Source organism: Macrococcus sp. S115, assembly GCF_030067655.1.
GTDB classification, from domain to species: Bacteria; Bacillota; Bacilli; order Staphylococcales; family Staphylococcaceae; genus Macrococcoides; species Macrococcoides psychrotolerans.
Map to the genome: position 1 here is coordinate 56049 of NZ_JASJES010000006.1, position 57671 is coordinate 113719.

Genomic DNA, 57671 nt, shown 5'->3' on the forward strand with positions numbered 1-57671 from the left:
CGCTACAACATGTTCGTCATCAAAATGTATTCGGTATCGGAGACTGTACGAATTTACCAACCATAAAGATGGGAGCGGCAGTAAGAAAACAGATGCCCGTACTTGTCAGTAATCTACTTTCACAGATAAAAGGCAAACAGTTAAAAGCGCATTATGATGGCTCTACAGCTTGTCCAATAGCAACAGAATATGGTCAGGCGTTTATAGCGGAATTTGGATATGATATGAAACCGAAGGAGTCTATGCCGATAGATCAAGGGAAGACGAATCCGTTATTATATCAAGTGAAGAAACGTGGGATACCATTGATGTACTGGAATGCCCTGTTGAAAGGCAAAGCATAGTATTGAACCGAAAGATGACATTGAGAACCGATTCTGCGAGACAGAGTTGGTTTTTAATTTTGTATATAATTGTAAATTGATATTCATTGTTATCAGAAAATTAAGTATAATTTATTGAGAAGTGGAGGGATAATATGATTTTGAATCATTACAATCAAGGAAATGGCAGTGAAACAATTTTGTTATTACATAGTGGTGGCGAGACTGCTTTAACAGAAAATGAATTTTTGAGTAAGCAACTGCAAAAGAATTATAAAGTGATTAGAATGGACTTAAGAGGTCACGGTAAATCTGTAAGCAATGATTTAGATAACTATTTTTTTGATTGTGCTCATGATGTAATAGAAACACTAGACTATTTAAATGAATCAGAGGTTCACATTATTGGCGCCTCACTTGGTGCACTGATTGCACTTATTATTAATGATATTGCTACACGCCGAGTAAAATCGATAGTTACCACTGGTATAATGACAATTAAGTACGAAGGCTTTGAAGAAAGTTCTAAAGAGGAAGATGCAAGGCTTATGGAAATTATTAAATTAGATGAGGTCATTAAATATATGGATAAGATTCATGAAGGAGATTGGAGAAAGGTTATCACAAATGAGATAGGGAAAGATTGGTACCCTTTTGAGTATACAAGTAAGTTAACGCGTATTGATAAACCTGCACTTTTATGTATAGGGGAGAATGCACATCATGAACTGAATGGTATTGAGCAACTATATAAAAATGATAATGTTCATATAGCGATTGTTCCTTTTGCCGGACATTTAGCAAATGAAATGCAACCCGAATTATTCAGTAAAATTGTTGAAACTTTTTTAAATGTAATAAAGGAGTGATACTTATGGATCGTATCGCAATTTACAATACATATAGTGAACATGATATTACCAAGTTAGTAGAGGTCTATAAAAGTGTTGGATGGATGAATCACAATGATGATAAGGTAAGTATCATATTAAAAAACAGTACGCATATAGCAATAGCTAAACTAAACAATAAGATTATTGGATTTGCACGTGCGTTATCTGACGGAGTATTTAACGCTGCTATCTATGATGTTGTTGTTTGTCAAGAATATCAAAGAAGAGGTGTTGCTAAAATGTTACTAGAAAATCTACTTATACAATTTGAAAATCTGTCTTGTATTCACTTAATCTCAACAACTGGTAATGAAGCATTTTATAAGAAAATTGGGTTTAAAAAACTGACAACAGGTATGGCGATATATCACAAATCGCATCTAGAAAAGGAATATACAATTGGTTAAAAAGTTGATAAACGGAGGTTCAGCATGCAGAGTTTCTGGGTTTATGTATTAATAACAATCGTGTTAATTGGTATAGGTATTGGTTATAGTGTCTATGACAGTATTCAACTGAAGCGTAAAATAAAAACATTGTTTAACAAGCAGGCGACACTTTTCAAACAAAAAGGTAATCATATTATGTTTGATCATTATTATAAGCATATTAGTAAAGAAGAGGCGCGATGTATTGATGATATTACATGGAATGATCTAAGTATGGATCAGTTATTTCATCGTATAAACTATCACTTTACATCTGTTGGTGAGGAATATACATATACGTTACTGCGTAATTTCCCGGGACATCATGTTGATGAAACAATGTTGAATAGGATTACTGAGGATGTAAGATATCGTGAGAAATTGTCATTTATATTAGCGAAGCTTGGTAGAAATGCGAATAATGATGCAAGCCGGTTTACAGTGCATTATCAGAAAAAAGAGCACTACAACAAGCTGATGATACTCGTAAGTTTCCTACCTATACTGAGTTTAGCTATGTTCTACTTCGGTGTTTCTATTGGTATATTCAGTGTAATCCTTGCAATGGGTGTCGTTATGGGGCTATCAGTAAAGTTTCAGTCGCAAAGTGATCTCGTTTATAACGATTTATTCTATGCAATTAAGATTATTGATACGGCAAACGAAATAATGAAGTTGAACGGCCGTAAATCAAATGATAGTAAGATGAAGTCCGTTAAGTGGATGAGCTATTTTATGTTAAATGATAATAAGAATGAAGGGAACATTGCGCTTACAATGATTAATACGATTAAGCAGACGTTTTTAATTGATTATCATTTGTATCATCGCGCGCTTGCGATACTTCATAAGCATCAAGAAGATTTCGCTTCATATTTCAAAGTAGTAGGACAAGCAGATGCAAGTTATAGTACTGCTTTATGGCGAACAACATTACCATATTTCGCTATTCCTGAAGCGGCTGAAGAAAAAGTGCTTGAAGCGGAGGAAGTGTATCACCCGTTACTTGATCGTGCTGTAGCGAATGATTTTAAGTATAAGCATTCTGTACTGTTAACAGGATCTAATGCCTCGGGGAAATCTACGTTTATGAAAACGATGGCGATAAATTTAGTAATGGCTCAAGGTCTGAATACATCGACAAGTGAAAGATTTGTGTATCAACCAGGAATCATAGCCACTTCAATGAATTTAGAAGATAGTTTAGCGAAAGGTGATAGTTACTTTATCGCAGAAATTAAATCAGTAAAGCGCCTCTTAGAAGTGCTTAAATTGACATTACCGACGTATATATTCATTGATGAAATATTGCGCGGAACGAATACGAAAGAACGCATTGCTTCAGCAACTGCAATACTAGACTATTTGAATTTACATCAAAACAGTTTATTATTTGCAGCGACACATGATATTGAATTAACTGAGATACTGACACACTTTGATTTTTATTACTTTAAAGAAACACTGACTGAAGATAATGATATAACATTTGACTATACAATCAGAAAAGGTGTTACAACGACTTCGAATGCAATAGAACTTATGCGTATTCACAATTATCCAGAAAGTATATATAACCAGGCAAAAACGCAGCTTAAACAATTAGAACAACTGAATGTAGGGACTTAAGCACCGGATAAGCGGTGCTTTTTATTATATATGTTAAAAATACTTTACATAATGTTAAGTATAATGTACATTAGTGGTGAGGTGAACAACATGCTAAAGTCTCATTTAAAGGAGTACCGCGCTAAATTTAATATGAATCAAAGTGAGTTAGCGAAAAGAGTTGGTGTAACAAGACAGACGATTGGTTTTATCGAAAAAGGTACGATTTCACCGTCTATCACGTTAGTGTTAAAGATTTGTCATGTATTTCAATGTAAAGTTGAAGATCTTTTTGAATTGGAGGATATTGAAGATGAATGAACAACAATTTAAAAGAATTTATCCGTTATTTAATCTAGTCTGTATTGTGTGTATTGGATTACTGATTATCCCACTGAGTATGGTTATGCGTTATACGATTAATGAAGGTGATGTATTGTTTTCTGTTCATATCAACCCATACAAGTATGGTGATATGTTTTTGTACTTTATCATTGCGACAGTGATAATTAATATGATATTGATGGCTGTAAGTACAATATTTCTCGTATGGGCAAAGAAAAAGTTTAGAAAAATTAATTTAGTTCCTGAGATTAATGATCACGATGAAGGAATGAGTTTTGTGACATATGAATCGATGAAACGTTCTTATACTTGGTTGAGCATGCTGTTACCGTTATTTACAGCTGTTATATTTTTAGTTCCAGATAATTTTGTGACCAAACCCATTGTACTAGGTATATTGCTGTTTATGTCTGTAATTATGTGTTTAACGTATTATGTTAGAAATAGAAAGTTATTAAAGGATTAAAATAGAATTTTCAAAATATTCATTGACATCATTAAGATGTTTAATTATGATAGTAATCAATAAATAAAACAAAATATTTTAACTCTTATCCAGAGAGGTGGAGGGACAGGCCCTATGAAACCTCGGCAGCAGATTCTTAATGAACACTGTGCCAATTCCTGCAACGCAAGTTGTAAAGATGAGACGAGACTATACAGAAATTTATCCTGTGGACTTGTTCTTGTCCACGGGATTTTTTTATTTGAGTTAAAAAATTAGGAGGAAACTATGCATGAAAAAAGTATTAGGTTTAATTAGTGCAGTCATATTATCTGCATCTTTAGCAGGCTGTAGTTCAACTGAAAAAGAAGAGGATAAGAAGATTGTTGTTGCAGCTTCCCCTGCGCCGCATGGAGAAGTTGTTAAACATGCAGCGGTTGCGATGAAGAAAAAAGGATATGATGTAGAAGTTAAGATTGTCAATGACTATAAAGTACCGAATAAGTTACTGCAAGAAGGCGATGTTGATGCTAACTTATTCCAGCATGTGCCATACTTGAAAGCTGAGAAAAAGACGCATCATTATGATATTGAAGAAGTAGGGAAAGTGTTCACTACGCCTATGGGGGTTTATAGTAAGAAGTATAAGAACTTAGATGAAATTCCATCTGGCTCTGAAATCTTCGTATCAAGTAATCCGGCTGAAGAAGGGCGTTTCTTATCATTCTTTGTCAATAAAGGTGTGATCAAGCTGAAAAAAGGCGTAAAGATTGAAGATGCACACTTTACTGATATCGTTGAAAATAAAAAGAATCTAAAGTTTAATAACAAACAAAGCGCAGAGTTCTTACCGAAGACGTATCGTAATGGTGAAGGGGCTGCAGTAATTATGAATTCTAACTACGCAATTGATAATGGGATTACACCGCATAAAGATGCCATCGCGTTAGAGGATAAATCTTCACCATTTGCAAATATTCTTGCTGTTAAAAAAGGCCATAAGAATGATAAGAAGTTTCAGGATTTGATTGAAGTACTTCAGTCTCAAGATATGAAAGATTATATTAATAAGGAATTCAACAAAGACGTCATTCCATATGGAGGGAAGTAGATGAAGCTAGGAATCATTGGTGTTGGACGTGTGGGCAGTCAAGTGCTGACTGACGTACAGTATTTGAACGTATTTAACGAGATTGTCTTGATTGATAGTGACGAAAATGTTGCGACTGGAGAGGCAATGGATCATTTGCACAGTCAAGGTATTGGTGTCACGAATCATATCAATATTTATGCGGGAACATATAAGGATTTAAAGGATGCGGATGTTATCGTTATAGCGGCCAGTACAAAGACAGATACATCAATTCCAGATCGCACTGCGCTAGCAAAGGCGAATACAGTGATTATTAAAGAAATCACTACACGTATCGGTGAAGTAACGACCGATGCCTTGCTTGTTATTATTTCCAATCCTGTCGATGCGATGACGTACATCGCTTCAAAGTATTATCCGGAGAGTAAAGTGATAGGTACTGGTACGTTATTAGAAACTTCACGTTTTAAAACTTTAATTGCAAATCATTACAACATTGACCCTAAAAGTGTTGAAGGGTTTGTGATAGGAGAGCATGGAGCACATGCTGTACCGCTCTGGAGTAAAACGCGTATTCATGGTATAGCGTTAGAGGAATATGAACAGCTTAGTGGTTACCATAAGATAGATAAAAAGGAGATAACTGAGGCGATTGATAGCGTGTCATTTGATGTATTCCATCAAAAAGGCTGGACCAATGCAGCGATATCAAAAATCACTGTATTGCTTATCAAATCGCTTGTGCTCAATGAGCGTTCAATTTTCCCATTATCAACGAGAAATGAGGATATAGCATATAGCTTACCAGTACTTGTGGGAAAGGAAGGCATCATCCAGAGATTGGATATTTCAATAGATAATCAAGAAGCACAGGATTTAACAACAGCTAAACAATTTATTAGAAATACAATAGAACAGCATTATAATTAAGACCTTGTAAAATTACAGGGTCTTTTTGTATGCATGTGGCTTCTAAGGATATTGGAAAAGGGATACGTAGTCATGATGCTAAACTGCTGATGAGAGCTGGCTTTATGTGAACGGCATAAAAGGTTAAAAGAATATTACATCTAATTAAAGAAAGAATTCCCAAGTCATTAGTCCATCAGAATGAAAGGATTTTTATTTTATTTAGTTTTAACTAATGATTAAAAATGTTTTGTGAGCACCATTCAGGGTAAATAATTAATGTAGAAAATGATGAGAATAATGAAATTATATTTTAGGAGTGGTGGAAATGAAATTTGTAAAAGTATTAGGCGCAACAACTTTAGCGGCTGCCATGTCGTTAGGTGCAGTGCAGGGCGAAGATGCCTTTGCTAAGCATTCAACAGCTGAAGTTCAGAAGCCTTACTATAAGTACTCTGGTTATACGAGCGGAAATGCCAAGTTTGTGCTGGATAAAGATTTCGTGCGTGCAGTTAAAGTAAATAACGTAACCGTAAATGGTTATAAAGTAAATCTTAAGCGTATGACTTCAGGAGTTTCAGGCACAGGTTATACTAAGAAAGTTTATGATCAGAACTATACATTTTTTAAGGGGACTGATAAAAATCCATATACAGCGACTTTAGATGTGAATAACAATGAACTTAAATTCGATGATGTGAAGAAAGTGTATGGCAATGAATACCTTTTCAAAGGTAAGATGATATCTGGTAGTAATAAAGCGGTGCCTTCTAAAGTTGATGGTGTTTACATTTACAACTTGAATGGTAACAGTATACAGTTCCTCGTGGAAAAAGGTTATGTGCAAAAAGTAATATTGGGACATGTTGGCATGGCATAAAAAATTTGCGCTTCAGTTATGAAGCGCAAATTTTTTATGCCATGAATTGGTTCTACAGTTGTGTAAAAATAATTATGTTATACTGTCAAAGTATCTTTTTTGTAGGAGGAATTTATGATAGACACATTAAAACGTGAATGGCTTACACAGCCTTTACAAAATATATTAGCGGGTATCGTAGTTTCACTCGCACTGATACCTGAAGTGATTGCATTTAGCGTCATTGCAGGAGTAAATCCAATGGTGGGACTGTATGCTTCATTTGTTATAGCGGTAGTCATCGCCTTTACAGGTGGAAGAAGTGCGATGATTTCTGCAGCAGCAGGTGCAATTGCACTGCTCGTGTTCTCTTTAGTGAAAGAACATGGCGTAGATTATTTATTTGCAGCGACCATCCTGATGGGAATATTACAAGTCATCTTTGGAATATTTAAAGTAGGTAACTTACTCAAATACATACCGAATACAGTGATGATTGGATTCGTAGATTCCCTTGCAATACTCATCTTTACATCACAATTACAGCACATCTTTAATATTAGTGGTGTGACTTATATATTTACTGTGGCAACAATTGTGATTGTATACGTCCTACCCAAATTTTTTACGAAAGTACCAGCACCACTCATTGCAGTCGTACTACTTACAGCAATTTCAATTATGATGCATGCTGATGTTAGGACAGTAGGTGATATCGGAGAAATTAAACGTACATTACCGCATTTGTTTATACCTGATGTGCCCTTCAATTTCGAAACGTTTAAGATTATCTTTCCGTACAGTTTATCGATGGCGGTCGTAGGTCTTGTAGAAAGTCTGCTAACGGCACGTATTGTAGATGATACATTGAAGAGTGACAGTGATAAGAATAAGGAATCACGTGGACAGGGCGTTGCTAACATCATTACAGGATTCTTCGGTGGTATCGGTGGATGTGCAATGATTGCACAAACTGTATTGAATTTGAAATCGGGTGGAACGACGAGATTATCATCGATTGCAGCGGGATCATCTCTTATGTTTTTAATAATTGTTCTTGGTGATTACGTCGTTCAGATCCCAATGAGTATTCTTGCAGGGATTATGGTTGTGGCTGCAATAAGTACATTTGATTTTGGGACATTCAAATTTTTGAAAAATGCAAGATGGATTGACATAATAGTAGTGTTAGTGACTATTACTTTAGTACTTATGACCCACAATTTAGCCATTGGTGTTATTGCTGGCAGTGTGCTGAACTTTGTATTTAACAGAAAAGAGGTGGCTTAAATGTATCAATCCGTTCTTATTGCGGTAGATGGATCACATAATAGTATGCGTGCAGCAGAAGAAGCGATAAAGCTCGATGCTAAGCATTATACGATTCTTTCCGTTATTACAGCAGAAGACTCAAAAGAAAGTGTATTGCATGGTACAGGAGATAGTGAATCAGATCGTAAAGAGGAACTGGAGGATATTATTGCAAAATTCTCTGGACATCACTTTAATGTGCTATTTGAACATGGTTATCCGAAAGAGAAGATTGTGGAGGTTGCGAATCATCATAATCATGATTTACTCGTTATCGGAACGCGAGGATTAAGTGGATTAAAAGAAGTCGTTATGGGTAGCGTAAGTCGTCATGTTGTTAAACATTCTGATATTAATGTACTTGTCGTAAAATAAAACAGGCGATTCCACTTGGAATCGCCTGTTTTATTTTAGTCTTTCAAGTTAAAGTGTTTAAACCCTTTATAAATTACAGGGAAAAATAAGAGTAAACCGACGATTCCCATAATAGGGAAGACTGTTGCGACAAGTTTTGAGAAACTGATAAACGTCATTAAAAATGTAATTATTGCAATAACAACAATTATGATATAGTAATTTCTGCTGTAGGGTTTCGTGATTCTCGAGATAAATGCATAGTTTAAACCAACGACCGTATTATAGATTACAGCAATCATTATTACCGAGAAGACAATTCCGATGGCTGGATGAATTTCCTGTGCAAGCAGTAAAGTGGGTAAGTCAACTTTTACGATATGTTGATACTCTGTAATAAGCCCTAAGTTAATTAACATTAATAATGCCATGATGATACTTCCACCCAATAAACCGCCATAGATTGCATGCGTTCCTTTTTTTAGCTGACCACCCATGACTGATAAGAAACTGAATGCTGCAGCAATCTGTAAACTAGAATAGTTAATTGCGTCAAACCACCATGGGTAGAGTCCTTTATTATCGGGGATGCTAATAATACCGTCAGAGATATTGAAGTCATGTTTCATCATATAAAAAATTGAAATAATCAATACAATCGCAATTAAGAATGGGGTTACCATACTGAGGACACGAATAATTTTATTGAACTGCATACATAACGTTAAGCTCACAAGTGCTATAAAGATTAAACCACTTAACCAAAATGGAATATTGAAACTTTCATTGATTGTACTTGCACCCCCGACACTCATTACGAGTGCCAGACCGAGCAAGAAGGCAGTAAGAATAAAATCAAAGATCAACGAAATTTGTTTTGGTAAAAAATATTTAATACTTGTAGCATGATTTTCACTTTTAACAACATGACCACCCTTCATGACAAACATACCACCTAAAGTAACAAGAAGGCCTGTCAATAGAATGCCCCATATACTATTGCTGCCATGTGACGTAAAAAATTGCAGTACTTCTTGTCCGGTAGCAAATCCTGCACCCACGACAACCCCTACAAATGCAAAAGCAACGACCAGTATTTCTTTAAAATCTTTCATAATAACCCCTTCCAGGATAAAAGCAAAATTTATCTATATAAAATTTTATGATAGCGTTCTTAAAAGGCGATATCCATGAGTTCATATTGTTTAAAGCGATTCCTTTAAACAGGAATCGCTTTAAATATTATTGATTTTCATATAATTTATTTAATGAGACATAGTTTATAACGACGCATAGAATATCCATTGCTTCTTTCAGGTCTTCCACATTTAAAAATGATGGAGCAATACGAATAACGCTATCGTTAGGGTCTTTGCCATAAGGATGTGTTGCGCCGGCTGGTGTAACTTTTAAACCAAGCGCACTACACTTCTCTACAATTTCACTTGCACAATGATCCAATACCTCTATCGTGATAAAATAACCACCTTGAGGTTTGTTCCATTTACAAATTTCTGGTGAATACAGTTTCTCAGATAAGTATGTATCCACAACATCGAATTTCGGAGCCATAATTTCTTTATGTTTACGCATATGTTCAATCAAACCATCTTTGTCTCCGAAAAACTTGACATGACGCAGCTGATTTAACTTATCATGTCCGATTGTTTGAACACCGAATAACGATAATAAGTACTTAATGTTTGTTTCACTTGTAGCAAGTGCTGAAATACCTGCACCAGGGAAAGTCATCTTAGAAGTAGACATAACCATTAAAGCACGCTCAGGATTACCGGCACTTTGACACGCATGAAGTAAGTTTTTCACTTTGATTACTTCTTCACCTAAGTGATGGTATCCGTAAGCATTGTCCCATATAATTCTAAAGTCATCAGCAGCTGTGTGCATGTTTGCCAGGCGCTCTACAGTTTCATCAGAATAGTTATACCCTTGGGGGTTCGAATAGAGCGGGACACACCACATACCTTTTATTGCAGGATCATCTTTTACTAGAGATTCAACCTGATCCATATCAGGGCCGTGATCTGTCATTGTTACAGGTATCATTTCGATGCCATATGACTCACAAATTGTAAAGTGACGATCATATCCTGGCACTGGACACAAAAATTTTACCTGTTGATCCTTCCAAGGTAGCGCATCTTCAGAAACTCCGTAGAACATGAACTTATTAACCATATCATGCATGAGATTCAAACTTGAATTGCCGCCAATATAAATCTCATTTTGAGACACATCGAATAAATCTGCAAATAATGCCTTTGCTTCTGGAATACCACTGGGAATACCATAATTGAAGTATGATAAGTACGTATCAGCATCCTTGCTCTTTAATACATCGAGCATCTCGAATGATAAAGCCAGCTGTTCTCCTGATGGTTTTCCGCGCGTCATATCAATGTTGATATCCTCTTTCATCAATTGATCATATTGCGCACTATAACTTTGTAATGCTTCTTGAATGTTCGTCATGAATTAAACACTTCCAATCTGTATTATTACTGTCATTATAGAATATTTGACTGTTGATTTACAGTAAGATAAAAATAAAAATCCACCCCCAACAGATAGGGTGGATTTTTATCAAAAATTAACTCCAACAGAAAAAGTTAATTTTCTCTTTATATCAAAAGGAAATATGAAGAGCAATCTTCTTAGATTGCTTCTTTATATTAACATATTTTTAAATGTGTTTTATACATAAATACAAAGTGAGAAAATAAATTTTTATTAAATTAATGAAATATTCAGAAAAATAGTTGACAACATAAATAGTGATGTGTATAATTTCTAGTAATTCAATACTACAAAGCGATAAAAAGGAAAAGTAGATATCGGAATTTACACAGAGAGCTTCAGTTTGGTGAAATGAAGTTAAAGGAAAGTATTGAAAAATGGCCTTTTTTGCTACATGCTGAACGATAATTCTAGTAGGTTCTGTCGAGAGTAGGCACTCGTTATCATTGCCTGAGTATTACACATAATTAATGAAAATTTCTATAAATGTGCGTACTTGCTGAGGTATAGTTAGCGATAGCTATACGAATAAAGGTGGTACCGTGGGAGACCCCTCACCCTTTACTAAATTGTAAAGGAGTGAGGGGTTTTTTGGATTCTGATATGTATGACATGATACATAAGCCTTGGCAAATACAATATATAAACCACACATTTAGGAGGAATTTATTATGACAACTTTAAATACAGTACAACAACCATTATTTGATCACGTAGGGAGCTTTTTAAGACCGCAAACATTAAAGAAGGCACGTGAGCAATACTTAAATCAAGAAATTACATATGATGCATTGAAACAAGTAGAAGATCAAGAAATTAAAAAGCTGATCGATAAACTCGTATCATTAGGATATGAAACTGTAACAGATGGTGAATTTAGAAGAAGTTACTGGCATCTTGACTTTTTCTTTGGATTTAATGGAATAGAACAGCAATTACTCGGTCAAGGGTACGTCTTTAATAAATATGAAACAAGAAGTGATAGTGTGAAGTTTATCGGTAAGATTTCTGGAGAACACCATCCTTTTGTAGAACACTATAAATTTGTCAGGGACTATGCACCGAAACATGTGACGGTAAAACAGACAATCCCAGCTCCGGCACAGTTCTTAGTAGAACTGACACGCCCCGGTGTAAAAGAAACAGTAGATGAATATTATGTATCACGTGAAGCAGTCAAAGATGATATCGTTAAGGCATATACTACAGTAATACAAGAACTGTATGATGAAGGATTACGCGTGCTTCAACTAGATGACTGTTCTTGGGGCATTCATGTCTCTGAGGGCACATTAGAGAAGATACACGGTGACGGTAACAGCGAGAATCTGGATGTGGAAGCACTCAAAGAAGAGCTATTAGACATTAATAACCGTGTAATACACAATGCACCGAATGACCTTATCATCAATACACATGTATGCAGAGGGAATTACCGCTCAGACTTTGCGAGCGCTGGTCCATACGATAAAGTTGCAGATCAACTCTTTGCGAAAGAAGACGTTGATGCGTATTATCTTGAATATGATACGGAACGCGCCGGAGGATTTGAACCACTTGCGAAAGTTTCTGGAGAAAAACACGTCGTACTCGGTCTGATTACTTCTAAGTTCCCAGAGTTAGAAGATAAAGCGGAAGTAATTGCACGTATTAAAGAGGCAAGTAAATATATTCCTTTAGAGCGACTAAGTCTAAGTACACAGTGTGGATTTGCTTCTACAGAAGAAGGCAACGAACTCACAGAAAGTGACCAGTGGGCGAAACTTGAACTTGTGAAAGAAATTGCGCTACAAGTTTGGGGCGATGGAGAAAATGAATTACCAGCATAACTTATAAAAATAAAATGTTTAAATAGGAAATATGTGGGTAAAATATAGTATTACATGAAAGAAAGGTGATAATAATGACTAATGAAGGTAAATTTGAACAATTAAAAGGCAACGTACAAGAAACAGTTGGTAATGCGACTGGGAATAGAGAACTAGAGCAAGAAGGTAAAGAGAGTAAGATTTCTGGTAAAGTGAAAGAAGTATCAGAGAACGTACAGGATAAAGTCAACGAAGCAGTAGATAAATTCAAAAAGTAATCTCTAGCATTGAGGTAAATGTAGTCATACATTTACCTCAATTTTTTTGTGTATAATGATAATTAATACGAATCAGAGAGGTGAACGAAATTGTATACAATATATTTGGCTGGAGGATGCCTCTGGGGTGTACAGGCATTTTTAAAGACGGTACCTGGTGTAGCTGGAACTGAAGCGGGTAGAGCGAACGGCGAGACAGCAACATTAGACGGACCCTATGATGGCTATGCTGAATGTGTGAAGACGATATGTGAAGATACACTGGCACTACATGAGCTGCTAGATGATTTCTTTCAGATTATGGATCCGTATAGCGTGAACAAGCAAGGGGTCGATGAAGGTCCGAAATATAGAACAGGAATCTATAGTGAAGATGAAGCGTTATTACAAGCAGTAAGACGCTATATAAATTCACGAGAAGATAAAGAGAAGGTTGTTGTAGAAGTGCTGTCACTAAATAATTATATCCGTAGTGCAGACGAACATCAGGATTATCTGGACAGACATCCAGGTGACTATTGTCATGTACCGCTTGAGATGATGAGGAAATATAGATAATATAAGGAAGTTTAAAAGCTTGTTTAATGTCCAGATTAAACAAGCTTTACCTATTACAATATTAAGTTGTTTGTATCTAATTATTCATAATCAAATTCTACTGTACCAGTACCAATAGTCATTTTAACAAGAGATTTAGCATTGCTTTGTGGTAGATTGATTAAATCATTCAATTCAATGTCACCATTTTTTGTAGAGACATCAAAGTGAGTACTTTGCGGCTCGGTTGTATATTCAAAAGTACCATCACCCATGCCGATGTGTCCGTTAATATTGATATCTGAATTTAGTCCATACAATTCAATTGTTCCAGTTTTAATATTGATATCTGCTTGTTGTGAGTTAAAATTATTAAAACTAATATCGCCCATGCCGACTTTTATATTAGATTGATCACTTTTAAGTATATCTCCTTCTATCAAACCGATATCTGCATTCAATTCCAAATTTTTAGTTGAAAGATAATCTACATCAATCGTGCCCGCAAATGTTTTTGCCTTAAACGATTTTAACTTTTCTTTTGGTATTAATAATTTAATTTCTATTTCATCGAGATTTTTGTGATTACCAAATACAAAATTTTTCTTTCGATTTTTAGAATCGTTTTTTGTACTAAAATATAGAGTATTGTTATCTATTTTATATTGGTAATCCTCTTTTTTGCTGATGTTTTTGATTTTTAGTGATGCACGATGGTTTTTAGATTGTTCGACGGCAACAGTACCTTGACCTATATCTAAATCAATTGAATTAAAAGGTTGATTCAATGTTATTTGCTCACTATAGCCGTTTTGTTTTTTGGTAACGATTTCATATTTCGTTAAAAACATCCCGGTTATTCCTATTATCAAGAGAAATATACCTAAAATTATCAGAAATTTTTTCATGATTAAGCTCCTTTTACCGTATTGATATTCCATTTTGCGTACTTCACAATTAATCTATTAGCATAGTGTGCAAAATAGTAAAGCCCAAGCGATAACAGAATACCGCAACCAACCATAGTTATTGTCATGGATATATCAAACAAAGTTACAGCATCAGCACCATTGATTAAATAATCTGCAACTAAAAATAACGGAGAAATGAGAAAGATAAATGCAAGAACAATCATACTAATCAAAAATGATAAATAAGTGAATAACGGCACTGACATAAAAAATATATTTAAAATTCCTAGTCCAATCGTAGCCATTACTGCGTTCATAACATTTGAAGTTGATGGATTTTGGGTTGCACGATCAACAATATATGTGGATTTTAATTCCTTTGCGATACGTTTTGGATCACCGAGCTCAGATGATATTGACTGCTCATCCTTTCCATCTAATAAACCATCTTCAAAATGTGCTTCATATTCAAACATTATTGATTGTTTTTCATTTTCGTCCAAACCATTTAAGTTACGATACAACGTATTTAAAAATTCCCTTCTATTCATTGTTGTCAGCTCCTTCTAATAATTGATTAACAGATGATTTTAACTCCATCCATTCTTCTGTTAAATGTTGTAAATGTAATCTTCCTGTTGAGGTGATAGTGTAATATTTACGCGCAGGTCCAGCAGATGTTTTTCCCATATAAGTGTCTAGCATTCCTTCGTTTACAAGCCTTCGAAGCATTGGGTAAAGCGTCCCGTCAGCAATAGATAGATGTTTAGAAATTGTTTGTGAAAGCTCATAGCCATATTGGTCACCCCTGCTAATTTCGTTCATAACAATGAGTTCTAACACACCTTTTTTTAGTTGAATATTCATATTCCAACTCCTAACTAATGAATATACCGATATAATTATTATAACTATATCGTATCATCTACTAGTGAATAATTCAATATAGTTCAGTGAAAAAAATCTAACATTATTATAAAATATATGAAGGGATAAAATATTAATCAGTGTGGTGATTTATATGTGTATATTTTGTGAAGGTATAAGTGAAAATCAAAAACTATTGGAAACTCAATATTTTTATGTGGTTTATGATATTGATCCAATTCAGTATGGACATTTATTGATCATATCAAATAATCATTTTGAAGATATTCGTGATTTGGAAGAAGACGTTTGCTTAGAATTGTTTAAAATTGAGAAATACTTAATTTCAATTTTAGAAGATGTATTTAAAGTGGATGGTGTTACAATTGTAAGAAATAATGGAAATATTATGGATGAAGGATTACATTTTCATCAGCACATGATTCCTCGTTATGAGCGGGATGGATTTTGGGATAACGTTAAAACCAGTGGACGCAAGATTGACACAAGAAGTTTAAAAAATAAAATTCAAGAATATAAAAAGGTGATGAAATGATTGAATTTAGAAAGTTAACAATCAAAGATAAAATTGTTTTTGAAGAATATATGAGAGAGTGGAGCAATCTAGAAGAAATTATACCAACTGCTACAAACTATAAGCGTTATAATAGCTTTGAAGATATGATTGAAATATTTGAAATGAGAGAGTCTGGTCAAGAATGGGTGAAGAATACTACATTTTTTTACTTTATAGATGGTGTTATTATTGGTGCTGCTAATATTAGACATACTCTTACAAAGGACTTATTGAACACCGGTGGACATATCGGGTATGGTGTAGGCCGAAGTTATAGAGGGCAAGGCTATGCCACTAAAATTCTTCAGAAATCCCTTGCTTTTGCACGTTCTATTGGAATTGAGAAAGCTTTAATTACTTGTGATGAAGACAATATTGCTTCAAGCAGAGTAATCATAAAGAACGGAGGGTTAGAGGATAAACCATATTATCAGTCTAATGGTGTTAAAAGTAGACGATTTTGGATTGACGTATAAGGTATCATGTTGACAATGCATGATACCTTTTTTAATGATTTGACATATACCTTACAGGGGTATAAAATGAGGATGAAACGAAAGATACCCCCATACAGTATAGGAGATGATGATATGTCGGAGCATCAGCATATTGCGACACCGAGAGATCATGAAGAGAAAGAAAGGTTAATCAAGCGTTTAAAGCGTGTTGAAGGTCAAGTGCGCGGTATTCAGAAGATGATAGAAGAAGATCGTTATTGTGTCGATATCCTCGTTCAAATAAGTGCGATTGAGTCAGCGATGAAACAGGTAGGTTATGCGATCACAGAGCGTCATATGAAGCATTGTGTGAGTGACGCGATTAAAGCAGGTGATGGGAACGATTCAATCGAAGAGTTGATGAAAGTATTGAAGCAGTTCAATAAATAAGGAGTGGATATGTATGGCGAAACAAGAAGTTACTTTACCGATAGAAGGGATGACGTGTGCAGCTTGTTCGAATCGTATTGAGAAAGTGCTGAATAAGATGGATGGTGTCGAAGCTCAGGTAAATTTAACGACAGAGCGAGCAACCGTTCATTATGATGAAGATAAATTGAGTTTGAGTGATATTTCTGAACGTATAGATAAGCTAGGATATCAAGTCCGTCCAGCACATGCAGAATTTGATATTACTGGTATGACGTGCGCGGCTTGTTCGAATCGTATTGAGAAGGTATTGAATAAACAGCCTGCTATACAGAATGCTACGGTGAACCTTTCTACTGAGGTTGCAACGGTCGATTATTATCCGGGAAATATGGATGAGTCTGATATTATTGAACGTATTAAGAAACTAGGATATGATGCAACGCTTAAGAGTGAGGAGCAGTCAGATCGTAAAGAAAATGAACTGCGACGTAAAAAGTATAAATTGATATTAGCAGCGGTACTGTCTCTGCCTCTACTACTTACGATGTTGACGCATCTGTTCGGAATTCATTTGCCGCATATCTTTATGAATCCGTGGTTTCAGTTTGCATTTGCGTTTCCAGTGCAATTTATTATTGGATGGCAGTTCTATACTGGTGCTTATAAAAGCTTGCGCAGTGGATCAGCAAATATGGATGTACTCGTGGCACTTGGAACAAGTGCAGCATTCTTCTATAGTTTATACGAGAGTATTAAATGGATGAGAGGTTTAACGAATGATCCGCACCTTTACTTCGAAACAAGTGCGGTATTGATTACATTAATATTGTTCGGTAAGTATCTGGAAGCACGTGCGAAATCACAGACAACAAATGCATTATCGAGTCTATTAAACTTACAGGCGAAAGATGCACGTGTTATGAGAGATGGCAAAGAGCAGATGGTAAGCATCGATGCATTGCAAGTAGGAGACCAAATCATTGTAAAGCCTGGCGAGAAAGTGCCGGTAGATGGTGTTATTATTAAAGGTAACTCTTCTGTTGATGAATCTATGTTAACTGGTGAATCGATTCCTGTTGAGAAGCATATGGGTGATAAGGTTATCGGTGCTACGATGAATAAGAATGGTAGTTTCACAATGGAAGCTACGAAAGTTGGTAAGGATACTGCTTTGCAGTCAATCGTCAAGATAGTAGAATCAGCACAAGGTTCTAAAGCACCGATACAACGTATGGCAGATATTATATCTGGATATTTCGTCCCGATTGTTGTAGGCATCGCGATACTCACGTTTATCGTATGGATGTTATTTGTTAAGCAAGGGTTTGAAGCATCACTTGTTGCAGCGATATCAGTACTTGTTATTGCTTGCCCATGTGCATTAGGGCTCGCAACGCCGACATCTATTATGGTAGGAACAGGTCGAGCAGCAGAACGCGGCATTCTCTTTAAGGGCGGAGAACATCTGGAACGTACACACGAAATCGATACTATTGTCTTGGATAAGACTGGAACGATAACAAAAGGTGAACCTGAAGTAACAGATTTCACAGGAGACGATCGTGCACTTCAATATTTAGCAAGTAGTGAGCAGTCTTCAGAACATCCGCTAGCAAGTGCGATTGTAAAGTATGCTGAAGAACAAGCAGTATCGTTGAAAGAAGTATCACACTTTGAAGCGGTGCCAGGACACGGAATTCATACACAAATTGATGATGAAGATATATATGTTGGTAACCGCAAGCTGATGCAGCAGTATAATATTGAAATAGCAACATTTGAGCCCAATATGCAATTATTTGAAGCGCAAGGTAAAACTGCGATGATGATAGCTTATGAAGGTAAAGTGCAAGGTGTCGTTGCAGTCCAGGACACGGTGAAACCAAGTGCGAAGGATGCCATTGATGAACTGAAAGTGATGGGCATAGAAGTAATTATGTTAACCGGTGACAATACACGTACTGCTCAAGCAATTGCAAGTGAAGTTGGCATTGATGAAGTAATCGCTGAAGTCTTGCCGGAAGATAAAGCAGAGAAAGTTAAAGCATTGCAGGCACAAGGCAGAAAAGTAGCCATGGTGGGAGACGGAGTAAACGATGCGCCAGCGCTTGCATTAAGTGATATCGGAATTGCTATCGGTACGGGGACAGAAGTCGCGATAGAAGCGGCTGATGTGACGATACTAGGTGGGGAACTGACACTGATTCCAGAAGCCATTAAACTTAGCCATGCAACAATTCGAAATGTAAAACAAAACTTAGGATTTGCGTTTGGTTATAATGTTATTGGTATTCCATTTGCAGCATTAGGCTTATTAGCACCGTGGATTGCTGGTCTTGCTATGGCATTATCATCAGTAAGTGTTGTCAGTAACGCTCTAAGACTCAAATCTGTTAAAATTAAATAAAATAGAAGTAAAGGGGAGTCTATTATGGAAACAGTATTAAAAGTAAGTGGTATGACATGTGGACATTGTAAATCGGCTGTAGAAGGTGCGGCGAAAGAAGTCGCAGGCGTAAGTGGCGCAGCAGCAGATATTGAACAAGGACTTGCAACAATTACGCATGACGAATCAGTAAATATTGCTGATGTAAAACAATCCATTGAAGATCAAGGTTATGATGTGAAATAGGATGAACGGGTATCGATTGATACCCGTTTTTTTAATTTTGATTTTTTGTGAAAGTGATATATAATTTTAATTAGATATAAAAAATATACTAGGAGTGAGAGGATGAAAATAGAATTAGGGTTAACGTCATTCGGAGATAACGGTTCAATTCATACGATGGAGGGGAAACTGCCGGCCATTCCTGCAGATGAACGTATCAGAAATCTCGTTGAAGAAATACAGCTTGCTGATCAGCTGGGTCTTGATATCTATGGTCTTGGTGAGCATCATCGTGAAGACTATGCAGTATCAGACCCAGTGACGGTGCTTGCTGCAGCTGCAGGTTTAACGAAAGATATTAAATTAAGTTCTGCAGTAACTGTTCTGTCAAGTGATGATCCTGTACGTGTGTATCAGCGTTTTGCGACATTAGATGCGATTAGTAATGGACGTGCAGAGATTATGGCGGGGCGTGGGTCATTTATTGAATCATTTCCTTTGTTTGGTTACGATTTAAATGATTACAACGAATTATTCGATGAGAAGCTTGCATTATTATTAGAAGTAAATAAAAATGAAGTTGTTAATTGGCAAGGGCATCATCGACCTTCAATTGATAATAAGATTGTGGTGCCAAGAGCAGTACAAAAAGAATTGCCGATTCATATTGCCACGGGTGGTACACCAGAGTCATCCGCTCGAGCTGGTATGCTGGGGTTACCAATTACATATGCGATAATTGGAGGTAATCCTGAACGTTTCAAACATAATGTAGATGTTTATCGTCATGCATTGAATGCATCTGGTTTTGATGCAGATCGAGCATTTATTGCAACGCATTCGTGGGGGTATGTTGCAGCGACTGATGAAGAAGCCTTTGAAGCATATTATCCTTCTACGAAAGCGAGTCATGATCGTTTAGCAAGAGAACGAGGCTGGCCAATGTATTCTGAAGCGCAGTTTATGAATGAAATCGAGCACGGTGCCTTATATGTAGGTAGTCCAGAACGAGTCGCTCAAAAAATTATTAAAACTGTAGAAGCACTGAGTTTAAATCGCTTTATGCTACATTTACCTATAGGATCGATGAAACATGAACTGATGATGAATTCAATTCGTTTATACGGTGAAAAAGTTAAACCGATCGTAGATGAATATTTCAAAGATAAATAAGGAGGATATAATGACAATTCAGGCAGTGGCAGAATTTGCTCGAGAAATTGAAAAACTAAAAACAGTGAAGCGCAGAAGCGATACGCTGGACGGTCGATTTGAAAACAGTGCAGAGCATTCATGGCAAGCCGCCCTTATCGCTAATGAATTTGCTCCGTATTATCCAGAAAATATTGATATTTCAATGGTCATTCGAATGTTACTCGTACATGATTTAGGAGAAATATATGCAGGGGACACCTGGGTATTTGATGACGAAGGAAAGGCTGATGCATTTGAAAGAGAGAGGGATTCTTTAAGTAAGGTGATTGCGAGCCTGCCGCAAGCTTCTCAAGCTTCCATTCTTTCTTTATGGGAAACATTTGAACGTGGAGAAAGTCATGAAGCGAAGTACGCGCGAATTATAGATTCCCTTATCGCACTTATCAATTTACATGAAGTTAGTGAAGTGAATTATAATCCATACAATCTGACAAAAAGCCAGGTCGTGCGTAAAAAACAGTTTATCGGTGAAGATGCACCTGAAATCTGGGCATACGCACAAGACTTGATTCATCAATGTGTACAAAAAGGATTGTTAATCGATGAATAAACCGTAACAATTTGAGATAATAAAGTATACATTGATAAAGGTGGAAGTGAAATGAGAATTATTGTATATTGCGGTGCAAGTGAAGGGAATGAAGCCATCTATCTAGAAAATGCGAGAACATTAGGTAAGTGGATTGCTGATAATCACCATTCCCTTGTATATGGTGGAGGAAATGTAGGATTAATGGGAGAAGTTGCAAATACTGTGCTCGAACATGATGGACGTGTAGTTGGTGTCATTCCAAAGTTTCTAGCTGATAGAGAAATTGCACATAACGGTTTGACGGATTTAATCGTAGTAGATAACATGTCCGAACGAAAGAATAAAATTCTTGAAATAGGAGATGTTTGTATCGCATTACCAGGAGGACCCGGCACGCTAGAAGAAATTAGTGAAGTCGTTTCATGGTCACGTATTGGACAAAATGACAGACCTTGCATTTTATATAATGAGAGTGGGTATTATGACCTTTTAGAAGCATTCTATGACAATATGGTCGATAAAGGTTTTCTGACACAAGCAGATAGAGACAACGTATATTTTGTTAAAAGTATTGAAGTATTAAATGAAGTGATAGAAAACTATAGAGAACCTGAAATAAGAATATATAAAAAATAAGATCCAGAGCTGGATCTTATTTTTTATGCTTCAGTTTGTTCCACAACTGCGTGCTTGTCATTAAAGATATTACGGTTAAATGTTCCGAGCATACGAGAAGTTACCGTACCACTTAGCATACTGCCATTTACATTTAGTGCAGTACGTCCCATATCAATCAATGGTTCAACAGTAATTAATACACCCGCAAGTGCGATAGGTAATCCCATAGATGAAAGCACAATAATCGCTGCAAACGTTGCACCACCACCAACACCTGCAACACCGAATGAACTAATTGCGGTAATCACTGCGAGTTGAATGATAAATTCAGGTGACAGTGGGTTAATACCTACAGTTGGTGCAATCATCACTGCAAGCATCGCTGGATAAATTCCTGCACATCCATTTTGTCCCATCGTTGCACCGAATGATGCTGACATATTCGCAGTTGCATCATCCACTCCAAGTGCATTTTTCTGTGCAGAAATGTTAAGTGGAATTGCACCAGCACTAGAACGAGAAGTGAAGGCGAAGATTAAGGTCGGAATAACTTTTTTAAGATATGTAATTGGGTTTAATCCAAATACAGCTACAAGAACGAGATGAATAATGAACATCGTAATAAGTGCAGCATATGAAGCAAGCACAAATTTCCCAAGCTCCATAATGCCAGCAAAGTTTGTGCTGGCAATCATATTTGCCATAAGCGCAAGCACCCCGAATGGAGTTAAACGTAAGATGATTGTGACAAGGCGCATAACAACAGCAAATATAGCATCCACCATCTTTGTAAACATTTCCGCATGTTCAGGTTGTTTGCGACGTACGCCAAGCACAGCAACACCGACTAAAAATGAAAAGATAACAACAGAGATAACTGAAGTCGGACGTCCACCCGTCATATCCATAAAGATATTTGACGGAATGAAATTCACGATACGTTGAGGCATCGTTTTTTGTTCCATCGTATCAAATTTCTGCTGAATCTCTGTACCGCGCATTTTTTGATCTTGTCCGATATGAATTTGATCTGCATTTAAATCAAAGAGTAGTGCGGATCCGATACCAATAAGTGCAGCGACTAATGTCGTCGTGATTAAAGTTCCGATAACCCATGCTGCCATCTTACCTAAACGGTCTGCAGCATCTAAGTTGATAATCGAGCGAATAATTGACACCATGACTAGCGGTACGACGATAACCATAAGTAGTTGAACATATCCGCTACCGATAATTGAATACCAGTCAAGCGTATTTTCAGTTATCTTGCTGCCAGATCCATAGGCAACTTGAAGAAAAATTCCGAGAAGAATCCCGAGTGCCATACCAGTAAAAACACGCTTTGAAAATGAAATGTGTTTCTTATGCATTAGAATTAGTAATCCTATAAGAATACTAAGAATTAAGACGTTAAAAAAAGTTAACCAGTTTTCCATCTGATTAAATACCTCCGAAATATTATTTTGTAGACTTTACTACTTTACAATGGAAAGTAATATATTTCAAGAGTAGAATTGAAAATGAATATAATAAACAGAGGTGGCGAACAATGATGAAGTTCGCCACCTAGGTAGTGAGAACAAGATATTTATCGCTGTATGTGGCGAACAAAGATGAAGTCCGCCACCTAGGTAGTGAGAACTAGATGTTTATCGCTGTATGTGGCGAACAAAGGTAAAGTTCGCCACCTAGGTAGTGAGAACTAGATGTTTATCGCTGTATGTGGCGAACAAAGGCAAAGTCCGCCACCTAGGTAGTGGGAACAAGGTATTTATCGCTGTATGTGACGAACAAAGGTAAAGTCCGCCACCTAGGTAGTGAGAACAAGATGTTTATCGCTGTATGTGGCGAACAAAGGTAAAGTTCGCCACCTAGGTAGTGAGAACTAGATGTTTATCGCTGTATGTGGCGAACAAAGGTAAAGTCCGCCACCTACACCTCAGTCATTTACCCAGACAATTTTATAAGTATATTCATCATGCTTTTCTTTCAATATAAATGATGCATGTTCAGAAGCGATATAAGCTTTTCCACATGTTTTACCTATCGATGCATAGTTTTTGCTCATAATTTTCTTGATTGTCGTTTTTCCTATACCTGTGAAGTCAACAATTTCAGATGTTTTTACATGACTTTGTTTAAGAAGTGCTATGGTATCGAATGCGATGTGTACAGCTTCTTGCTTTGAAACACGTCTGCCACATTCACAAATAATACGTCGTTCTTTATTTTGAAACGATCTTAAAAAATTTTTACAAGAAGGACACTTTATTCCTTTCTTCATATCCTGGAAAGGATAGTAGTATATTCTTTCATGTTTGCTGTCTTTTTTATGGAATTTAGAAAGCGTCGTCAAAGCACTAATATCAACATCATTTGGTGGTTTAATGAGCGCATTTACAATACGGTCGATATCCTTATGAAAAATAATATGTGAATGACCATTAAATCCTGTAACAATAAAGTCCGGATTAATAAACACGGCATAGCTTAATATTTTATAGTCCAGATTATGTTTCATGCAAAACTGCTTCAATTTAATATGCGCTCCCTTAAATTGTGATATAGGATCCTTGATAACATAGTTCTGTTCACTGACAAAGTTGTTATCAATAAAAGCATAATGCCCGGAAAAATTTTTAATATCAAAATGAAATAAATAACCATCATGAATCACAAGAAAATCATATTGAACTTCACCGTGATAATTTAACCTCAGATCCCATAACTTTGTACCACCGCAATTTTTAATGCGTTCGTAAAACTGTTTTTCTCCTATATAGCCAGAATATAAACGCTTGTATTGTGCTTCATCGAAATCGTCTAAGGTTATTCGACCTTGCACTTCAAATAAATATTTGACATAAGAGCTTGGCTCATAAGTTTTTACAAACATTTCGTCACCTCTACTTTAATATATACCGATAAAACAAGGGTGACAAATTACAATTTTGAAAATATTATTTATTTTGTGTAATGCAAAATCGTTTCGCTTAAACGTTGGCAACTTCCTTCAACACGGTCGTTATAGTACTGTGCAAATCGCTCATCCTGCACGTAAAGTGATGCCATATTTCTATGATATTCAGTGCTATACATCCCGCTCATTATTTCAAGCCACGACTTATGATATTCAAAAATCTCTTTACCGATTGAATCACTAATGTCCAGATTTTCATTTATCATGACCTTTAATAATCCAAACATCTTACGTTCGGTATCCACCGTCTTATCATATGAATCTTGAGACAAATATTTATAATGCGCATGGCTTTTATTTAAAGACTTTTCATTATATTTGTCTCTCAGTTCTTTACCATATAATACTTCATTCTCTTTCAGTTTTTCTTCTTTAAATGCTTCAAACTTCTGTTGTTCTGTCATTTGAATCTCTCCTTTTTGATATGAAATTGTGCTATCGATGACTTTAATAAGTTTATCGATATGATTTGCCTGTTCGATTAAGCGCTCACGTTGCATGCTGAGGTGTGATAATGTATTCCCGTTTGTTAACATTCCCTTTATCTCTTCTAAAGAGAACTGCAATGATTTATAAAATAATATCAACTGCAGACGGTCCAGTTCTTTAGAAGAATACATGCGGTAACCTGATTCGGTATAATGATGTGGTTTAAGTAGATTAATCGTGTCATAATAGCGTAAAGTGCGTGCACTTATACCTGTAAGTTCGCTTACTGCTTTTACTGTATAATACATTGCATCACCTCCTTTAATTAAATTACACCTTTACGCAACGTTAAGGTCAACAGTTGTGGTAAAATTAATAAAAATTTACACGAGGTGACATCTATGACAAACATACTCATGAGCACATTCCAGGCCAAATCAAGCTGGAATAATATATTACAGAAGTACTTAGAAAATAAAAAAGTGCTCGTCATTCCTTTCGCATTTGGTGATATCGTAAAAAATGAACGAGATTGGCTGAAAATATATGGACTCCGCAGCAAATATTATTTACAGATGGTGAATCCGCTCGTGAGTTTTGGAGTGAATAAAAAAGATATTTCCTGGGCAAAGTATTATTCCGATACATCTCGGACTTTAAAAGAGAAGATTAATAAAGCGGATGTACTGTTCTTCTCGGGAGGATACCCAGATTTAATGATGAAGCGTCTGAAGGATATGGATGTAATAAAATCGATTCAGAAGTTTAAAGGAACAGTTATTGGTTTCAGCGCAGGTGCGATGGTTCAGATTGAAAACTTCCACATTACGCCTGACAAGGATTATAATCACTTCTCCTATCATTATAGTTTAGAATTGTTACATGGATTTGATGTTGAAGTTCATTATGAGAAGTCCGACGACCATGATGCATATATTGATAAAGTAATCATGGAAAGAAATATTCCGGTATATGCGATAGGAGATAACGGTATCGTTATTGTTGAAGACAACCAATTTAAAAGCTATGGAGATGTGACGTTTTATCATGTATAATACGTCCCACTAGATAATTCTTTAAGTTTTATTTATGATAACTATATTGAAAGGAATGATTTTATGCCGATGATGAATGTTTATGTAACGCTTGAAGAGAAGAAAATGATTCAGGCAGTTGCTGAAGCTTTGGATATGAAAGTGTCAGATGTTTTTAAAACATATTCAATGAAAGAAATAGAAAGTAAAGCACGTGATCTTGATATTGATCAAGTGTCAGTAAAGCAGGATAAACAGCATAAAGCGATGATGCGTGAGCTTGGGTTATAGTGTTTACAACTCATTTTATGCGCTTTATAATATTTCTAAAGGTGGCTTTGTGCCGGTTTTCATTTATATGATGATTACAGCGCCTTCCGATATGGAAGGCGCTTTTTATTTTGGAGGTTATAATGAAGGTTAATTTGTTTTTACTTGCGATGATGGCATTTTTAGCAGGGTTAAATGAGCTTGTGCTAGCAGGTATTCTACCTTATTTTGCGTGTGTAGAGGAATGTTTAAGGGATTTATGTGCTACAGCATGATGAACGAGGCTGACAACTTTAGAAATTGTAAGCGCGCTCCCAAACCATGCGATAAATCCTGTAACTATACTCAGAGCATAGTTTGAAGTTGTGCTTAACATACTCCATGTAACGAGTATGCTGATCAAACCGCCAGTCATGCCGAATACAGCACCGCGACATACGTTCGTTGCAAATTTATTACCGTACTCCATACCTGCAATTACAAGGGAAAGGAGGAATACAGCGGGGAATGTTGCGAATATACCGCCAAAATCTTCCCATGGGATTACTTTTGAAATGATATAGCTGAAAGCAACAGTGCTTCCGCCGATGAGGAATTTTAATAATAGTATTTTTATTTTCATCTGAAAGACTTCCTTTAGATATTTTTGAATGCGAATAATACGCAAGAAATAACAAACCAGCAAAGCGTTGATAACACAGCGCCTTTCTTAAATCCTGTCTTAGGTACAAAGTATGATGCGAAGGTAACAGTTAAGATGCAGCTCGTAATACCGATGACGGCACCGCTGCTTAAATTCATCGAAGCATTTACTAAATTTTCGCCGTGGTGATCGACTGATAGTGCAAGTATTGCTGCTAGAAATACAGCAGGAAGTGTAGCAAAGATACCACCGATTTTACCACCTACTTTACTTGCAATGATAGATGCGCCAGCTACTGCAGCACCACCGATGATAAAGCGTAATATTAACCCGGACAATGATATTCCGAACATTCAGGTCATCTCTTTTCTTTATTCGTGATTAATTTCACAATTAAGAATAAGCGTGTTTTAATATATTGTAAAGTCATTTAAACATAATGCCACGTAATTGTCACAAGTATTACTTTACTAACTTGTTGGTAAAACATACTAAATTCCTATACTATTAAGATACGAACAAATTGTAGGAGAATGCTTGTGAAATATTTTTTGATTGCTATAGGAATCATATCGACTGTACTTGGCTTCATCGGTGCAGCATTACCACTTTTGCCAACAACGCCATTTTTACTGCTGGCAGTATTCTGTTTCGCACGCAGTTCTGATCGTTTTCATGAATGGCTCGTGCGAACAAGGCTATATAAAAGTTATGTACAGGAGTTTTATGAACAAAAAGGATATACGATGAAGAAGAAATTTCAACTATTACTGTCAGTATATATCGTTGTTGGATTTTCAATGTATATGGTCGATCATTTATATATTAGGATTGGACTTGGAATAATGTTGTTCCTACAGACGGTGGTACTGTTTACGTTTGTGAAGACGATTAAAGAATGAAAGGCACGCATCATTTTGATGCGTGCCTTTTTGCGATTACTGTTTCTCTTTCAATCAGTTTATGTGGAATAACAAAACGCGTGCCCTCTATTCTGTCACCTTTTATTAGGTTTGCAAGTTTATGCATCGCTATTTGACCGAGTTTTTCAGTTTCTATATCCAGCGTTGTTAAATAAGGATGCGTGAGCGTTGAAAATATTGAATTGTTAAAGCTAATCACTGAAATATCATCTGGCACTCTATAACCATATAATTCAACCAGCTGAATAATACGCAAAGCGAAAATATCATCCAGTGCGATAATTGCTGTCGTATTTGTAGCCTGTATTTTATCTTCAAATTTGATGTAGTCATCTGGCGCATTTAGTGTCAGGCTTTGATGTGCATTTAACTGTGCCATCATCATCGATTTCTGATAGCCGAAGTATCGTTCATAGAAAATGTTCTCTGTTGTCGTATTTGTGATAAAGAGTATGTTTTGATGGCCATTTTTGATTAAATAATCAGTCGCTTGCTGACCGAGGAGCTGGTTATCATTATCTACATAAATTGTATTTGAAAGTGCGTCATAAGGTTGTCCGATTAATACGAAAGGAATACTATGTTTACGCAAATATTCAATGATAGGATCATCAATGACAGAGTATGTAATGATAAAGCCGCCAACTTGCTTTTCAGTATGCATCGCTTTAACATTCTCGAACAATGTATCGATGTCTTTCGCAATTGCAAGAGCTGTGGTTAAGTTATGAGTTCGTGCTTCCCCGTTTATCGCTTCAATAATTTCAAGGAAGAATGGATTAGCAAGACGCTCTTTGGAATCGAGTGGTGGCAAAATGATGCCTATAGCACTCGTCGTACGCTTCCCAAGATTTCTTGCAGAAATATTCGGAACGTAGCCGAGTTCATCCATTACTTTCTGAACTTTCTTCTTTGTCGCCTGTGAGATGCTCGGATGATCATTGATCACGCGTGACACTGTGCTTGTTGCAACACCTGCAGCGTGTGCAACGTCTTTAACGGTTATTGCCATAGTTTTCCTCCACGTTACATGATTTATCTCTATGATGGAGCAAACGATTGCATTAGTCAATACACTTATAAAAGCTTATTAAAGTTACTATTTACAAAAATAAGTTACAGTGATATATTGAATTCAACGAAACCGGTTGCATAAAAATAAAAGGAGTTGAATGTAGTGAAAAAATTATTAAGTTTTGAATTCTGGCAAAAGTTCGGAAAAGCATTGATGGTCGTTGTTGCAGTAATGCCAGCTGCTGGGTTGATGATCAGTATCGGGAAATCGATTCCATTAATCAGTCCGGATATGCAGATGTTGATTACAATTGGTAGTGTCATAGAGAGTATAGGTTGGGCGATTATTGGAAATCTACATCTACTCTTTGCGTTAGCAATCGGAGGAAGCTGGGCGAAAGAGCGTGCAGGTGGGGCATTTGCAGCAGGAATCGCATTTATATTAATCAACCGTATTACAGGTGCGGTCTTTGGTGTAAACAGTGCAATGTTAGCAGATGACAAAGCGTTTACACACACGTTATTCGGCACTAAGATTATGGTGAAAGGGTTCTTTACGAGTGTGTTAGAGGCACCGGCTTTAAATATGGGTGTGTTCGTAGGGATTATCGCAGGATTTGTTGGTGCCAATGCATATAACAAATATTATAACTACCGTAAGTTGCCAGATGCATTATCATTCTTCAATGGTAAACGTTTTGTACCGTTTGTCGTTATTTTATGGTCGACAATTGTAGCAATTGTACTATCAATCGTATGGCCTTATATACAAGCTGGTATTAACAACTTTGGTCTATGGATTGCAACATCTAAGGATACAGCGCCTATCTTAGCACCGTTCTTATTTGGATTTTTAGAGCGTTTATTATTACCATTCGGATTACACCATATGCTTACAATTCCAATTAACTATACGCAACTTGGTGGAACATATGAAATTCTTTCTGGTGCACAAGCAGGGACGAAAGTGTATGGACAAGATCCATTGTGGCTAGCATGGGCAACAGATTTAGTAAACTTAAATCACGCTGGAGATACAGCGCAATATCATCACGTATTAAATACATTTACACCTGCACGTTTTAAAGTAGGACAAATGATTGGTTCAAGCGGTATTTTAATGGGGCTTGCTTATGCGATGTACCGTAATGTTGATAAAGACAAGAAACCAAAATATAAATCAATGTATTTATCAGCTGCAATCGCAGTATTCTTAACTGGTGTAACAGAACCTTTAGAATTTATGTTCATGTTTGTTGCAGCGCCGCTATATGCAGTTTATGCAGTAATTCAAGGTGCAGCATTCGCGATGGCAGACGTCATCAACCTACGCGTTCATTCATTTGGGACAATCGAATTATTAACACGTACACCTCTTGTGCTTAAAGCAGGACTTGGTGGCGACTTGATTAACTTTGTCTTAACGACGATTGGATTTGCAATCGCAACATATTTCATTGCAAATCTCTTAATCAAAAAGTTCAATTTTGCAACACCAGGACGTAACGGAAATTATGAGATTGATGGAGAATCTAACGCAACAGAAGTTGTAGCAGCAGATAAGCAAGTGATTCAAGTCATTCACTTATTAGGTGGGAAAGAGAATATTAAAGATGTCGACGCTTGTATGACAAGACTGCGAGTAAGTGTTAATGATAAAGCTAAAGTTGCGACAGAAACAGAATGGAAGAAAGCTGGAGCAATGGGATTAATCGTGAAAGATAACGGTGTACAGGCTGTTTATGGTCCTAAAGCAGACGTATTAAAATCAGATATCGAAGATTTATTACAGTCAGGCGCTGATATTCCAGAGCCAGAAGAAACAGTGGTTCAGCCAACTATACTAGCCAACTCTGATGGTGCTGGATTTACAGGTCATGTACATCAACTACGTGCAGTTGCAGACGGAGAAGTCATCGATATTACTTCTGTGAACGACCCGGTATTCTCGCAGAAGATGATGGGTGAAGGTTATGCAGTAAAGCCCGAATCAGAAGAAGTTGCATCGCCAGTAGATGGAGAAATCATCAGTATCTTCCCAACGAAACATGCAATCGGTATTAGAACGAATGATGGGATAGAAGTGCTCGTGCATATGGGTATTGAAACAGTTCAAATGAAACAACCAGCTTCACGCGTTGTTGTCAATGACGGTCAGAAGGTAAAAGCTGGAGATACATTAGCTTATATGGATCTCGCAGCAGTAAGAGCAGAAGGTAAGGATACGACAATTATTATCGTAATGACCAATAGCGATAAAGTTGATACATTACAATTAAATAAAACAGGAATCGTTCAAAAAGGTGAAACAGTTGGTACGATGACAGTTTAATCAAAAAGACAGTCTTTGGACTGTCTTTTCGTTATAATGGGGATAATTAATGATAAGGAGCGAATGCAGTGAAAGTACTAACATTAAATACCCACAGCTGGTTAGAAGACAATCAAGAAGAGAAACTAAATGTTATCGTGGCGCGTATACTGAAAGCAGACTATGACATTATTGCACTTCAGGAAGTAAATCAATTATCGGAGAATGACGTGATTGATGCACCGAATAATCTTTGCCCTCTATTGGATCAAACGCCTATTAAAGAAGGCAACTTCGCATACGAAATTGTAGAAAAACTACGTGCCCTCGGTGTAACCTATTACTGGAGTTACGCGATGAGTCATATTGGCTATGATATCTATGATGAAGGTAGTGCATTGCTATCTAAAGCACCGATTGATCCATATGCAGTATTTGTTTCGATAGAAGAAAGTCCTGATGACTATAAATCAAGAAAGATACTATTTGGAAAAACAAATGTAGGCGATAATGAAATGCTCGCAGTCAGCTGTCACTACTCGTGGTGGACGACATTTGCAGAAGGGTTCAGCTATGAATGGAATAATACAATTAATGCATTGTCACATTATGAGCTGCCGAAGCTTTTAATGGGAGACTTTAATAATCCAGAAGGTACAGAGGGATATGCATATGTATTAAAAAGTGACGCGAATATACAAGATACATATACAGTCGCAAAAAAGAGAACAGGCAGTCATACCATCGAGAAAAATATTGCAGGGTGGGAAGAAAACGATGGTAAGCTAAGAATTGACTTTATCTTCAGTACCCCTGAATTTAAGGTATTACATCACGGTACAGTATTTGATGGAAGAACAGAAGCAATTGTGAGCGATCACTTCGGAGTAGAAGCGGAAATAGAACTTTAAAAATACCAGCCATGTGCTGGTATTTTTTGTTTGTTGACTATTATGGCATAATAAAATTGAGGTGAGCATATGAAGATTATGATTGTTGAAGATGATCCGGTGATTCGTGAACATCTTGCTGAAGCACTTAAAAAATGGCAGTACGAAGTATACATTGCAAAAAACTTTAATGATATCATTGAAGAATTTAATGATTACAAGCCGCATATAGTACTACTAGATATTAATTTACCTGCTTATAATGGTTATCACTGGTGTCAGGAAATAAGAAAGATTTCTCAAATTCCGATTATATTTATCAGTAGTAGAAATGATAGTATGGATCAAGTGATGGCAATGCAGATGGGTGCTGACGACTATATCGAGAAACCATTTAATATGACGGTTACAGTATCCAAAGTTCAGGCGATGCTAAGAAGAAGTTATGACTTTTCCATTTTAGAAAAAGGGATGGAGATTAATGGTGTGGAACTGATTCCAGAACAGGCAAAATTGATGTTTCACGAGGAACATATAGATTTAACGTTGACAGAACTTCAGATTATGCAAAGTCTATTTAAAACAAATGGAGGTTTTGTCAGTCGCAATGCACTCATCGAATCATGCTGGGAGTCAGAGCATTTTATTGATGATAATACGCTTGCTGTCAACATGACACGATTACGTAAAAAGCTTCAGAAGATTGGGCTTGATAATTTTATTGAAACAAAGAAAAATGTCGGATATCGAGTGGTGAAGTAATGGGTTTTATTAAATATAAATTGAATGAAATCATTATTATTATCGTGCTTTCATTATTATTTGGACTAATTATGATGCTTTATAATACTCCTTTAGAAGGCATTGTATTAACTGCAGGTATTATTATATTTTTAGGAATTATTTATTTCAGTTACAGTATGATGATATATAAAAAAGTGTGTACGGTACAAGAAGAAAATTTACAATTGAAAGAAGAAATTCAGGACATAAGAAATGAAAAGATCGAGTATCAAAGTGAAATAGAGTCATACTTCCTGTTGTGGGTTCATCAAATGAAGACACCAATCACTGCTTCAAAATTGTTGCTAGAAGCTGAAGATATTCAAACAATTTCACAGATGCGTCACGAGATTCTGCAGATTGATAATTATACGAATCTCGCACTCAGTTATCTAAAGCTAATGAATGAAAAGACAGACATGGTTTTTATGGAGGTGCGAATGGATGACTTAATCACCCCTCTCATTAAACGTTACTCAATTCAATTTATTCATAACGATACAAAGCTGCATTACGAAAAAATATACGACAGTGTATTAACTGATGCGAAATGGACTAGTGTGATGATAGAACAAATTTTAAATAATGCACTGAAGTATGCACGTGGTAAAAATATATGGATCAAATATAGCGAAGCAGAAAATATCTTGTCGGTAAAAGATGATGGCATAGGGATTAATACTTCTGATTTGCCCAAGATATTTGAAAAAGGCTTCTCCGGATATAATGGTAGATTGAATGATAAATCTAGCGGTATAGGTTTATATATTGTTAAAACGATTGCGCGAAGAATGAATGTCTCTGTTTCAGTAGAATCTGAATTAGGCAAAGGGACAACTTTTCATATGAAATTCCCGAACCTTACAAATTTGTAAGGTTCATTTTTATCTTTGTAAGAATAGATGAAGGTCAGGAAGTTGACGACCGAGTACAATTTACATATAGATTAAAATTAAAGGAGTGACTTTCATGTTATTAGATATTAGAAATGTTAAAAAAGTGTATGGAAAAGGTGCCAATCAAACTGTTGCACTAAAAGATATGAACTTTTCAATTGAAAAAGGAGAGTTTGTTGCAATCATGGGTGAATCTGGTTCTGGGAAGTCGACTTTACTCAATATTATTGCAACATTTGATAAACCGACAGAAGGGAGTGTTTTCATAGCTGGACAGGATATTGGTAAACTTAAAAATAAAGCAGTTGCAAAATTTCGAAGAGATTCACTTGGTTTTGTGTTCCAGGATTTCAATGTATTACATACAATGTCGAACAAAGATAATATATTAATGCCGCTTGTACTAAGTAACAAGAAACCTTCCGAAATGAATGAACGTTTAGTCCCTTTGACAAAGCAGCTCGGCATCAGTGAATTGTTAGATAAATATCCGCATCAAATCTCCGGAGGACAACAGCAGCGTGTTGCGATTGCGCGTGCGCTTATTTCAATGCCAGACATCTTGCTTGCTGATGAACCTACGGGTGCACTTGATTCTAGAACGTCGAGTGAAATTATGCATCTATTTCAAAATATAAATGCCGCTGAACAAACGATATTAATGGTGACACATTCGAGTATCGATGCAGCATATGCAAAGCGTGTCGTATTTATTAAAGATGGTATTCTTTATCATGAAATTTATCGTGGTGATGAAACGCAAGCAGAATTTCAAAAACGTATATCTGATAGTTTGGCAGTGTTATCAGAAAGAGGTGTATAAAATGACGCTTAAATTAATTTGGAAGCTCGTCGTTAAGAATTTCAATATGCTAAGAAGTATAATTGCTCCTTTTATTCTGGCTGCCGGCGTAATGTTTGGTCTGGAATATATTATGGTGTCACTCATTAATAATGATTATATACAAAAAAGACATGAGACCTTGCCGATGCTTATTTCTTATGCGAATATCATTGCTGGAATACTGACAGTTATATTCGTGATCTATGCAAATCATTTCGTGATGAAACAACGTAAGCAGGAATTTGCACTTCATATGATTTTAGGATTAGAGAAAAAACATATTCGATTGATGATCTGCTTAGAAATGATCATCCAGATGGTCTTAATTGGATTTATCAGTATCGTGGGCGGTTACTTGTTCGGGAATCTTGTATTTTTAATTCTGAACAAACTGGTAAAAGGTTCAGGTATTACGTTGATGAACTATCCATTCGATGTGAAAGCTGCAATTGTTATAAGTGTGATGATATTATGCGTATATATCCTTCTTTTTATACTGAATCATATAATGATTACAATACAAAGTCCAGTACAGTTGATGCGTTCTCAAAAAGCAGGAGAGGAGAAGACGCGAAAATGGTTTACCGTACTTTGTTTTATATTCGGAAGTATATTTTTGAGTTACGGATATTATCGAGCGATGACTGTTGAAGGTATATTGTCATCTTTTCAGACAATATTTTTTGCAGTACTCGCTGTCATGATAGGAACATATTTACTCTTTATGTCATTAACAATCATCATTTTACAATTATTAAAGAAAGAAGAGAGAATCTATTATCAACCGAAGCACTTCTTTTCTATTTCTGGGTTGATCTCTCGTATGAAAAAGAATGCGATTGGATTGGCAAGTATTACGATGCTTGTGACATTTTTGGTTGTAACGCTGGGTATGACACTGACCGCATATAGAGGGATGGAGAGTCAGGTGTCAGGAAGGTTGAATCAGGATTACCATATCGATATTTACAGTAATACAGATGTTCAGACAGTTAAAAATGAAATTAATCGTTATGCACAAGTTGATTATTACCGACAAGGGGACACTATATTTTTTCCGCTACAGAACATAGAAGGAAACTTGAAGAAGTTGCCTGATAATGCAAGAAGTGCAGATGCAAAAACGATGATCTACGCTGTAGTAACAACAGTGAAAGATCATAATCAATTGCATGATGATCATCTTCAAATCAAAGGTGATGAAGTCATATTAAGTGCAAACACAAGTCGCTTTAAAGGGTATCAAGAAGTTAATCTTGCAGAAAAATCAACTAAAGTTGTGTATAGCGATAAAGATTATCTGGGTAACCAGCTAGCGATAGATGCACTTTACATTGTCGTTAAAGATAAATCTGTATTTGAACAAATAAGGCAACATTACAAATCTTATGATCCGAATAAAGAGAAAGCGATGCCTTCAGAAATCACTACAAGCATGGAGTTCAATATTATAAAGGGTGAGAAAGAGTTTAAGAAACATATTTCTGAAATACAGAAAAAGATTGGAACACAAATTGAAAGTAAGTCAGAGATTAAGAAGATGATTTTTGAGCTTAATGGAGGGCTTATATTTATTGGAATTGTAGTGTCAATTGTACTATTGACAGGTATTTTCTTAGTATTATATTATAAGCAGTTATCTGAAGGTTATGAAGATAAACGTAATTATAGTATTATGAAGAAAGTTGGATTGCCTGATGAATTGATTAGAGCGACAATTCATAAACAAATATTCTGGGTGTTTGGACTTCCTATTATAGTGACATTAGTGCATACACTATTTGCATCAAAAATAATTTATAATCTGCTAGGGGTACTTGGTATTCGTGATAGATGGATGTTTATTACAAGTTATATCGGCGTGACCATGGTTATCATGCTAGTTTATGGCTTGATGTACTTAATTACGAGCAGAAAATATTATAATATTATTAACGAATAATGCCAGCCGCGTGCTGGTATTTTTGTTTGGAAAATTTCTGCACGCACGCGTCCTGGAACGTGCAGCACCTCATTATTATGAGCAAAAAAGAAACGTGCAGAAATTTGAAGTCATTTCGTCTGCACGTTCCTAAATTGTTATTTAACTGATACTTTTAATACTTCGTATCCAAGTTTTTCTATTGCTTGCTGAACCTCTTCGGGTTCAACGATTGCTGGATCAAATTGCATCTTCGCCTTACTTGCGTTAAATAATACTTTCGGTGCTTCAACACCTTTAATATTCTTCAGCAAGCCTTCGATAGATGCTAAGCAAGATGGACAAGTTAATGTTTCGAGTTGTAATGTTAATTGTTTCATAATGATTTCCTCCTAAGATTATTTTTTTGATTTAAATTGAATTAATCTCATCGCGTTTAGTATAACAAGAAGCACACTTACTTCATGAGCGAACATACCTATCGCTAAGTTTACACCGCCCATGATTATACCGATGAGTAGTAAGATTACTGTAATAAGTGCGATTGCGATGTTTTGTTTTAATATGCGCATTGTTTTTCTTGCAAGATTAATTGCATGTGCATATTGTGTCAATGAGTCGTTCATCAGAACGAGATCTGCGGTCTCCATAGAGATATCTGTTCCGCCTTTCCCCATAGCCAGTCCTACATCTGCGATTGCAATTGCTGGCGCATCATTAATGCCATCACCGGCCATTGCAACTTTTTTACCTTGCTGCTGCAGTAATTGAATGTGTTTCAATTTATCATCCGGCATCATTTCAGCTTGATACGTATCCAGACTTAATTGCTGGCTTACAGTGTGAGCAGTTCTTGCGTTATCTCCTGTAAGCATGATGATTTCTTTAATTCCGTTATCACGCATTGTTTGAAGTGCTTCTACTGCATCTGAGCGGATCGCGTCAGCAATCGCGATAATGCCAGTAAATGTATTATCGATTGCGATAAATGTAACAGTATTACCTGACGTTTCTAATTGTTTCGCCTGTTGTTCGTATTGTTCTTGTATCGTAATATGATGGGTCTGCATTAGTTTACGATTTCCTATTAATACAGTGTGATGGTGGATTTCACCTTTAATCCCTTGTCCTTTAACTGTTTTTGTTGTAATCATTTCGGATTGGTCGAAAGCTACTCGTGCTTTTACGTATTCCACGACTGCCTTACCAAGATGATGTTCAGAGGTCATTTCGATTTGGCCGACGAGAGATAATATTTCTTGTTCTGTAAAGTGTGTCGTGTCAAATTTAACAGAAGTTACTTCTGGACGACCTTTCGTTAACGTACCAGTTTTATCGAAGACAAGTGTGTCTACTTTTGATAATGCATCGATCACTTCTCCACCTTTAATGAGCACACCATTTTTAGCGCCATTTCCAATTCCAGCGACATTTGCAACAGGGGCGCCAATAACGAGTGCTCCTGGACATGCAATGACTAGAAATGTAATAGCCAGGTGAAGATCGCGTGTGATAAGCCAGACGATTAATGATAGTATTGCAATACTTGGTGTGTACCATTTTGCAAATCTATTCAGAAACTTCTCTGCTGGTGATCTTGCATCTTGTGCTTCTTCTACGAGTTCTATAATTTTTGCGAACGTCGTGTCTTCATCTACTTTTTCAGTGAATACTTCAATATATCCAGTATCAATAATGGTACTGCTGTAAACTTTGTCATTTTCTTTCTTTGATACTGGGTGTGACTCTCCTGTTATGGATGCTTCAATAATATGAGCCTTTCCTTTAATGATATAACCATCCACTGGCACAGTCCCGCCAGAATATACGACGACTGTGTCACCAATATTAATATCGTCAATATCGACTTTTTCAATTTCTCCGTCTCTTAATCGGTTTGCATCTTGTGGTGCCATGTCAACAAGTTTGCTAATTGAATTACGTGTAATCTTAAGCGTTCTTGCTTCAAGATAACTTCCGAATAAGAATAGGAATGTTACAACAGCTGATTCAGTATATTCATGAATATATAGTGCGCCGATAACTGCAAGCGTTACAAGTAGTTCAATGGAGAAGACTTTCAGCATAAGTGATTGCCATGCTTTTAATGCGATTGGCATCATGGCGATTAATGTTGCGATAATAAGGAAAGCGTTGCTAAAGCTTTGTACATCTGTCCATTTTAATAATAATCCAGATATAAGAAATATAAATGTAATCAGTGTCAATGTGTTTACGTTCTGATAAATCCACTTCTTCATTGTCTCTGCTCCTTTCGTAATATGTGTTGTCCTTTCACATATTATGATAAGGGAGATTCCACTTTAATAAATTGACTTAGATCAATTTATTGAGGTTTTCCTGAAGAATTCGATATGTTTTATGATTAATCTTCTTTATAATCTGTTCTTCTTCTAATTTATTGAAAGTACGATTTAATGTTTCAGGCTGCATACTTAAATAAGACGCAATATGCTTTTTCGTTAAAGATAAGTTCAGCATATTCCCCTCACGATAGTTTTCGATATACATCATTAGTTTAGAACGGCTATCCAGTAATGAAATATTCGTTGTCTGCGTTTCAGATTCTGACAGACGTTTTGCAAATGTTTCGATAAAGGTAATGCTGATGCTAGGATATGTGTGCATTAATTGATATATATCCTCTCTTTTTATAATACAGATTTCAGCATCTTCTAAGACTTCAGCGTAAGATGTGTTGTTCAAAGAAGGATTGAATAATGATATTTCTCCCGTATAGTCACCGTGAGAAAGTATTCTAATCAGCTGTTCTTCACCGTTTTCATTGAGTTTATAAATTCTGACACGCCCTTTATGCACAACATAGAGAGAATCGATTGTATCTCCAGCTAAATAGAGATGTTCTTTTTTAGCAAAAGATCGTTGCATAATCTTGTTGAAAATAAGCTGCATCGTCTCTTCGTCAAGATGATTGAATATAGGTACTCTCTGCACGCATAATTCATAATTATGATGACATTCCATAATGAAGCCTCCGGTATCTTTTAATCTCATCCTAACATATATAATTGATGAGTTATCAATTTATGATTGTCATTTTCTTTTTAATGTGACATACTAATTATTGTATTAGTATGACCTATTAAAGCGAATGGTATAACACATTAATTATATGAGGTGAATGATTTGAATAAAAAGATCTATGCTTTTGAAGAAGGTAAACAAGATATGAAGGACTTATTAGGTGGTAAAGGTGCGAATCTTTCTGAGATGATGCGCCTCGGTTTACCTGTTCCTAATGGTTTCACGATTACGACTGAAGCCTGTATTGAATATCTTGCACAAGGTGAGCAGTTAACAGATGGTTTATCAAATGAATTAAAGACATATATTAAAGGTTTAGAAGATAAGACAGGTAAGGCTTTCTCTTCTAAAGAAAATTTATTACTCGTATCTGTGCGTAGTGGTGCGAAGATTTCGATGCCAGGGATGATGGATACAATTTTAAATTTAGGGTTAAACGACGAAAATGTTGAAAGTTTAGCTCAAGTGACGAACGATGCACGCTTTGCGTATGATTGCTACCGTCGTTTGCTACAGATGTTCGGTAGTGTTGTATACAATATCCCGATGGAGGCCTTTGAAGGTTTCTTTGAATCATTCAAAAAAGAAAAAGGCCATCAGATTGATGCAGATATTCCTGCTGAAGATTTAAAGGTGATTGTCGAGAAATATAAAGAAATTTACGTTGAAGAAGCGTATAAGCCTTTCCCACAAGAGCCGTTTAAACAGTTGACAGAAGCGATTGAAGCGGTATTCAAGTCATGGAATAATGATCGTGCGCGTATTTATCGTGACTTAAATGAAATTCCTCATGATATCGGTACAGCGGTAAACGTTCAGGAAATGGTCTTCGGAAACAGTGGAGACCGTTCAGGTACAGGTGTAGCCTTTACACGTAATCCAGCGACAGGTGAACATAAGTTATACGGTGAGTACTTACTCAATGCACAAGGTGAAGACGTTGTTGCGGGAATCCGTACACCGAAAGAGATTGAAACATTAAACGAGCAGATGCCACAAGTGTATCAGGCATTTGTTGATGTCACGAAGAAATTAGAAGCGCATTACAAAGATATGCAGGATATTGAGTTTACCATTGAAAACGAAAGATTATTCATTTTACAGACGAGAAATGGTAAACGTACAGCAAAAGCTGCGATTAACATCGCTGTAGATATGGTACATGAAGGTGTCATTTCTAAAGAAGATGCCGTTGCAATGGTAGATGTGAAATCAATAGATCAGCTGTTACATCCTAACTTTAATGAAGATGCATTAAAAGATGCAGAATTAGTATCAGATAAAGGTTTGCCAGCTTCTCCTGGTGCTGCAACAGGTATTATCGTCTTCTCAGCATTAGATGCAAAAGCGAAAGCTGAAGCAGGTGAAAAAGTTATATTAGTTCGTCCGGAAACTTCTCCAGAGGATATTGAAGGTATGATTGCTGCTGAAGCGATTGTAACGACACATGGGGGTATGACGAGTCATGCTGCTGTAGTTGCCCGTGGTATGGGGAAATGCTGTGTAACTGGATGTTCAGATCTTGAAATTAATACGAAAGAAAAATACGTAAAATATGCTGGTAAAACGCTATCTGAAGGTGATGTAATCTCAGTTAACGGGTCAACGGGTGCTGTATATATCGGTGAAATTGAAACGACGAAAGCTGAAGCAAGTGATGTCTTTGAAGAATTTATGGGCTGGGCAGAAGAAATCGCACGTTTATCTGTACGTATGAATGCTGAAACTGAAGGCGATATTAAAGCGGGCTATTCATTTAACGCTAAAGGTATCGGTTTAGTACGTACTGAACATATGTTCTTTGGTGAAGAGCGCTTAGTCGAAATGAGACGTTTCATCTTAGCATCTACATACGAAGAGCGTGTAGAAGCATTAAATAAAATTAAAGTGTATCAAACAGAAGACTTTGAAGGCATCTTTAATTTATCCGGGGACCGTCCGTCAATCGTCCGTCTATTAGATCCACCATTACATGAGTTCTTACCGAAAGGTGGAGAGGAAGTTAAGGCAGTTGCAGATCAGTTAGGTGTAACGACAGACTTCCTGGAAAAACGAATCAGTGAATTACATGAATTCAACCCAATGCTCGGTCACCGAGGTTGTAGATTAGCAATTACTTATCCTGAGTTATATGAAATGCAGACTGAAGCAATTATTACAGCTGTGCTTAATCTAAAACAAAAAGGGAGTGAAACGAAACCGGAAATCATGATTCCGTTAGTTTCAACATCACAAGAATTTGTTATCTTAAAAGATGTCGTAAAGAATAAAGCTCAGGAAATCATGGATGCAAAAGGTGTACAAGTTGACTACCTAATTGGTACAATGATTGAAACACCACGTGCATGTTTAGTTGCAGGCGAACTTGCTGAGCACTCAGAATTCTTTAGTTTTGGTACAAACGATCTAGCACAATTAACATATGGTTTCTCTCGTGATGATGCAGGTAAGTTTATTAATGAATATATCAACCGTGAAATTCTTAGCGTCGATCCTTTCCAAACATTAGATGTAGAAGGTATGGGACAATTAATCAAGATTGCAGTTGAAAGTGCGAAATCAGTGAATCCATCGATTAAGATCGGGGTCTGTGGTGAGTTAGGTGGAGATCCTAAATCAATCCATTTCTTTAATGGCTTGGACATTGATTATGTATCATGTTCACCATTCCGTGTGCCAGGCGCAATTCTTGCAACAGCTCAAAGTCAGGTGGAATAATATCGGGAGGCAGTACATTTGAGTAAGTATGAAGAAGACGATCTATTGATTTATATTGTTTCTGATTCTATCGGTGAAACAGCGGATAGAATGCTCCATGCAACATTGTCCCAATTTCCTAAACTAACTTCTGTCACAGTCAAGAAGTTCTCGTTTGTAAAGGATGCAGAAGCGTTTAGAAATATATTGGAACTCGCGCATGATAAAAATGCAATTGTTGTTACAACACTTGTTAATCCGGACTTTAATGAAATAGGTAAAGCGTATGCTGAAGAAGTTGGATTATCATATATTGATTATATGACAGGTATGATTAAGGTGATTGAGCATCATACGGATATGGAAGCAAGACATGAAAGTGGTGCATTACGTAAGTTGGATAGCGATTACTTTAAGCGTATTGAAGCGATTGAGTATTCGGTGAAATATGATGATGGTAAGAACTTTAATAATTTAAGTGAAGCGGATGCATTGATTATAGGGGTATCAAGAACATCAAAGACACCACTCAGTATGTACTTAGCAAATAAAGGGTACAAAATTGCCAACATCCCGCTCGTGCCGGAATCACCAATCCCAGAATCAGTATTTCAAGAGAAAAACTTAAAAGTGATTGGTCTTACCGCAAGTCCCGAATATATTATGAACATCCGTACTGAACGCGTGAAAATTCTTGGGCTGACAGGTCAAGCAGAATACAATAATCTGCGTCGTATTAAAGAGGAGTTAAGTTACGCAGAAGAAGTGTTTAATCGTCTGAATGCAACGGTAATTAATACGGAATTTAAGTCGATTGAAGAATCTGCATTTTATATCGAGAAATATTTAAATAAAAAATAAACCGCTATTGTTAAGCGCAGCAAATTTATTGCTGCGCTTTTAACAATTTAAAGCAAGAATATGCTATCATGATAAATGCTCAAAAAGGAGGATGTTATGGAAAATAAAAATATAATTCAAAAAAATATTGGATTCTTTCCGGCACTTGCACTCGTTATGGGAACTGTTATCGGTTCAGGTGTTTTCTTTAAAGTATCCAATATAACAGAAGTGACAGGAACACCAGGAATGACTTTGCTTGTATGGCTGCTAGGAGGATTGATTACAATCTGCGCTGGCCTTACAGTCGCAGAGCTTGCAGCTGCAATTCCAAGGAACGGTGGATTGACAACATATATAGAATATACTTATGGCAAATTTTCAGGGTTTTTGGCAGGATGGGCACAAAGTTTTATCTACTTTCCAGCGATGATTGCAGCACAGGCAATTGTATTTTCAGAACAAGTACTCAACTTATTACATCTTAAAGACGGGTGGATTGTGCCAGTTGCATTTATTGCAGTGGCTTCGATTTACCTGATCAATATTATCGGATCTAAGGCAGGTGGTATTCTGCAGTCTGTAACGCTAGTGGTTAAACTTATTCCCTTGATCGTTATCATTATATTCGGTTTGATGAATACTGGAGACGTTGAAGTATCGCTTGCACCGAACACCGGAGATACGGGAATTAACTTCTTTACAGCGATTGGTGCAGGGTTACTTGCAACGATGTTTGCGTATGATGGCTGGATTCATGTCGGTAATATTGCCGGGGAAATGAAGAATCCAAAGCGTGACTTGCCGCTTGCAATTGTTCTAGGGTTAGGATTAGTTACTGTAATTTATTTATTAATTAACGCAACGTTCTTATATACATTGCCGATTGATGAACTTAAAGGGAATTTAAGTGCAGCTACAGATGCATCAGAAATTTTATTAGGAGATATGGGTGGAAAACTCGTTACGATTGGTATATTAATTTCAGTTTACGGTGCATTAAATGGCTATACAATGACAGGAATGCGTCTACCTTATGCTATGGCAGAGAAGAACATCCTGCCATTTAAAGAATCATTTATGAAAGTGACAACGGCAGGCATTCCTTGGTTCAGTGGACTGGTACAAGTTATTATTGGAGCGATCATGATTACTTCACGCTCGTTTGATGCAATTACTAATATGCTTGTATTCGTTATCTGGGCGTTCTACGTGATGGCGTTCTATGCAGTGTTTATACTAAGAAAGCGTGAAAGTGAGTTGGAGCGACCATACAAAGTTCCGTTATATCCATTGATACCAGCCATTGCAATTATTGCAGGTTTATTTGTAATGGTGAATACATTATTCACACAACCAGTATTAGCGATTGTTGGGATCATTATAACGTTGCTTGGAATACCGATTTATAAGATGAAGATTAGAGTGAGATAATAAAATGTATCAGTCTATCAATAGGCTGATACATTTTTTATTATTTCACTAAATATTTCTTTAGCAGTATTATTCTTTGCAAGTCTAGGAGCCTGTCCACACCATAAATGGAGATCCTCTACTTGATAATGCAAGGCTGCTTGTTTTCTTAATGAGCTTGTTAAATCATTTTGATACGGATATGGTAGAATGTCATCGTTAAATTTTTCTAATTGAGAGATCAGGAGATTCTTGATACCACGGGCTTCTTTGCCGCTTATTGCTTTCGTCAGTACAGTATCGGTTTCTGATGCATTGAATATTGCTTCTTTATGAATAACAGGCGCCTTGCTTTCTTTGCTTGTTAAAAAGGCGGTACCCATCTGAACACCGGATGCACCGAGTGCGAGAGCAGCATTTATTCCACGATGATCCATTATGCCACCAGCTGCTATGATGGGGATGTTAATTACGTCAGCAACTTGTGGGATTAAGGCAAACAGACCGATATTGTTTGTCGTTTTGAAATTTGCACGATGTCCACCTGCTTCATAACCTTGAATGACGACTGCATCCATTTTTGCTTGTTCACAAAGGAATGCTTCTTCGACTGAAGCTGCGCTGCCAATAACTTTAATATCATTGGATTGTAACTTAGAAATCATCTTGTTGTCTGGAATACCGAACGTGAAGCTTACAATAGGGACGTGCTTTTCAATAATGATATCAATCATCTGCTCAAATGATTCATATGTGTGTGATTTTATGTCTGGCACATTGAGATTATATTTAGAGTAATACGGCTCTAAAATCGACTGCATTAATTTAATAGCACTTTCATCTACATCAGGATGTTCGGGAACGAATAAATTAACAGCAAAAGAATTTTGTGTTAGTTGATGTACTTCATTAATTTCAGTTAACAGTTGTTCATGGTTCATATAGCCCGCACCAATCGTACCAAGGCCGCCTTCGTTGCTGATCGCTGCTACAAGCTCAGGTGTGGTCGAGCCTGCCATACCTGCTTGAATGATTGGATAATCTATATTTAATAAGTTGCATATCAGATTTTGATTAGACATCTCAGGACTCCTTTCTATATGAGTAAAGATATCATAATTACAAATGTGCGAAAAAGAATTTGATTATATATTGTGTTACATTAAATGGAATTACACTATACACTTAGAAGTCTATCATGACACGATTAATTCCATACTTAGTATTTGAAAGTACAAAAGAAGCTTTAGCATATTATGAAGACGTATTTGGTGCAACAGAAGTAAATCGTTTACCAGTAGGAAAAGAACAAGCTGAGCAATTCTTGTGTGGTGTTATGGGTGCGCTGGATGTTTAACGGTAACTAAAATTATTTTAGAGCAGATAATCAGCTCTTCTTTTGTGCTATATTATCATTAAAGGGGGAGAGAGATGACGCTAACAATAATGTATCAGAACAAAGAACATTTACTTAAAAAAGTAGAACATGACGAAGATATCCCACAGGATGCATCTTTTATATGGTATGACTTTGAAGGTGCGAATGAAGAAGAACGCCTGATATTTGAAAAGCATTTTGAATTGAATGAGCTGACGATTGAAGAAGTAATCAATAAAAAATCACGACCAAAATATAAGAAGTTTCCAACATATGAATATCTCGTATTCCAGAAAATAGAAAAGTCAACGTTTGAAGCAGAGACAATCAATATCCTCATGAAAGATAATGTTCTTATTACATATCACGACGAAGATAATGAGCCGTTAGATGAATTGGATGCAGTTGCACAGGAGCTAGAAGAGAATGCACCAGACACTTTAACGCCACATACGGCAACGCTGATGTTGCTTGATAAGATTGTAGACTTTTATACAGAGATTGTTGAAGAGATAGAGACGAAAGTGCTTGAATTTGAAAAAGGACATGCGAATGATCGCATGAAGAACTATATTATGAATGATATATTTGAGCTACGCTCGGAAATGATAAAGACAAAGGGCATTATTGTTCCGATGAGCGAACTCATAGATGAGATAGAAACTGATGATACGTTGATTCAGACGAAACATGATCATTATTACATCCACCATATTAGAGATCATGTGATTAAGCAGCAGAATATGATAAAGAATGCACATGAACTGACCGATGAAATCAGAAGTAACTATGAGTCATTTAATAACTATCGGATGAATCGTGTGATGCAAATTCTTACCTTGGTTTCTACAGTATTTCTACCACTTACTCTGATCGCAGGGATATATGGTATGAACTTTGAATATATGCCGGAGTTAAAGTGGCATTATGGGTATTTCACTGTGTTATTCATCATGTTTTCCATCATGATTGGGTGCATGATTTATTTTAAGAAGAAAAAATGGTATTAAAAAAACAAGCACTCACAATTGTGAGTGCTTGTTTCCAACATTAAATATTATAATTTAACGATGTTAGCAGCTTGAGGTCCACGTTGACCTTCTTCGATATTGAATTCAACTGCTTGACCTTCTTCTAAAGATTTGTAACCTTCACCTTCGATAGCGCTGAAGTGAGCGAATACGTCGTCTCCGCCTTCAACTTCGATGAATCCAAAACCTTTTTCTGCGTTAAACCATTTAACTGTACCTTGTGTCATAATAATGACCTCCAAAAAATTATTAAATAATATCTAATGTTTTACAAAGAAAACTTCACACATTACAAAAAGTTTCGACTAAACACGATTACTCTTTGTAATATGTGAAGTTCTTTGTTTCTTGCATATGTTCGATATATTTGTACTAAGTATATAACGGATATTCTATGTTGTCAATGAAAGATTACTTTTAAATATTGAATAGAAGCGATAAAGGGCTTACGTATCATGTTTAGATACATAAAATAAAAAAAAACGAGTACTCTTATGAGTACTCGTTTCCAACATTAAATATTATAATTTAACGATGTTAGCAGCTTGAGGTCCACGTTGACCTTCTTCGATATTGAATTCAACTGCTTGACCTTCTTCTAAAGTTTTGTAACCGTCTCCTTCGATAGCACTGAAGTGAGCGAATACGTCGTCTCCACCTTCAACTTCGATGAATCCAAAACCTTTTTCTGCGTTAAACCATTTAACTGTACCTTGTGTCATAATAATGACCTCCAAAAAATTATTAAATAATATCTAATGTTTTAAGAAAAAACACTTCACATATTACAAAAATAGTCGGCTTACATGATTACTTAGGTAATATGTGAAGATCCTTTGTTTCTTGCATATGTACGATATATTTGTACTAAGTATATAACGTATATCTAGATTTGTCTACAAAAAGTAGTCATAAAAATCCAAAATGAGTAAATTTATATTATAAAATTCATATAAAATGGATGCCCATTACAGTGGGTATAAGCTTTCGTCAAATTTTCATTCATCAAAAATATTTTTTCTAATTCATACGAATTAATACGATAGCTAAGAAGATAAAGGCTAATCCTAGATATTGGACCCCCGTTACTTTCTTCTGTTTAGCACCGATCCATCCAAATGAATCAAGCAAGATGCTACAAATGATTTGTCCAGATAAACAAATAATTACAACGAGGCCTGTGCCCATGATTGGGACTAGATATGACATACCGAATACGAAGAAAGAGCCGAGTATCCCACCTATCCAGATCCATTTCGGTTTATCTTTGCCGATAGCAAAGCGAATCTGAGTGATTTCCTTTCTTATAATAGTTACGATGATGAATAAAAATATGGTACCAACTAAAAATGAAACGAATGCTGCATGTACGGGTGATGCCAATATACTGCCGAGTTTTCCATTAATTGCAGATTGAGTGGCCATGAGCATGCCGCCTGCAATCCCGGTAATCTGAAACGGCAACTTTGATTTAGTATCTTCTTCGAAATCCATATAGGCCTGTTGTTTGCGTTTTCTTAACCATTCGGGTAGTGCGATAACCATTACAACACCAGCGACTAAGATTAAAAGTCCAGCACACCTTAGCAATGTCAAGTGGTGCATCGGTGCTTGGAATAGCCCGAAGTGATCAATCATGATACTCATGATAATTTGGCCCATAATCGGTAATACGACAGTCTGCACGCCCCCAAGCACAGGAAACAGTAGGATATTTGCAGTAAGGCCAATTAACCCTAATAATCCCCCAAGCCATATCCATCCGGGTTCCTCTATGAATATTGAAGGATGAATAAGTACAGTATGTTTAGTAAATAAAGTGATAAAGAATAAAAATATTGTACCCACACTAAAAGATACAAACGATGCAACAAACGGTGACAGCACATAGCTTCTTAATCGTGAATTAACAGCTGTCTGAATCGGTACGACGATACCTGCGGCAAGCGCAAATAGAAAATAAAACATATTAGTCTCTCCTTTTATATATATAGTACTTAAAAACAACGATAAACGCCATATCTGAAAAAACGAGAGCGTAGCTACAGTTCTTGAAAGAATCTTTTTTTACTTTTATGAAAATATTTCAATACCTTGATTTCAAGTATTGACGGGTTTATAATAAAATATAAATTCATTTGTTATAAAAAAATATAAAATATTATTTTATTTACAATTTGTTCATCATTTAATGAATGCTGAACAAATTGTAAATAATGATGGAGGTTAGAAATTGGAAAAGCTATATCATTATTTATACTGGACATTGCGCGTTGTGCTGCAGGTAAGTTTGCTCACTTTGTTTTATCTGGCGGGAGAATTTGTTAACGCACATACATTAATCACAATTCCAGGCAGTTTGATCGGATTGATTCTTTTATTTATTGCCTTGGAAATAAAGGTTGTTCGTCCGGAATGGCTCGGTTTAGGTGTCAATGCACTGCTTAAGATTATGCCGATATTGTTTGTACCAACATTAGTAGCACTTATGAACTATGGTCCACTTTTTATGAAGAGTGGTTTATTTCTAATGTTTGATCTGGTACTTTCTTCGCTTATTATCTTCTTTATGACAGGATGGTTTACACAAATGGCGGTTAACTATAAGAAGAAAAGAGGAGAGTCTCTATGATAGAAACATTAAGTTTATTATTTCTTACTATAATATTATTTACAGGAGCGGTTGCACTGAACAAACGTTATCCTAAAGTATGGACATTGCCTATCTTCACAGTAAGCGGGTTGATGATAATCATACTTATTGGTTTTCATATTCCTTATAAAGAGTATCAGCATGCGACTGCGATTTTCAATTTTCTATTAGGACCTGCAATTGTAGCTTTCGCATTGCCGCTCTATCAAATGAGAAAAGTAGTAGTAAAATATCTCCACTTCATTGTAGCAGGCTTCACTATGGGGCTTATGGTATCGCTTTTAGCAACATATTTGCTTGCTATGGTATTGCCACTAGATAAGACACTTGTGCATTCACTATGGGAGAAAAATGTGACATTGCCTGTTGCGATGAATATTGCATCTTCTACTAATGGTAGCGTAGCGTTAACATCCATTGCTGTGATTATTAGCGGCTGCATTGGATTTAGTTTCGGGCATAAGGTGATGAAATGGATGAAAATCGATCACTTTGTAGCACGTGGTGTCGCCATGGCCGCGGTTGCACATGTATTTGGTACAAACACATCAATGGCACTTAGCAAAGAAGAAGGTGGTATCGCACTTGTAACGATGATTGGGACCGCAATACTTGCGAGTATTGTTATACCAATGTTAATTATGTGAGTAATATCACGAAATATAATGATATAAGATGAATTTTTCAAAGAACGCCGTTATAAGGCGTTCTTTTTTATTCACAAAAATTTAACTAAATATTCTGAACAATTAATTGAAAACGCTTACTTTTAGGTGTAGAATTGAACTGTATAAAATAATGTATCGGAAAGAGGGTGTTAAGGTTGAAGGAAAAATACGATGTTGCAGTAATCGGTGGTGGCCCTGGTGGATATGTCGCAGCGATTCGTTTAGCTCAGTACGGTAAGAAAGTTGTGCTCTTTGAAGCAAACAATCTCGGTGGTACATGCTTAAACGTTGGCTGTATACCATCAAAATCATTACTTAGATCTGCTGAAATCGTCGAAACTATAAAGCGTTCAGAAGAATTTGGCGTAATGAGTAAGGGATTTAATATTGATTACAAAGTAATTAAGTCACGTAAAGATGAAATCGTTAATCAACTTGTTACCGGTGTAGGTTACTTACTCAAGAAAAATAATATTACAATAAAAAATGAGTATGTTGAATCTATTGAGCAGTCAGAAGTTTTAACGAAAGAAAATCGTTATGATGTATCACAAATTATTTTAGCAACAGGTTCAAAACCATTTGTCCCTAAAATAGCAGGTATTGATGAAATAGAGTTTGATACGACAGATACAATATTCCAATGGACTGAACTACCGGACAAAATGGTTATCATTGGTGGTGGTGTCATTGGTGTTGAAATGGCACAAGCTTTTGCATCATTTGATGTTGAAGTTACAGTGGTTGAAGTGGCTGAAGAAATTTTGTTAACGGAAGATAAAGCAGCGCGTGATCTTGTGAGAAATCACTTAAAAGACCAAGGCGTCCATATCATTGAGCATGCTTCGATTAAAAAAATCGAAAAAGGAATGCTTAAACTTCAAGATAAGACGATACCTTTTGACAAAGTATTAATTGCAACAGGTAGAAAGAATAATTTGGAACTCGCAAAGAAATTAAACGTAGCTTTAAGTGAAAATCAAAAGTTTGTTGAAGTTAATGAAAACATGCAAACAAGTATAAAACATATATATGCCATCGGAGATATCATACCAGGATTGCAGTTAGCACATGCAGCTAGCCATGAAGGTAGCATTGCAGCAGCCCATATCTGTAAAGAACCATTTAAAGCTGGGGATAGTAACGCAGTACCGCGATGTGTCTATACGACACCAGAAATAGCTTCATTTGGTATGGATTTAGAAACAGCACTTAACCAAGGCTTTGATGCACATGTTTATCAATATGATCTCTCAGGAAATGGTAAAGCAATGGCTTATGGCGATACGCAGGGCTTTGTAAAGATTATCAGTGAGCAAAAGTATGGAGAAATTCTAGGGGCTGTCATCTGTGGTCCACATGCGACCGAATTAATCAGTACCATACTCGCAGTGAAAGAATCAGAAGGTACGGTGTTTGAAATGAAAGATCAAATATTTGCGCATCCAACAGTTTCAGAATCTATTGGAGAAGCGAGTCTAGATTATTTTGATTTAGCAATTCATAAACCTTAAGTAGGAGGAGTTAATTATGGAAAAAGAAAAAGCATTATGGGTTTATCGTAAAATGAATGAAATCCGTGAATTTGAGGATGAAGTGCATAGAATATTCTTAACAGGGGAAATCCCTGGATTTGTCCACTTGTATGCCGGTGAAGAAGCAGTAGCAGTAGGCGCTTGTGCAGAATTAACGGATGATGACTACATCACGAGTACACACAGAGGACATGGTCATGCGATTGCAAAAGACTGTGATATTCTCGGAATGATGGCGGAAATATTTGGCCGCAAAGATGGCCTGAACAAAGGGAAAGGGGGGTCTATGCATATTGCTGAAGTTGAAAAAGGAATACTTGGTGCAAATGGTATTGTAGGTGCAGGATTCCCATTAGCAAATGGCGCAGCATTATCGATAAAAACGTTAAAGCAAGATGCTGTTGCAGTATGTTTCTTTGGAGATGGTGCATCTAACGAAGGTACTTTCCATGAAGGGCTTAACTTCGCATCGATTTTAAACTTACCTGTTATCTTTATCTGTGAAAATAATGGATTTGGCGAAGCAACCCCCCATAGTTATGCTTCTGCTTCAGAAACAATTGCAGAAAGAGCGTCAGCATATAATATGCCGGGTCATCTAGTGGATGGTAAAGATGTAACTGCTGTCAATGAAAAAATGATAGAAGCGGTGAAAAGAGCAAAAGCAGGTGAAGGCCCAACATTGATTGAATGTAAAACATATAGAAATTATGGACATTTTGAAGGAGATAACCAAAGTTATAAATCGGATAAAGATGAATTACGTGAAGTAGATCCGATTACGATTTTTAAAGATAAGGCACTTGAAGCGCAGTGGTTTACTGAAGAGGAAGCCAAAAAAATTGAAGACGAAGCAAAAGCGTTAATAAAAGAAGCGGTTGAATTTGCAGAAAATAGTCCATTACCAGATGAAGCATCTTTACTTGAAGATGTTTATGCAGATTAAGGAGGAATAATAATGAGTAGAGAAATTACTTATATGGCTGCAGTAACTGAAGCTATTGATCAAGCGATGGAGAAAGATGAAACAGTCATTCTGTTAGGTGAAGACGTTGCCGGTGGGAATACGATTGAACATCTTGAAGGCGATGAAGCTTGGGGAGGTGTATTCGGTTTAACGAAAGGTATTGTCGGTAAGTATGGACGTGAGAGGGTTATTGATACACCAATTGCAGAACAGAACTATGTGGGTGCAGGAGTTGGTGCAGCAGCTACAGGGCTGAGACCCATTGTTGAACTGATGTTTAATGATTTCATCGGATATGCGTTAGATGCACTTCTGAACCAAGGGTCAAAGATGCGTTATATGTTTGGTGGCAAAGCTAAGATTCCGATGACTTTGAGAACCGTTCATGGTGCAGGCGCTTCTGCTGCTGCTCAACACAGTCAATCATTATACGGAATGTTTGGTGCGATACCTGGAATAAAAGTTGTGGTGCCATCAAATCCTTATGATGCGAAAGGCTTACTTTTAGCTGCAGTAGAAGATGATAACCTCGTCGTATTTTCTGAAGATAAAACTTTATATGGCATGAAAGGTGATGTGCCTGAAGAATATTATACAGTGGAAATTGGTAAAGCGAAGATTATTAGAGAAGGAGAAGACTTGTCGATTGTTGCAATCGGTAAGATGGTCCAAATTGCTCTAGAAGTTGCAGATGAACTGGAAGCTGCAGATATTTCAGTCGAAGTTATTGATTTAGTTACTGTTTCTCCATGGGATCAAGAAACAGTACTTAACTCCGTGAAGAAAACGAACCGCCTTATCGTGATTGATGAAGCAAATCCTCAGAGTAGTACAGGGCACAGTATTTCAGCTGTCGTCGGCGATAAAGCTTTTGATTATTTAGACGGACCTGTCAAAGTAATTACTGCACCTGCGACACCAGTGCCATTTGCATCAAATTTAGAGAAACTATATATTCCAAGTAAAGAACGTGTTCTAGAAGAAGCAGATGAAATAATTCAAGACTTAAGAAAGTGAGGTGTGATTCATGAGTTCAAGAATAAATATGCCGAAATTAGGAATGACAATGACAGAAGGTACTATAGATGAGTGGTACAAATCAGTCGGAGATGAAGTGAAAAAAGGTGAAGCGGTCTGTATGATTGCTTCTGAAAAACTAACTTTAGATGTTGAAGCACCTGAAGATGGGATTTTAACAGAAATTACAGTGGAAGCTGGAGGCAGAGCTAAAGTTGGAGAACAGATGGGATTGGTTGGAGACTCATTAGAGGATAACCAGTCTCCTGAACGTTCAAATCAATCGACTGATGATGAAGCGATAAGTGAATCAGGTGAAGAAACGAATGAAAGAGCCGCAATAAAGGATGCGGCCGAGAAATCTCCTAGCTTTAATAGAAGTCATGAGGATGAATTGAATAAGAAAGCACGCGATGAGGACACTCCTACATCACAAAGTAACTCTGAAAGCAACCGAATCTTTATTACCCCACTTGCCCGTAGAATAGCTGAAAGCAATGACATCTCAATTGAAGAGGTTACAGGGACTGGCGGTAATGGCAGAATCACAAAGAGAGATATAGAAAAAGCAATTGATCACGTAAAAGTAAGTTCGACGACTGAGTCTACTGAAGCTACTCAAGTAACGGCAGAAGGCAAGCCATTATCGAATATGAGACGTGCGATTGCTGACAACATGATGCATAGTTTACAGTCAACCGCACAATTAACGTTGCACCAAAAAGTAGAAGCAGATGCGTTGCTGAAATTTAATAAGAAGTTAAAAAAAGAGGTTAGCAACAATGAATTAGATATTAAAGTAACAGTTACCGCACTGATTACAAAAGCCGTTGCATTAGTACTTAAAGATGATGCAAGAATGAATGCAACTTACAGTGATGAGAAGTTATATCATCATAAAGATGTGAATATTGGAATTGCAACAAGTCTGGAAGATGGACTGATGGTTCCAGTGATCCATAACGCTGAAAGTAAATCTATAGGTGAAATTTCAAGTGCCATCGAAACTTTATCTGCTGCGGCGAGAAATGGAGAGTTGTCTCAAGGTGCAATGAAGGATGGAACATTTACCATCACAAATATCGGTGCAGGCGGTATAGAATACTTTACACCGGTACTTAATGCACCGGAAGTTGGGATACTAGGGGTTGGTTCATTACAAAGTGAAGTAGCATTAAAAGACGGCAAACCGTATGAGAAAAAAATGCTACCTCTGAGTCTCACTATTGATCATCAAATTATAGATGGTGCAGATGGAGCAGAATTCTTGAGTCGTATTAAAACATTTATCGAGCATCCATATTTGCTGATATTGTAGATAGAGAGGGCATAGCCCTCTCTATATTATTTTGAACATGCACAAAAGATGTATAATTCAGCGACTTAACGTATAATAAAGGTAATTGACTTAATGGAGGAATTACGATGAACAAATGGATTAAACGTGGAATCGTTGTCGGCGCGGTTGGTTTTGGTGCCGTTCAATCAGTGAAATATTTAAAGCAGAATGAACAAGTGAAACAACGTTTGAATGATCTTAAGAATATCAAAGAATATAATGATCTGCGTATTGCACTGATGGAGGTTATTGAGGCATTTAATAACCCTAAGCAACTAGAATCGAAATTTGCAGAAGATGTGCATACTGAAAGCAATGAACAGACAAGCAACGCGCAAGCTACACATACAGAAGAGCCTTTCATTGCAGATGCAGTGAAACGTGTATTGGATACAAAAGCCGTTGAAGATCTTCTTGGTGATAAAGCTGATATCGATATGATGAAATCATTGATCGATGAAACGAAAGAAGTAGAGAAGCTCGTGCGTAGCTGGTTTAATTAATATTTGCAACATGAACAAATCAGTGGTATTGTTTATGTGTACAACTTAATAAGACGATTGCTAGGGGAGCTCTTATGAGCTGAGAAAGGAATATCCTTGACTCTTTGAACCTGTTTGGTTAATACCAGCGTAGGGAAGCGAGCGTGTATACTTATGATATTTTTTGTCGTGAAACTTCACCTCCTAGTAATGAATCTAACTAGGAGGTTTTTTTGTATGGTAAATTTGAAGAAGTCATTTCCAGCAAGTAAGAGAATCTTTAGAGCGGGTAAGGGCGAGGATACGGATATTAAAGTATCTTTCCGTGAAATTACATTAACGGATACTGTGACAGATCAAGGTACTACTTCCAATGCACCAGTTGTTGTCTACGATACGGGTGGTGTATATCATGATGATGCGTATAATATTGATGTTAAGCGCGGTATCCCTAAATTACGTGAACGATGGATTGATAGCCGTAACGATGTAGAACGATATACAGGACGCAGAGTACTTGCGGTTGATAATGGTTTTAAAGATATCACGCATAATAAGTTTGTAGAGACGCCATTTAAGTATGATCCAAAACGTGCGCGTGATGACAAAAACGTGACACAGATGCATTATGCAAAGCAAGGAATCATTACGAAAGAGATGAAATTTGTCGCGATTCGTGAGAACGTCGATCCTGAATTTGTACGTAGTGAGATTGCAAGAGGGCGAGCAATTATTCCGAACAATATTAATCATCCAGAATCTGAACCGATGATTATTGGTAAGAACTTTAAAGTGAAGGTTAATGCGAATATCGGAAACTCTGCAGTATCATCATCTATCGAAGATGAGATTGAAAAGATGGTGTGGGCGACACATTGGGGAGCAGATACGATTATGGATTTATCTACAGGTAAGAATATTCATGCGACACGTGAATATTTACTGAGAAATTCACCGGTACCTGTTGGAACAGTACCTATTTATCAAGCATTAGAAAAAGTGGATGGCATTGCTGAAGATTTAACGTGGGAAGTGTATCGAGATACATTAATTGAACAAGCTGAACAAGGCGTAGACTACTTTACAATTCATGCAGGTGTATTGTTAAGGTATGTGCCGATGACAGTAAATCGTCTGACTGGTATCGTGTCACGTGGAGGTTCGATTATGGCACAGTGGTGTTTAGCTCATCATGAAGAAAGCTTCTTATACACACACTTTGAAGAAATTTGTGAAATCTTAAAGACTTATGACATTGCAGTATCACTTGGTGATGGTTTAAGACCAGGTTCAATTTATGATGCGAACGATGAAAGTCAGTTGGCGGAACTGAAGACGCTTGGTGAACTAACGAAGATTGCCTGGGCACATGACGTTCAAGTGATGATAGAAGGACCAGGACATGTGCCGCTTCATAAGATCAAAGAGAATCAGGAACTTGCAGATTTCTATTGTAATGAAGCACCATTCTATACGTTAGGACCATTGACGACAGATATTGCACCTGCATATGACCATATTACATCAGCGATTGGCGCTGCAAACATCGGTTCATACGGAACAGCGATGCTATGCTATGTTACACCGAAAGAACATCTCGGACTACCGAATAAAGATGATGTAAGAACAGGTGTTGTAACATATAAGATTGCTGCACATGCAGCGGATCTTGCGAAAGGCTTACCAGGTGCTGATGAACGAGATAATGCTATCAGTAA

At 36.6% G+C, this 57671-nt stretch carries 60 protein-coding genes, 3 pseudogenes, 2 riboswitches and 1 other annotated feature (2 of these 66 cut by a window edge); of the genes and pseudogenes, 45 read left to right on the forward strand and 18 right to left on the reverse strand.

From position 1 onward, the window contains the following. From QNJ52_RS08110 to QNJ52_RS08160, 11 genes and pseudogenes are all read left to right on the forward strand, one after another. On the forward strand, positions 1-344 hold the final stretch of the coding sequence (locus QNJ52_RS08110; protein ID WP_283722264.1) for an NAD(P)/FAD-dependent oxidoreductase. The gene continues 835 nt to the left of window position 1, outside the view; only the last 344 of its 1179 coding nucleotides appear in the window; its start codon lies off the left edge, out of view; the stop codon is at positions 342-344. A 134-nt stretch (positions 345-478) separates the two neighbouring features. Then, entirely contained in the window at positions 479-1192 is a 714-nt protein-coding gene (locus tag QNJ52_RS08115; RefSeq protein WP_144781389.1) for an alpha/beta fold hydrolase, read from the forward strand. Positions 1193-1197: 5 nt separating this feature from the next. Continuing rightward, positions 1198-1623, forward strand: a complete 426-nt coding sequence (locus tag QNJ52_RS08120) for a GNAT family N-acetyltransferase (RefSeq protein WP_283722265.1) — start codon at positions 1198-1200, stop codon at positions 1621-1623. Between the two features lie 24 nt (positions 1624-1647). Beyond that, a complete protein-coding gene (locus QNJ52_RS08125) occupies positions 1648-3273 on the forward strand; it encodes a MutS-related protein (protein WP_283722267.1) in 1626 nt (541 codons plus the stop codon). A 90-nt stretch (positions 3274-3363) separates the two neighbouring features. After that, positions 3364-3573, forward strand: a complete 210-nt coding sequence (locus tag QNJ52_RS08130; protein ID WP_283722268.1) for a helix-turn-helix transcriptional regulator — start codon at positions 3364-3366, stop codon at positions 3571-3573. Beyond that, complete coding sequence (locus QNJ52_RS08135) at positions 3566-4063, forward strand: hypothetical protein (RefSeq protein WP_283722269.1); 498 nt, start codon at positions 3566-3568, stop codon at positions 4061-4063. Before QNJ52_RS08130 ends, QNJ52_RS08135 begins: the two co-directional genes overlap by 8 nt. 82 nt (positions 4064-4145) lie before the next feature. Beyond that, positions 4146-4248, forward strand: a riboswitch (SAM riboswitch). Positions 4249-4334: 86 nt separating this feature from the next. Then, the gene (locus QNJ52_RS08140) at positions 4335-5153 is read left to right on the forward strand and encodes a MetQ/NlpA family ABC transporter substrate-binding protein (RefSeq protein WP_283722270.1); all 819 of its coding nucleotides are present in this window, start codon (positions 4335-4337) and stop codon (positions 5151-5153) included. Then, entirely contained in the window at positions 5154-6065 is a 912-nt protein-coding gene (locus tag QNJ52_RS08145) for a lactate/malate family dehydrogenase (RefSeq protein WP_283722271.1), read from the forward strand. A 307-nt stretch (positions 6066-6372) separates the two neighbouring features. Further along, complete coding sequence (isaB, locus tag QNJ52_RS08150; RefSeq protein WP_283722272.1) at positions 6373-6924, forward strand: immunodominant staphylococcal antigen IsaB family protein; 552 nt, start codon at positions 6373-6375, stop codon at positions 6922-6924. Positions 6925-7038: 114 nt separating this feature from the next. Continuing rightward, positions 7039-8172, forward strand: a pseudogene (locus tag QNJ52_RS08155) (SulP family inorganic anion transporter); the annotation flags it as partial. A 21-nt stretch (positions 8173-8193) separates the two neighbouring features. Continuing rightward, complete coding sequence (locus QNJ52_RS08160; RefSeq protein ID WP_283722273.1) at positions 8194-8589, forward strand: universal stress protein; 396 nt, start codon at positions 8194-8196, stop codon at positions 8587-8589. Between the two features lie 35 nt (positions 8590-8624). Here QNJ52_RS08160 and QNJ52_RS08165 read toward each other — a convergent pair whose 3' ends face one another. Next, positions 8625-9683, reverse strand: coding sequence for a YkvI family membrane protein (locus tag QNJ52_RS08165; RefSeq protein ID WP_219493699.1), 1059 nt, complete (start codon positions 9681-9683; stop codon positions 8625-8627). 127 nt (positions 9684-9810) lie between these two features. Further along, positions 9811-11061: an aspartate aminotransferase type Ic gene (locus tag QNJ52_RS08170; protein WP_283722274.1), complete on the reverse strand. Its 1251-nt coding sequence runs from the start codon at positions 11059-11061 to the stop codon at positions 9811-9813. A 333-nt stretch (positions 11062-11394) separates the two neighbouring features. Further along, positions 11395-11671, forward strand: a binding site (T-box leader). A gap of 106 nt (positions 11672-11777) precedes the next feature. Here QNJ52_RS08170 and QNJ52_RS08175 point away from each other — a divergent pair. From QNJ52_RS08175 to QNJ52_RS08185, 3 genes are all read left to right on the forward strand, one after another. Beyond that, on the forward strand, positions 11778-12935 hold the full coding sequence (locus QNJ52_RS08175; protein WP_283722275.1) for a 5-methyltetrahydropteroyltriglutamate--homocysteine S-methyltransferase: 1158 nt from the start codon (positions 11778-11780) through the stop codon (positions 12933-12935). Positions 12936-13009: 74 nt separating this feature from the next. Further along, a complete protein-coding gene (locus tag QNJ52_RS08180; protein ID WP_086037984.1) occupies positions 13010-13192 on the forward strand; it encodes a CsbD family protein in 183 nt (60 codons plus the stop codon). A gap of 90 nt (positions 13193-13282) precedes the next feature. Continuing rightward, the gene (locus QNJ52_RS08185) at positions 13283-13750 is read left to right on the forward strand and encodes a peptide-methionine (S)-S-oxide reductase (RefSeq protein ID WP_283722276.1); all 468 of its coding nucleotides are present in this window, start codon (positions 13283-13285) and stop codon (positions 13748-13750) included. An 80-nt stretch (positions 13751-13830) separates the two neighbouring features. On the opposite strand, the gene QNJ52_RS08190 is transcribed toward QNJ52_RS08185, so the two are convergent. From QNJ52_RS08190 to QNJ52_RS08200, 3 genes are read right to left on the reverse strand one after another with little or no spacing between them, the layout of a single operon-like run. Next, a complete protein-coding gene (locus QNJ52_RS08190; RefSeq protein ID WP_283722277.1) occupies positions 13831-14637 on the reverse strand; it encodes a DUF4097 family beta strand repeat-containing protein in 807 nt (268 codons plus the stop codon). Between the two features lie 2 nt (positions 14638-14639). Further along, positions 14640-15191: an HAAS signaling domain-containing protein gene (locus QNJ52_RS08195; RefSeq protein WP_101031150.1), complete on the reverse strand. Its 552-nt coding sequence runs from the start codon at positions 15189-15191 to the stop codon at positions 14640-14642. Next, positions 15184-15507 carry a PadR family transcriptional regulator gene (locus tag QNJ52_RS08200; protein ID WP_283722278.1) on the reverse strand — a complete coding sequence of 108 codons (324 nt, stop codon included), beginning with the start codon at positions 15505-15507 and terminating at the stop codon, positions 15184-15186. The genes QNJ52_RS08195 and QNJ52_RS08200 overlap by 8 nt, the downstream gene beginning before the upstream one ends. Before the next feature lie 154 nt (positions 15508-15661). On the opposite strand from QNJ52_RS08200, the gene QNJ52_RS08205 reads away from it, so the two are divergent. The 8 genes from QNJ52_RS08205 to QNJ52_RS08240 all read left to right on the forward strand — a co-directional run bounded on the left by QNJ52_RS08205 (position 15662) and on the right by QNJ52_RS08240 (position 21947). Next, positions 15662-16063, forward strand: a complete 402-nt coding sequence (locus QNJ52_RS08205; protein WP_219493709.1) for an HIT family protein — start codon at positions 15662-15664, stop codon at positions 16061-16063. Continuing rightward, on the forward strand, positions 16060-16560 hold the full coding sequence (locus tag QNJ52_RS08210) for a GNAT family N-acetyltransferase (RefSeq protein WP_283722279.1): 501 nt from the start codon (positions 16060-16062) through the stop codon (positions 16558-16560). The genes QNJ52_RS08205 and QNJ52_RS08210 overlap by 4 nt, the downstream gene beginning before the upstream one ends. A 114-nt stretch (positions 16561-16674) precedes the next feature. Further along, positions 16675-16971 (forward strand): metal-sensing transcriptional repressor, encoded by a 297-nt coding sequence (locus tag QNJ52_RS08215; RefSeq protein WP_086037988.1) that lies wholly within the window; start codon positions 16675-16677, stop codon positions 16969-16971. A gap of 13 nt (positions 16972-16984) precedes the next feature. Continuing rightward, a complete protein-coding gene (locus QNJ52_RS08220; protein ID WP_283722280.1) occupies positions 16985-19360 on the forward strand; it encodes a heavy metal translocating P-type ATPase in 2376 nt (791 codons plus the stop codon). A 24-nt stretch (positions 19361-19384) separates the two neighbouring features. Next, a complete protein-coding gene (locus QNJ52_RS08225; RefSeq protein ID WP_050742418.1) occupies positions 19385-19585 on the forward strand; it encodes a cation transporter in 201 nt (66 codons plus the stop codon). A gap of 102 nt (positions 19586-19687) precedes the next feature. After that, positions 19688-20737 (forward strand): LLM class flavin-dependent oxidoreductase, encoded by a 1050-nt coding sequence (locus QNJ52_RS08230; protein ID WP_283722282.1) that lies wholly within the window; start codon positions 19688-19690, stop codon positions 20735-20737. Positions 20738-20747: 10 nt separating this feature from the next. Beyond that, a complete protein-coding gene (locus QNJ52_RS08235) occupies positions 20748-21329 on the forward strand; it encodes an HD domain-containing protein (protein WP_283722283.1) in 582 nt (193 codons plus the stop codon). A 51-nt stretch (positions 21330-21380) separates the two neighbouring features. Continuing rightward, positions 21381-21947: an LOG family protein gene (locus QNJ52_RS08240; RefSeq protein WP_086037993.1), complete on the forward strand. Its 567-nt coding sequence runs from the start codon at positions 21381-21383 to the stop codon at positions 21945-21947. Positions 21948-21970: 23 nt separating this feature from the next. On the opposite strand, the gene QNJ52_RS08245 is transcribed toward QNJ52_RS08240, so the two are convergent. From QNJ52_RS08245 to QNJ52_RS08255, 3 genes are all read right to left on the reverse strand, one after another. Further along, positions 21971-23365 carry an L-cystine transporter gene (locus tag QNJ52_RS08245; protein WP_219493717.1) on the reverse strand — a complete coding sequence of 465 codons (1395 nt, stop codon included), beginning with the start codon at positions 23363-23365 and terminating at the stop codon, positions 21971-21973. A 503-nt stretch (positions 23366-23868) separates the two neighbouring features. Further along, positions 23869-24825: a nuclease-related domain-containing protein gene (locus QNJ52_RS08250; protein WP_283722284.1), complete on the reverse strand. Its 957-nt coding sequence runs from the start codon at positions 24823-24825 to the stop codon at positions 23869-23871. 68 nt (positions 24826-24893) lie between these two features. Further along, positions 24894-25646 (reverse strand): MerR family transcriptional regulator, encoded by a 753-nt coding sequence (locus QNJ52_RS08255; RefSeq protein ID WP_283722285.1) that lies wholly within the window; start codon positions 25644-25646, stop codon positions 24894-24896. A gap of 93 nt (positions 25647-25739) precedes the next feature. On the opposite strand from QNJ52_RS08255, the gene QNJ52_RS08260 reads away from it, so the two are divergent. Together QNJ52_RS08260 and QNJ52_RS08265 are read left to right on the forward strand one after the other, a co-directional pair. Continuing rightward, positions 25740-26393 carry a Type 1 glutamine amidotransferase-like domain-containing protein gene (locus QNJ52_RS08260; protein ID WP_283722286.1) on the forward strand — a complete coding sequence of 218 codons (654 nt, stop codon included), beginning with the start codon at positions 25740-25742 and terminating at the stop codon, positions 26391-26393. 63 nt (positions 26394-26456) lie between these two features. Continuing rightward, positions 26457-26663: a hypothetical protein gene (locus QNJ52_RS08265; protein WP_219493721.1), complete on the forward strand. Its 207-nt coding sequence runs from the start codon at positions 26457-26459 to the stop codon at positions 26661-26663. A gap of 202 nt (positions 26664-26865) precedes the next feature. On the opposite strand, the gene QNJ52_RS08270 is transcribed toward QNJ52_RS08265, so the two are convergent. Beyond that, a complete protein-coding gene (locus QNJ52_RS08270) occupies positions 26866-27258 on the reverse strand; it encodes a DUF3147 family protein (RefSeq protein ID WP_283722319.1) in 393 nt (130 codons plus the stop codon). 20 nt (positions 27259-27278) lie between these two features. Further along, positions 27279-27638, reverse strand: coding sequence for a DUF3147 family protein (locus QNJ52_RS08275; RefSeq protein WP_283722288.1), 360 nt, complete (start codon positions 27636-27638; stop codon positions 27279-27281). A gap of 180 nt (positions 27639-27818) precedes the next feature. Between QNJ52_RS08275 and QNJ52_RS08280 the strand changes: the two genes are divergently transcribed. After that, complete coding sequence (locus tag QNJ52_RS08280; RefSeq protein ID WP_413474923.1) at positions 27819-28187, forward strand: YbaN family protein; 369 nt, start codon at positions 27819-27821, stop codon at positions 28185-28187. A gap of 10 nt (positions 28188-28197) precedes the next feature. On the opposite strand, the gene QNJ52_RS08285 is transcribed toward QNJ52_RS08280, so the two are convergent. After that, positions 28198-29220, reverse strand: a complete 1023-nt coding sequence (locus tag QNJ52_RS08285; RefSeq protein ID WP_103214184.1) for a LacI family DNA-binding transcriptional regulator — start codon at positions 29218-29220, stop codon at positions 28198-28200. Between the two features lie 165 nt (positions 29221-29385). On the opposite strand from QNJ52_RS08285, the pseudogene QNJ52_RS08290 reads away from it, so the two are divergent. From QNJ52_RS08290 to QNJ52_RS08320, 7 genes and pseudogenes are all read left to right on the forward strand, one after another. Next, a pseudogene (locus tag QNJ52_RS08290) lies at positions 29386-31011 on the forward strand (PTS transporter subunit IIBC); the annotation flags it as partial. A gap of 36 nt (positions 31012-31047) precedes the next feature. Then, a complete protein-coding gene (locus tag QNJ52_RS08295; RefSeq protein WP_283722320.1) occupies positions 31048-31554 on the forward strand; it encodes a PTS sugar transporter subunit IIA in 507 nt (168 codons plus the stop codon). Between the two features lie 68 nt (positions 31555-31622). Then, positions 31623-32444 (forward strand): endonuclease/exonuclease/phosphatase family protein, encoded by an 822-nt coding sequence (locus QNJ52_RS08300; protein WP_283722290.1) that lies wholly within the window; start codon positions 31623-31625, stop codon positions 32442-32444. Between the two features lie 69 nt (positions 32445-32513). After that, positions 32514-33185, forward strand: coding sequence for a response regulator transcription factor (locus QNJ52_RS08305; RefSeq protein WP_283722291.1), 672 nt, complete (start codon positions 32514-32516; stop codon positions 33183-33185). Next, on the forward strand, positions 33185-34081 hold the full coding sequence (locus QNJ52_RS08310; RefSeq protein ID WP_101035698.1) for a sensor histidine kinase: 897 nt from the start codon (positions 33185-33187) through the stop codon (positions 34079-34081). Before QNJ52_RS08305 ends, QNJ52_RS08310 begins: the two co-directional genes overlap by 1 nt. A gap of 94 nt (positions 34082-34175) precedes the next feature. Next, the gene (locus QNJ52_RS08315; protein WP_086038006.1) at positions 34176-34925 is read left to right on the forward strand and encodes an ABC transporter ATP-binding protein; all 750 of its coding nucleotides are present in this window, start codon (positions 34176-34178) and stop codon (positions 34923-34925) included. 1 nt (position 34926) lies between these two features. After that, positions 34927-36888 (forward strand): ABC transporter permease, encoded by a 1962-nt coding sequence (locus tag QNJ52_RS08320; protein ID WP_283722292.1) that lies wholly within the window; start codon positions 34927-34929, stop codon positions 36886-36888. Between the two features lie 137 nt (positions 36889-37025). Here the strand turns inward: QNJ52_RS08320 and QNJ52_RS08325 are convergent, their stop codons facing one another. From QNJ52_RS08325 to QNJ52_RS08335, 3 genes are all read right to left on the reverse strand, one after another. After that, positions 37026-37247 carry a heavy-metal-associated domain-containing protein gene (locus tag QNJ52_RS08325; RefSeq protein WP_041635787.1) on the reverse strand — a complete coding sequence of 74 codons (222 nt, stop codon included), beginning with the start codon at positions 37245-37247 and terminating at the stop codon, positions 37026-37028. A gap of 18 nt (positions 37248-37265) precedes the next feature. Next, positions 37266-39128, reverse strand: a complete 1863-nt coding sequence (locus tag QNJ52_RS08330; protein WP_283722293.1) for a heavy metal translocating P-type ATPase — start codon at positions 39126-39128, stop codon at positions 37266-37268. A 76-nt stretch (positions 39129-39204) separates the two neighbouring features. Then, positions 39205-39873 (reverse strand): Crp/Fnr family transcriptional regulator, encoded by a 669-nt coding sequence (locus tag QNJ52_RS08335; RefSeq protein WP_012656193.1) that lies wholly within the window; start codon positions 39871-39873, stop codon positions 39205-39207. A gap of 162 nt (positions 39874-40035) precedes the next feature. On the opposite strand from QNJ52_RS08335, the gene ppdK reads away from it, so the two are divergent. The 3 genes from ppdK (at position 40036) to QNJ52_RS08350 (ending at position 44904) form a co-directional block, all read left to right on the forward strand. After that, positions 40036-42651, forward strand: a complete 2616-nt coding sequence (gene ppdK / locus QNJ52_RS08340) for a pyruvate, phosphate dikinase (protein WP_283722294.1) — start codon at positions 40036-40038, stop codon at positions 42649-42651. Positions 42652-42669: 18 nt separating this feature from the next. Further along, positions 42670-43491: a pyruvate, water dikinase regulatory protein gene (locus tag QNJ52_RS08345; RefSeq protein ID WP_283722295.1), complete on the forward strand. Its 822-nt coding sequence runs from the start codon at positions 42670-42672 to the stop codon at positions 43489-43491. Positions 43492-43587: 96 nt separating this feature from the next. Beyond that, entirely contained in the window at positions 43588-44904 is a 1317-nt protein-coding gene (locus tag QNJ52_RS08350) for an APC family permease (protein ID WP_283722296.1), read from the forward strand. A gap of 17 nt (positions 44905-44921) precedes the next feature. Here QNJ52_RS08350 and QNJ52_RS08355 read toward each other — a convergent pair whose 3' ends face one another. Continuing rightward, positions 44922-45965, reverse strand: coding sequence for an NAD(P)H-dependent flavin oxidoreductase (locus tag QNJ52_RS08355; protein WP_283722297.1), 1044 nt, complete (start codon positions 45963-45965; stop codon positions 44922-44924). 116 nt (positions 45966-46081) lie between these two features. Between QNJ52_RS08355 and QNJ52_RS08360 the strand changes: the two are divergent. After that, positions 46082-46207, forward strand: a pseudogene (locus tag QNJ52_RS08360) (VOC family protein); the annotation flags it as partial. Between the two features lie 107 nt (positions 46208-46314). Continuing rightward, positions 46315-47271, forward strand: coding sequence for a CorA family divalent cation transporter (locus tag QNJ52_RS08365; protein WP_219493743.1), 957 nt, complete (start codon positions 46315-46317; stop codon positions 47269-47271). A 47-nt stretch (positions 47272-47318) separates the two neighbouring features. Here the strand turns inward: QNJ52_RS08365 and QNJ52_RS08370 are convergent, their stop codons facing one another. The 3 genes from QNJ52_RS08370 to QNJ52_RS08380 form a co-directional block, all read right to left on the reverse strand. Further along, positions 47319-47519 carry a cold-shock protein gene (locus QNJ52_RS08370; protein WP_101141384.1) on the reverse strand — a complete coding sequence of 67 codons (201 nt, stop codon included), beginning with the start codon at positions 47517-47519 and terminating at the stop codon, positions 47319-47321. Positions 47520-47813: 294 nt separating this feature from the next. Further along, positions 47814-48014, reverse strand: coding sequence for a cold-shock protein (locus QNJ52_RS08375; RefSeq protein WP_086041794.1), 201 nt, complete (start codon positions 48012-48014; stop codon positions 47814-47816). A gap of 298 nt (positions 48015-48312) precedes the next feature. Next, entirely contained in the window at positions 48313-49260 is a 948-nt protein-coding gene (locus tag QNJ52_RS08380) for a DMT family transporter (RefSeq protein WP_219493744.1), read from the reverse strand. A 265-nt stretch (positions 49261-49525) separates the two neighbouring features. Here QNJ52_RS08380 and QNJ52_RS08385 point away from each other — a divergent pair, with 265 nt between their 5' ends. The 8 genes from QNJ52_RS08385 to thiC form a co-directional block, all read left to right on the forward strand. After that, positions 49526-49924: a CidA/LrgA family protein gene (locus QNJ52_RS08385; protein ID WP_219493745.1), complete on the forward strand. Its 399-nt coding sequence runs from the start codon at positions 49526-49528 to the stop codon at positions 49922-49924. Continuing rightward, complete coding sequence (locus QNJ52_RS08390) at positions 49921-50592, forward strand: LrgB family protein (protein WP_283722298.1); 672 nt, start codon at positions 49921-49923, stop codon at positions 50590-50592. The genes QNJ52_RS08385 and QNJ52_RS08390 overlap by 4 nt, the downstream gene beginning before the upstream one ends. Positions 50593-50768: 176 nt before the next feature. Then, on the forward strand, positions 50769-52127 hold the full coding sequence (lpdA, locus tag QNJ52_RS08395) for a dihydrolipoyl dehydrogenase (protein ID WP_283722299.1): 1359 nt from the start codon (positions 50769-50771) through the stop codon (positions 52125-52127). A 16-nt stretch (positions 52128-52143) separates the two neighbouring features. Next, positions 52144-53094: a thiamine pyrophosphate-dependent dehydrogenase E1 component subunit alpha gene (locus tag QNJ52_RS08400; protein WP_283722300.1), complete on the forward strand. Its 951-nt coding sequence runs from the start codon at positions 52144-52146 to the stop codon at positions 53092-53094. A 6-nt stretch (positions 53095-53100) separates the two neighbouring features. Beyond that, a complete protein-coding gene (locus tag QNJ52_RS08405; protein ID WP_283722321.1) occupies positions 53101-54132 on the forward strand; it encodes an alpha-ketoacid dehydrogenase subunit beta in 1032 nt (343 codons plus the stop codon). 10 nt (positions 54133-54142) lie between these two features. Continuing rightward, positions 54143-55450 (forward strand): dihydrolipoamide acetyltransferase family protein, encoded by a 1308-nt coding sequence (locus QNJ52_RS08410; RefSeq protein WP_283722301.1) that lies wholly within the window; start codon positions 54143-54145, stop codon positions 55448-55450. 107 nt (positions 55451-55557) lie between these two features. Next, entirely contained in the window at positions 55558-55974 is a 417-nt protein-coding gene (locus QNJ52_RS08415; protein WP_219493754.1) for a hypothetical protein, read from the forward strand. Positions 55975-56026: 52 nt separating this feature from the next. Next, positions 56027-56127: riboswitch (TPP riboswitch) on the forward strand. 63 nt (positions 56128-56190) lie between these two features. Further along, on the forward strand, positions 56191-57671 hold the 5' portion of the coding sequence (thiC, locus tag QNJ52_RS08420) for a phosphomethylpyrimidine synthase ThiC (RefSeq protein WP_283722302.1). Its footprint extends 235 nt past the window's final position; only the first 1481 of its 1716 coding nucleotides appear in the window; its start codon is at positions 56191-56193; the stop codon falls past the right edge of the window.

What these genes read in the sequence shown, in the direction of transcription:
- QNJ52_RS08135 (WP_283722269.1), top strand. Translation starts at nt 3,566, where the DNA reads ATGAATGAACAACAATTTAAAAGAATTTATCCGTTATTTAATCTAGTC.
- QNJ52_RS08190 (WP_283722277.1), bottom strand. Translation starts at nt 14,637, where the DNA reads ATGAAAAAATTTCTGATAATTTTAGGTATATTTCTCTTGATAATAGGA.
- QNJ52_RS08335 (WP_012656193.1), bottom strand. Translation starts at nt 39,873, where the DNA reads ATGGAATGTCATCATAATTATGAATTATGCGTGCAGAGAGTACCTATA.
- QNJ52_RS08130 (WP_283722268.1), top strand. Translation starts at nt 3,364, where the DNA reads ATGCTAAAGTCTCATTTAAAGGAGTACCGCGCTAAATTTAATATGAAT.
- QNJ52_RS08325 (WP_041635787.1), bottom strand. Translation starts at nt 37,247, where the DNA reads ATGAAACAATTAACATTACAACTCGAAACATTAACTTGTCCATCTTGC.
- QNJ52_RS08320 (WP_283722292.1), top strand. Translation starts at nt 34,927, where the DNA reads ATGACGCTTAAATTAATTTGGAAGCTCGTCGTTAAGAATTTCAATATG.
- QNJ52_RS08310 (WP_101035698.1), top strand. Translation starts at nt 33,185, where the DNA reads ATGGGTTTTATTAAATATAAATTGAATGAAATCATTATTATTATCGTG.
- QNJ52_RS08200 (WP_283722278.1), bottom strand. Translation starts at nt 15,507, where the DNA reads ATGAATATTCAACTAAAAAAAGGTGTGTTAGAACTCATTGTTATGAAC.
- QNJ52_RS08355 (WP_283722297.1), bottom strand. Translation starts at nt 45,965, where the DNA reads ATGTCTAATCAAAATCTGATATGCAACTTATTAAATATAGATTATCCA.
- isaB (WP_283722272.1), top strand. Translation starts at nt 6,373, where the DNA reads ATGAAATTTGTAAAAGTATTAGGCGCAACAACTTTAGCGGCTGCCATG.
- QNJ52_RS08410 (WP_283722301.1), top strand. Translation starts at nt 54,143, where the DNA reads ATGAGTTCAAGAATAAATATGCCGAAATTAGGAATGACAATGACAGAA.
- QNJ52_RS08390 (WP_283722298.1), top strand. Translation starts at nt 49,921, where the DNA reads ATGATAGAAACATTAAGTTTATTATTTCTTACTATAATATTATTTACA.
- QNJ52_RS08225 (WP_050742418.1), top strand. Translation starts at nt 19,385, where the DNA reads ATGGAAACAGTATTAAAAGTAAGTGGTATGACATGTGGACATTGTAAA.
- QNJ52_RS08260 (WP_283722286.1), top strand. Translation starts at nt 25,740, where the DNA reads ATGACAAACATACTCATGAGCACATTCCAGGCCAAATCAAGCTGGAAT.
- QNJ52_RS08160 (WP_283722273.1), top strand. Translation starts at nt 8,194, where the DNA reads ATGTATCAATCCGTTCTTATTGCGGTAGATGGATCACATAATAGTATG.
- QNJ52_RS08415 (WP_219493754.1), top strand. Translation starts at nt 55,558, where the DNA reads ATGAACAAATGGATTAAACGTGGAATCGTTGTCGGCGCGGTTGGTTTT.
- QNJ52_RS08235 (WP_283722283.1), top strand. Translation starts at nt 20,748, where the DNA reads ATGACAATTCAGGCAGTGGCAGAATTTGCTCGAGAAATTGAAAAACTA.
- QNJ52_RS08255 (WP_283722285.1), bottom strand. Translation starts at nt 25,646, where the DNA reads ATGTATTATACAGTAAAAGCAGTAAGCGAACTTACAGGTATAAGTGCA.
- QNJ52_RS08275 (WP_283722288.1), bottom strand. Translation starts at nt 27,638, where the DNA reads ATGTTCGGAATATCATTGTCCGGGTTAATATTACGCTTTATCATCGGT.
- QNJ52_RS08145 (WP_283722271.1), top strand. Translation starts at nt 5,154, where the DNA reads ATGAAGCTAGGAATCATTGGTGTTGGACGTGTGGGCAGTCAAGTGCTG.
- QNJ52_RS08250 (WP_283722284.1), bottom strand. Translation starts at nt 24,825, where the DNA reads ATGTTTGTAAAAACTTATGAGCCAAGCTCTTATGTCAAATATTTATTT.
- QNJ52_RS08165 (WP_219493699.1), bottom strand. Translation starts at nt 9,683, where the DNA reads ATGAAAGATTTTAAAGAAATACTGGTCGTTGCTTTTGCATTTGTAGGG.
- QNJ52_RS08315 (WP_086038006.1), top strand. Translation starts at nt 34,176, where the DNA reads ATGTTATTAGATATTAGAAATGTTAAAAAAGTGTATGGAAAAGGTGCC.
- QNJ52_RS08180 (WP_086037984.1), top strand. Translation starts at nt 13,010, where the DNA reads ATGACTAATGAAGGTAAATTTGAACAATTAAAAGGCAACGTACAAGAA.
- QNJ52_RS08120 (WP_283722265.1), top strand. Translation starts at nt 1,198, where the DNA reads ATGGATCGTATCGCAATTTACAATACATATAGTGAACATGATATTACC.
- QNJ52_RS08175 (WP_283722275.1), top strand. Translation starts at nt 11,778, where the DNA reads ATGACAACTTTAAATACAGTACAACAACCATTATTTGATCACGTAGGG.
- QNJ52_RS08220 (WP_283722280.1), top strand. Translation starts at nt 16,985, where the DNA reads ATGGCGAAACAAGAAGTTACTTTACCGATAGAAGGGATGACGTGTGCA.
- QNJ52_RS08305 (WP_283722291.1), top strand. Translation starts at nt 32,514, where the DNA reads ATGAAGATTATGATTGTTGAAGATGATCCGGTGATTCGTGAACATCTT.
- QNJ52_RS08400 (WP_283722300.1), top strand. Translation starts at nt 52,144, where the DNA reads ATGGAAAAAGAAAAAGCATTATGGGTTTATCGTAAAATGAATGAAATC.
- QNJ52_RS08370 (WP_101141384.1), bottom strand. Translation starts at nt 47,519, where the DNA reads ATGACACAAGGTACAGTTAAATGGTTTAACGCAGAAAAAGGTTTTGGA.
- QNJ52_RS08115 (WP_144781389.1), top strand. Translation starts at nt 479, where the DNA reads ATGATTTTGAATCATTACAATCAAGGAAATGGCAGTGAAACAATTTTG.
- QNJ52_RS08240 (WP_086037993.1), top strand. Translation starts at nt 21,381, where the DNA reads ATGAGAATTATTGTATATTGCGGTGCAAGTGAAGGGAATGAAGCCATC.
- QNJ52_RS08230 (WP_283722282.1), top strand. Translation starts at nt 19,688, where the DNA reads ATGAAAATAGAATTAGGGTTAACGTCATTCGGAGATAACGGTTCAATT.
- QNJ52_RS08140 (WP_283722270.1), top strand. Translation starts at nt 4,335, where the DNA reads ATGAAAAAAGTATTAGGTTTAATTAGTGCAGTCATATTATCTGCATCT.
- QNJ52_RS08215 (WP_086037988.1), top strand. Translation starts at nt 16,675, where the DNA reads ATGTCGGAGCATCAGCATATTGCGACACCGAGAGATCATGAAGAGAAA.
- QNJ52_RS08380 (WP_219493744.1), bottom strand. Translation starts at nt 49,260, where the DNA reads ATGTTTTATTTTCTATTTGCGCTTGCCGCAGGTATCGTCGTACCGATT.
- QNJ52_RS08170 (WP_283722274.1), bottom strand. Translation starts at nt 11,061, where the DNA reads ATGACGAACATTCAAGAAGCATTACAAAGTTATAGTGCGCAATATGAT.
- QNJ52_RS08245 (WP_219493717.1), bottom strand. Translation starts at nt 23,365, where the DNA reads ATGGAAAACTGGTTAACTTTTTTTAACGTCTTAATTCTTAGTATTCTT.
- QNJ52_RS08375 (WP_086041794.1), bottom strand. Translation starts at nt 48,014, where the DNA reads ATGACACAAGGTACAGTTAAATGGTTTAACGCAGAAAAAGGTTTTGGA.
- QNJ52_RS08265 (WP_219493721.1), top strand. Translation starts at nt 26,457, where the DNA reads ATGCCGATGATGAATGTTTATGTAACGCTTGAAGAGAAGAAAATGATT.
- QNJ52_RS08280 (WP_413474923.1), top strand. Translation starts at nt 27,819, where the DNA reads ATGCTTGTGAAATATTTTTTGATTGCTATAGGAATCATATCGACTGTA.
- QNJ52_RS08350 (WP_283722296.1), top strand. Translation starts at nt 43,588, where the DNA reads ATGGAAAATAAAAATATAATTCAAAAAAATATTGGATTCTTTCCGGCA.
- QNJ52_RS08205 (WP_219493709.1), top strand. Translation starts at nt 15,662, where the DNA reads ATGTGTATATTTTGTGAAGGTATAAGTGAAAATCAAAAACTATTGGAA.
- QNJ52_RS08365 (WP_219493743.1), top strand. Translation starts at nt 46,315, where the DNA reads ATGACGCTAACAATAATGTATCAGAACAAAGAACATTTACTTAAAAAA.
- QNJ52_RS08285 (WP_103214184.1), bottom strand. Translation starts at nt 29,220, where the DNA reads ATGGCAATAACCGTTAAAGACGTTGCACACGCTGCAGGTGTTGCAACA.
- QNJ52_RS08210 (WP_283722279.1), top strand. Translation starts at nt 16,060, where the DNA reads ATGATTGAATTTAGAAAGTTAACAATCAAAGATAAAATTGTTTTTGAA.
- QNJ52_RS08330 (WP_283722293.1), bottom strand. Translation starts at nt 39,128, where the DNA reads ATGAAGAAGTGGATTTATCAGAACGTAAACACATTGACACTGATTACA.
- QNJ52_RS08125 (WP_283722267.1), top strand. Translation starts at nt 1,648, where the DNA reads ATGCAGAGTTTCTGGGTTTATGTATTAATAACAATCGTGTTAATTGGT.
- QNJ52_RS08195 (WP_101031150.1), bottom strand. Translation starts at nt 15,191, where the DNA reads ATGAATAGAAGGGAATTTTTAAATACGTTGTATCGTAACTTAAATGGT.